Source organism: Vogesella sp. EB, from assembly GCF_001037925.1.
Classification (GTDB): domain Bacteria; phylum Pseudomonadota; class Gammaproteobacteria; order Burkholderiales; family Chromobacteriaceae; genus Vogesella; species Vogesella indigofera.
On the sequence record NZ_LFDT01000029.1, the window covers coordinates 1 to 42,018 of the forward strand.

At 67.1% G+C, this 42,018-nt stretch carries 42 protein-coding genes, 1 rRNA gene and 2 riboswitches; of the genes, 16 read left to right on the plus strand and 27 right to left on the minus strand.

Going from position 1 to position 42,018, the window contains the following annotated elements:
• The 7 genes from ACG97_RS13910 to ACG97_RS13940 all read right to left on the minus strand — a co-directional run.
• Positions 1–459: biotin/lipoyl-containing protein (locus ACG97_RS13910; protein ID WP_047967976.1), on the minus strand; the 459-nt coding region annotated here is incomplete at its 3' end.
• A 197-nt stretch (positions 460–656) separates the two neighbouring features.
• Positions 657–3,320: a pyruvate dehydrogenase (acetyl-transferring), homodimeric type gene (gene aceE / locus ACG97_RS13915; RefSeq protein ID WP_047967977.1), complete on the minus strand. Its 2,664-nt coding sequence runs from the start codon at positions 3,318–3,320 to the stop codon at positions 657–659.
• Between the two features lie 348 nt (positions 3,321–3,668).
• Positions 3,669–5,111 (minus strand): M48 family metalloprotease, encoded by a 1,443-nt coding sequence (locus ACG97_RS13920; RefSeq protein WP_047967978.1) that lies wholly within the window; start codon positions 5,109–5,111, stop codon positions 3,669–3,671.
• A 50-nt stretch (positions 5,112–5,161) separates the two neighbouring features.
• Positions 5,162–6,868: a SulP family inorganic anion transporter gene (locus tag ACG97_RS13925; RefSeq protein WP_047967979.1), complete on the minus strand. Its 1,707-nt coding sequence runs from the start codon at positions 6,866–6,868 to the stop codon at positions 5,162–5,164.
• Positions 6,865–7,308, minus strand: coding sequence for a DUF6691 family protein (locus ACG97_RS13930; RefSeq protein WP_047967980.1), 444 nt, complete (start codon positions 7,306–7,308; stop codon positions 6,865–6,867). Before ACG97_RS13930 ends, ACG97_RS13925 begins: the two co-directional genes overlap by 4 nt.
• A gap of 10 nt (positions 7,309–7,318) precedes the next feature.
• Complete coding sequence (locus tag ACG97_RS13935) at positions 7,319–7,750, minus strand: YeeE/YedE family protein (RefSeq protein ID WP_047967981.1); 432 nt, start codon at positions 7,748–7,750, stop codon at positions 7,319–7,321.
• A gap of 15 nt (positions 7,751–7,765) precedes the next feature.
• Positions 7,766–8,089, minus strand: coding sequence for a helix-turn-helix transcriptional regulator (locus ACG97_RS13940; protein WP_047967982.1), 324 nt, complete (start codon positions 8,087–8,089; stop codon positions 7,766–7,768).
• Between the two features lie 119 nt (positions 8,090–8,208).
• Between ACG97_RS13940 and ACG97_RS13945 the strand changes: the two genes are divergently transcribed.
• The 10 genes from ACG97_RS13945 (at position 8,209) to ACG97_RS13990 (ending at position 16,040) form a co-directional block, all read left to right on the plus strand.
• Positions 8,209–9,069 carry an MBL fold metallo-hydrolase gene (locus tag ACG97_RS13945; protein ID WP_047967983.1) on the plus strand — a complete coding sequence of 287 codons (861 nt, stop codon included), beginning with the start codon at positions 8,209–8,211 and terminating at the stop codon, positions 9,067–9,069.
• Positions 9,070–9,116: 47 nt separating this feature from the next.
• On the plus strand, positions 9,117–10,109 hold the full coding sequence (locus tag ACG97_RS13950; RefSeq protein WP_047967984.1) for a DUF2804 domain-containing protein: 993 nt from the start codon (positions 9,117–9,119) through the stop codon (positions 10,107–10,109).
• A 138-nt stretch (positions 10,110–10,247) separates the two neighbouring features.
• Complete coding sequence (gene accC / locus ACG97_RS13955) at positions 10,248–11,609, plus strand: acetyl-CoA carboxylase biotin carboxylase subunit (RefSeq protein WP_047967985.1); 1,362 nt, start codon at positions 10,248–10,250, stop codon at positions 11,607–11,609.
• A 5-nt stretch (positions 11,610–11,614) separates the two neighbouring features.
• The gene (locus ACG97_RS13960) at positions 11,615–12,079 is read left to right on the plus strand and encodes a GNAT family N-acetyltransferase (RefSeq protein WP_047967986.1); all 465 of its coding nucleotides are present in this window, start codon (positions 11,615–11,617) and stop codon (positions 12,077–12,079) included.
• A gap of 125 nt (positions 12,080–12,204) precedes the next feature.
• Positions 12,205–12,771 carry a carbonic anhydrase gene (locus ACG97_RS13965; protein WP_047967987.1) on the plus strand — a complete coding sequence of 189 codons (567 nt, stop codon included), beginning with the start codon at positions 12,205–12,207 and terminating at the stop codon, positions 12,769–12,771.
• Positions 12,752–13,414 carry a nicotinate-nucleotide adenylyltransferase gene (gene nadD, locus ACG97_RS13970; RefSeq protein ID WP_047967988.1) on the plus strand — a complete coding sequence of 221 codons (663 nt, stop codon included), beginning with the start codon at positions 12,752–12,754 and terminating at the stop codon, positions 13,412–13,414. The genes ACG97_RS13965 and nadD overlap by 20 nt, the downstream gene beginning before the upstream one ends.
• A 141-nt stretch (positions 13,415–13,555) precedes the next feature.
• Positions 13,556–13,933, plus strand: a complete 378-nt coding sequence (rsfS, locus tag ACG97_RS13975) for a ribosome silencing factor (RefSeq protein WP_047967989.1) — start codon at positions 13,556–13,558, stop codon at positions 13,931–13,933.
• A gap of 83 nt (positions 13,934–14,016) precedes the next feature.
• Positions 14,017–14,487, plus strand: coding sequence for a 23S rRNA (pseudouridine(1915)-N(3))-methyltransferase RlmH (gene rlmH / locus ACG97_RS13980; RefSeq protein WP_047967990.1), 471 nt, complete (start codon positions 14,017–14,019; stop codon positions 14,485–14,487).
• Between the two features lie 130 nt (positions 14,488–14,617).
• Positions 14,618–15,130 (plus strand): YcnI family protein, encoded by a 513-nt coding sequence (locus ACG97_RS13985; RefSeq protein ID WP_047967991.1) that lies wholly within the window; start codon positions 14,618–14,620, stop codon positions 15,128–15,130.
• 235 nt (positions 15,131–15,365) lie between these two features.
• Positions 15,366–16,040 carry a lytic transglycosylase domain-containing protein gene (locus tag ACG97_RS13990; protein WP_047967992.1) on the plus strand — a complete coding sequence of 225 codons (675 nt, stop codon included), beginning with the start codon at positions 15,366–15,368 and terminating at the stop codon, positions 16,038–16,040.
• Positions 16,041–16,112: 72 nt separating this feature from the next.
• Here the strand turns inward: ACG97_RS13990 and holA are convergent, their stop codons facing one another.
• From holA to ACG97_RS14015, 5 genes are all read right to left on the minus strand, one after another.
• Positions 16,113–17,123, minus strand: a complete 1,011-nt coding sequence (gene holA / locus ACG97_RS13995) for a DNA polymerase III subunit delta (protein WP_047967993.1) — start codon at positions 17,121–17,123, stop codon at positions 16,113–16,115.
• Positions 17,104–17,622 (minus strand): LPS assembly lipoprotein LptE, encoded by a 519-nt coding sequence (gene lptE, locus ACG97_RS14000; protein ID WP_047967994.1) that lies wholly within the window; start codon positions 17,620–17,622, stop codon positions 17,104–17,106. Before lptE ends, holA begins: the two co-directional genes overlap by 20 nt.
• 89 nt (positions 17,623–17,711) lie before the next feature.
• Entirely contained in the window at positions 17,712–20,327 is a 2,616-nt protein-coding gene (gene leuS / locus ACG97_RS14005; protein ID WP_047967995.1) for a leucine--tRNA ligase, read from the minus strand.
• Positions 20,328–20,455: 128 nt separating this feature from the next.
• Positions 20,456–21,268, minus strand: a complete 813-nt coding sequence (locus ACG97_RS14010) for a sulfite exporter TauE/SafE family protein (protein ID WP_047967996.1) — start codon at positions 21,266–21,268, stop codon at positions 20,456–20,458.
• A complete protein-coding gene (locus ACG97_RS14015; RefSeq protein ID WP_047967997.1) occupies positions 21,268–21,726 on the minus strand; it encodes an EVE domain-containing protein in 459 nt (152 codons plus the stop codon). Before ACG97_RS14015 ends, ACG97_RS14010 begins: the two co-directional genes overlap by 1 nt.
• A gap of 90 nt (positions 21,727–21,816) precedes the next feature.
• Between ACG97_RS14015 and ACG97_RS14020 the strand changes: the two genes are divergently transcribed.
• Positions 21,817–21,996, plus strand: coding sequence for a hypothetical protein (locus ACG97_RS14020; protein ID WP_047967998.1), 180 nt, complete (start codon positions 21,817–21,819; stop codon positions 21,994–21,996).
• A gap of 30 nt (positions 21,997–22,026) precedes the next feature.
• Here the strand turns inward: ACG97_RS14020 and ACG97_RS14025 are convergent, their stop codons facing one another.
• The 7 genes from ACG97_RS14025 to ACG97_RS14055 form a co-directional block, all read right to left on the minus strand.
• Positions 22,027–22,632: a 5-formyltetrahydrofolate cyclo-ligase gene (locus tag ACG97_RS14025; protein ID WP_047967999.1), complete on the minus strand. Its 606-nt coding sequence runs from the start codon at positions 22,630–22,632 to the stop codon at positions 22,027–22,029.
• Between the two features lie 210 nt (positions 22,633–22,842).
• A complete protein-coding gene (locus ACG97_RS14030) occupies positions 22,843–23,157 on the minus strand; it encodes a cell division protein ZapA (RefSeq protein WP_047968000.1) in 315 nt (104 codons plus the stop codon).
• Positions 23,154–23,357 carry a hypothetical protein gene (locus ACG97_RS14035; RefSeq protein WP_047968001.1) on the minus strand — a complete coding sequence of 68 codons (204 nt, stop codon included), beginning with the start codon at positions 23,355–23,357 and terminating at the stop codon, positions 23,154–23,156. Before ACG97_RS14035 ends, ACG97_RS14030 begins: the two co-directional genes overlap by 4 nt.
• Positions 23,358–23,514: 157 nt before the next feature.
• Entirely contained in the window at positions 23,515–24,384 is an 870-nt protein-coding gene (locus tag ACG97_RS14040) for a cobalamin-binding protein (protein ID WP_047968002.1), read from the minus strand.
• The gene (gene cobU, locus ACG97_RS14045) at positions 24,381–24,914 is read right to left on the minus strand and encodes a bifunctional adenosylcobinamide kinase/adenosylcobinamide-phosphate guanylyltransferase (RefSeq protein WP_047968003.1); all 534 of its coding nucleotides are present in this window, start codon (positions 24,912–24,914) and stop codon (positions 24,381–24,383) included. The genes ACG97_RS14040 and cobU overlap by 4 nt, the downstream gene beginning before the upstream one ends.
• A gap of 87 nt (positions 24,915–25,001) precedes the next feature.
• Positions 25,002–26,843: a TonB-dependent receptor domain-containing protein gene (locus ACG97_RS14050; RefSeq protein WP_047968004.1), complete on the minus strand. Its 1,842-nt coding sequence runs from the start codon at positions 26,841–26,843 to the stop codon at positions 25,002–25,004.
• 125 nt (positions 26,844–26,968) lie between these two features.
• Positions 26,969–27,179, minus strand: a riboswitch (cobalamin riboswitch).
• Between the two features lie 153 nt (positions 27,180–27,332).
• Positions 27,333–29,306: a TonB-dependent receptor gene (locus tag ACG97_RS14055; protein WP_047968005.1), complete on the minus strand. Its 1,974-nt coding sequence runs from the start codon at positions 29,304–29,306 to the stop codon at positions 27,333–27,335.
• A gap of 115 nt (positions 29,307–29,421) precedes the next feature.
• Positions 29,422–29,631, minus strand: a riboswitch (cobalamin riboswitch).
• Between the two features lie 117 nt (positions 29,632–29,748).
• Here ACG97_RS14055 and cobT point away from each other — a divergent pair.
• From cobT to ACG97_RS14070, 3 genes are all read left to right on the plus strand, one after another.
• Positions 29,749–30,789 (plus strand): nicotinate-nucleotide--dimethylbenzimidazole phosphoribosyltransferase, encoded by a 1,041-nt coding sequence (cobT, locus tag ACG97_RS14060; RefSeq protein ID WP_047968006.1) that lies wholly within the window; start codon positions 29,749–29,751, stop codon positions 30,787–30,789.
• Entirely contained in the window at positions 30,786–31,394 is a 609-nt protein-coding gene (locus tag ACG97_RS14065; protein WP_047968007.1) for a histidine phosphatase family protein, read from the plus strand. The genes cobT and ACG97_RS14065 overlap by 4 nt, the downstream gene beginning before the upstream one ends.
• A gap of 64 nt (positions 31,395–31,458) precedes the next feature.
• On the plus strand, positions 31,459–32,271 hold the full coding sequence (locus ACG97_RS14070; RefSeq protein WP_047968008.1) for an adenosylcobinamide-GDP ribazoletransferase: 813 nt from the start codon (positions 31,459–31,461) through the stop codon (positions 32,269–32,271).
• A gap of 85 nt (positions 32,272–32,356) precedes the next feature.
• Here the strand turns inward: ACG97_RS14070 and speB are convergent, their stop codons facing one another.
• On the minus strand, positions 32,357–33,325 hold the full coding sequence (gene speB / locus ACG97_RS14075; protein ID WP_047968009.1) for an agmatinase: 969 nt from the start codon (positions 33,323–33,325) through the stop codon (positions 32,357–32,359).
• A 176-nt stretch (positions 33,326–33,501) separates the two neighbouring features.
• Here speB and ACG97_RS17005 point away from each other — a divergent pair, with 176 nt between their 5' ends.
• Both ACG97_RS17005 and ACG97_RS14085 read left to right on the plus strand, forming a co-directional pair.
• A complete protein-coding gene (locus ACG97_RS17005; RefSeq protein WP_053068187.1) occupies positions 33,502–34,608 on the plus strand; it encodes a YjgN family protein in 1,107 nt (368 codons plus the stop codon).
• Positions 34,602–35,630 carry a M48 family metallopeptidase gene (locus tag ACG97_RS14085; RefSeq protein WP_053068188.1) on the plus strand — a complete coding sequence of 343 codons (1,029 nt, stop codon included), beginning with the start codon at positions 34,602–34,604 and terminating at the stop codon, positions 35,628–35,630. The genes ACG97_RS17005 and ACG97_RS14085 overlap by 7 nt, the downstream gene beginning before the upstream one ends.
• A 127-nt stretch (positions 35,631–35,757) precedes the next feature.
• Here the strand turns inward: ACG97_RS14085 and ACG97_RS14090 are convergent, their stop codons facing one another.
• From ACG97_RS14090 to rrf, 7 genes are all read right to left on the minus strand, one after another.
• Complete coding sequence (locus ACG97_RS14090) at positions 35,758–37,719, minus strand: PhoX family phosphatase (RefSeq protein ID WP_047968010.1); 1,962 nt, start codon at positions 37,717–37,719, stop codon at positions 35,758–35,760.
• Positions 37,720–37,816: 97 nt separating this feature from the next.
• Positions 37,817–38,623 carry a YoaK family protein gene (locus ACG97_RS14095; RefSeq protein ID WP_047968011.1) on the minus strand — a complete coding sequence of 269 codons (807 nt, stop codon included), beginning with the start codon at positions 38,621–38,623 and terminating at the stop codon, positions 37,817–37,819.
• A 49-nt stretch (positions 38,624–38,672) separates the two neighbouring features.
• Complete coding sequence (locus ACG97_RS14100) at positions 38,673–39,503, minus strand: SPOR domain-containing protein (protein ID WP_047968012.1); 831 nt, start codon at positions 39,501–39,503, stop codon at positions 38,673–38,675.
• Positions 39,500–40,135, minus strand: a complete 636-nt coding sequence (locus ACG97_RS14105) for a type III pantothenate kinase (RefSeq protein WP_238377344.1) — start codon at positions 40,133–40,135, stop codon at positions 39,500–39,502. The genes ACG97_RS14100 and ACG97_RS14105 overlap by 4 nt, the downstream gene beginning before the upstream one ends.
• Positions 40,136–40,213: 78 nt before the next feature.
• Complete coding sequence (locus tag ACG97_RS14110; RefSeq protein ID WP_047968013.1) at positions 40,214–41,179, minus strand: biotin--[acetyl-CoA-carboxylase] ligase; 966 nt, start codon at positions 41,177–41,179, stop codon at positions 40,214–40,216.
• Positions 41,176–41,673, minus strand: a complete 498-nt coding sequence (gene rfaE2 / locus ACG97_RS14115) for a D-glycero-beta-D-manno-heptose 1-phosphate adenylyltransferase (protein WP_047968016.1) — start codon at positions 41,671–41,673, stop codon at positions 41,176–41,178. Before rfaE2 ends, ACG97_RS14110 begins: the two co-directional genes overlap by 4 nt.
• Positions 41,674–41,838: 165 nt before the next feature.
• Positions 41,839–41,952: ribosomal RNA gene (gene rrf, locus ACG97_RS14120) — 5S ribosomal RNA — on the minus strand.
• Positions 41,953–42,018: the final 66 nt, after the last annotated feature.

Sequence of the window (42,018 nt, forward strand, 5' to 3'; positions counted from 1 at the left end):
GATCTCGTCGCCGACCTTGACCGATACCTCGATCACGTCGACGCCGTTGTGGCCGCCGATGTCGGGGATGCGGATCTCGCTGCGGCCAACGTTGGCCGCAGCGGCCGGTGCCGGAGCAGCAGCTGGCGCAGCAGCGGGTGCCGGGGCAGCTACCGGTGCGGGCGCAGCCGCGACCGGGGCGGCTACCGCGGCAGCCGGAGCCGGCGCGGCGGCGCTGGCGCCGACTTCGATGATGGCGATCACGTCGCCTTCGGAAATCTTGCCGCCGAGTACGGCGCGCACTTCTTTCACCACACCGGCGGCTTCGGCCGGTACTTCCATGGTGGCTTTGTCGGTTTCCAGCGTGATCAGGCTGTCGTCGATGGCGACGGTCTGGCCCGGCTGGATGAAGACTTCGATGACGTCTACGTTGTTGTGCCCACCGATATCGGGCACTTTCAGTTCGATCAGATTGCTCATGGCTCTATCCACATCGTAGGGCGGAGGCCCGCGTGACGGGCAAGGCGTGACGCCTTGCCCGCGGCGGGCTCCGCCAACATTCGGCTTGGTATCCCGGCTGCCGTCTGGCGGTGGCCGGATCGCGCGTTGCTGCAGGAGCGGCGAAAGCCACGCGGGTGACTTTCGCCGGTATCAGGGTTGGCCGCAACGGCCGCGCCTTATACCTTCCAGCTAGGCAGCTTGGCGACGTTGATACCGTACTTGGTGATGGCTTCCTGGACGCGGGCGGCGTCGATCTTGCCGTCGCGTGCCAGTGCCGACAGCGCGGCCACGGCGACGTAGCGGCGATCCACTTCGAAGAACTCGCGCAGCTTGGCGCGGCTGTCGGAGCGGCCGTAACCGTCGGTCCCCAGCACCACGTAACGGCCAGGCACGTATTCACGGATCTGGTCGGCGTAGTTGCGGATGTAGTCGGTCGCGGCGATCACCGGGCCGGAACGGCCGGCCAGCTGCTGCTCGACGTAGGACAGGCGCTGCTCGCCTACCGGGTGCAGCAGGTTGTGACGCGAGGCTTCCATGCCGTCACGACGCAGCTGGTTGAACGAGGTCACGCTCCAGATATCGGAGGCAATGCCGAAGTCGTTGCGCAGCAGGTCGGCGGCGGCAATCACTTCGCGCAGGATGGTGCCGGAGCCCATCAGCTGGACTTTCACCGCGGCGTCGCCACCGTCCTTGAACAGGTACATGCCCTTCAGGATGCCGTCTTCGGCGCCCTGCGGCATCGCCGGGTGGGTGTAGTTCTCGTTCATCAGCGTGATGTAATAGAACACGTCCTGCTGTTCCACGTACATGCGCTTCAGACCGTCCTGCAGGATCACCGCCAGTTCGTAGGCGAAGGTCGGATCGTAGCTGATGCAGTTCGGGATCAGGCCGGCCTGGATGTGGCTGTGGCCGTCTTCGTGCTGCAGGCCTTCACCGTTCAGCGTGGTACGGCCGGCGGTGCCGCCGAGCATGAAGCCGCGGGCGCGCATGTCGCCTGCTGCCCAGGCCAGATCGCCGATACGCTGGAAGCCGAACATCGAGTAGTAGATGTAGAACGGAATCATCGGGATGCCGTGGTTGGCGTAGCTGGTCGCTGCCGCAATCCACGAGGACATCGCGCCCGGCTCGTTGATGCCTTCCTGCAGCATCTGGCCGTCCTTGGATTCCTTGTAGAACATCAGCTGGTCGGCGTCCTGCGGCACGTAGTTCTGGCCCTGGGTGGACCAGATGCCGTACTGGCGGAACATGCCTTCCATACCGAAGGTACGCGATTCGTCCGGCACGATCGGCACGATCTGCTTGCCGATGTTCTTGTCCTTGAGCAGGATGCCCAGCTGGCGCACGAAGGCCATGGTGGTGGAGAACTCGCGCTCGCCGGAATCATTGAACTGGCTGTCGAACACGTGCAGGCCCGGGATGGCCAGCGGGGTTTTCACCGGTTTGCGCGCCGGCAGGTAGCCACCCAGCGCGGCGCGGCGTTCGCGCATGTACTGCATTTCCGGGCTGTCTTCGGCCGGCTTGTAGTACGGCACGCTTTCCAGATCGGCGTCGGAGACCGGGATGCCGAAGCGGTCGCGGAACTTGCGCAGGTTGTCCAGCGCCATTTTCTTGGCCTGGTGGGCCACGTTCTGCGCCTCGCCGCTGGAGCCCATGCCGTAACCCTTGATGGTCTTGGCCAGGATCACGGTCGGACGGCCGTTGGCGTTGTGGGTGGCTTCGTGATAGGCGGCGTACACCTTGTGCGGGTCGTGGCCGCCACGGTTCAGCGCCCAGATCTCGTCGTCGGACATGCTGGCCACCATCTCGCGCAGCTCCGGGTACTTGCCGAAGAAGTGTTCGCGAACGTAGGCGCCGTCCTTGGACTTGAAGGTCTGGTAGTCGCCGTCGACGCACTCGTCCATGCGCTTTTTCAGCAGGCCCTTGGTGTCCATCGCCAGCAGCGGGTCCCAACGGGAACCCCATACCACTTTCAGCACGTTCCAGCCGGAACCGCGGAAGTCGCCTTCCAGTTCCTGGATGATCTTGCCGTTACCGCGTACCGGGCCGTCCAGACGCTGCAGGTTGCAGTTGATCACGAACACCAGGTTGTCGAGGCCTTCGCGGGCCGCCAGCGCGATCGCGCCCAGCGATTCCGGCTCGTCCATCTCGCCGTCGCCGCAGAAGCACCACACCTTGCGACCCGGCGTCTTGGCCAGGCCACGGCTTTCCAGGTACTTCAGGAAGCGCGCCTGGTAGATCGCCATCAACGGGCCCAGGCCCATCGACACGGTCGGGAACTGCCAGAAGTCTTCCATCAGCCACGGGTGCGGATAGGAGGACAGGCCGCCGCCGTCCACTTCCTGGCGGAAGCTGTCCAGCTGCTCTTCGTTGAGACGGCCTTCGAGGTAGGCACGCGCGTACACGCCCGGGGAGATGTGGCCCTGGAAGTACACCAGATCGCCTTCCTGCTCGTCGTTGTGGGCGCGCCAGAAGTGGTTGAAGCCGACGTCGTACAGGGTGGCGGAGGACTGGAAGGAGGCAATGTGGCCACCCAGTTCCAGGTCTTTCTTGCCGGCGCGCAGCACCAGGGCCATCGCGTTCCAGCGGTTGATGGAGCGGATGCGGTGCTCCATCTCGTGATTGCCGGGGGACTTTTGCTCTTTGCCCACCGGGATAGTATTCAGGTATGCAGTCGTCGCCTCGAACGGCAGGTGTGCGCCACGGCGACGGGTACGTTCGACCATTTTCTCCAGCAGGAAGTGGGCACGCTCGGCGCCGTCACTATCCAGTACAGACTCCAGCGCATCGGTCCATTCGTGCGTTTCAACCGGATCGATATCGTCAGGGTAGATTGCTGCCATCTCACATCCTCACTTTTTATTTTCAGTTCACTACCCGGTTGGGCAGCGTCTGCTGTCATGACATTGGGTGCCTTGGTAAAGGCTTTACAGAACTGCGTCGGATTATAATCGAACAATTCCGCAAATAAAATTTGCGAAAGTGAAAAGTTTCTTACATAGCGCAGAGTGTAAATCCTGCCGATTTCCACGCGAAGTGGGCAATTGGGGATATCACTCAAAATCGGCTTTTTCGGCAGCGATATTGCACTGCAATATGTTGTTTTTTTGCGATTATTCGCGGAACGAAGGCAGGCAGGGCAGAAAGCGCCGGCAGCACGCTGCGGAGCGTGGCCGGACGCGGGGCGGGCGTCAGCGCGGCTTGGCCGGATGCTGGCTGTCGATTTCGCGCAAACGCGCCTCGACGGTGGAGCGCAGGTAGAAGTCGTCGCCGCCGGCGCGGCTGGCGAGCTGGTACTGGATGCGCGCCGATTCAAACTCCTGTTCGATATAGAACGCGTGGCCGAGCGCGGCGTGGTAGCGCAGCGCGTCACCCTCGCCGTAGCTGCGCGCCGCCAGCCGCCACAGCGCGGCATTGTCGGGCGCGCGCTTCAGCGCCAGCTCGATCTGCTGCCGCGCCTCGGCGCTGCGCCGCGCCTGCAGCAGGGTGTCGATGCGCGCCAGCCACAGCGCGTCGTTGGACGGGAATTGCTGCAGCGCCTGCTGATAGCGCGCCAGCGCGCCGTCAAGGTTGGCCGCAGCGCGCTGGATGTCGCCGTCCAGCAGCAGCAGCGCCGGATGCGGCGGCAGTTGCCGCTGCGCGCTGGCCAGCGCCTGCTGCGCCTCGTCGTAGCGGCCCAGCTGCAGCAGCGCGCGCGCGAGGCCGTAGTAGGTGGCACCAGGCTGCAGGAAGCGGCCGGCGGCCAGCGCGGTGCGGTAGTGGCGCTCAGCCTCGGCGGCGCCGAGGGTGGCGAGGCGCAGCTTCTCGCGCATCAGCAGGAAGTCCGGGCTGTCGGCACGCATGCGCAGCGGATAGGCCTGCGCGCGGTTCTGCGCCTCGCTGACGCGCTCGCCGGTCAGCGGGTGGGTGCGCAGGAAGCCGAAGGCGTTGTTGTCGTTGTGGCGGTGGGTCTGCTGCAGGCGGTCGAAAAAGCCGGCCATGCTGCGCGCGTCGAAACCGGCGGCGGTCAGGTACTGCATGCCGATGCGGTCGGCCTCGCGTTCGAAATCGCGCGAATAGGCCAGCTGGCGGCTGGCGGCGAGGCCGACGCCGGCGTTGACCATGCCGGCGCTGACATCGCCGTTGGAGGCATTGGACGCCAGCACCCCGGCCAGGATCGCCGCCAGCATCAGCAGGTGGCGGTTACCCTCGCCCTCCTGCATCCGCGCCAGATGGCGCTGGCTGACGTGGGCGATCTCGTGCGCCAGCACCGAGGCCAGTTCGCCCTCACTCTGCGTCGCCAGCAGCAGGCCGCTGTGCACGCCGATCACGCCGCCGGGCAGCGCGAAGGCGTTGATGCTGCGGTCGTTGACGGCGAAGAAGGCGAAGCGCATTCCCGGCAGCTGCGCGCCGGCGGCCAGCCGCCCGCCGAGGTCGGCGAGGTAGGCGTTGACCTCGGCGTCATCGATCACGTCGCCGTCGCCGCGCAGCGAGCGCAGGATGTCGCGGCCGATGCGGTTTTCCTCCGCCTGCGGCAGGGCGGACTCGGCCACCGTGCCGAGGCTGGGCAGGTCGTTGTGGGCGGACAGCGGCGGCGCGGCCAGGGCGGCGAGCAGGCTGGCGACGAGCAGGGCACGGCGGGAGTGTCGTTTCATGCCGCTATGATAGCCAGCGGCGGCCGGAAGTTGCACGCGGCGCGTGGTTTTCAGATCTGGTAGTCGCTGCCGAGGCACAGCTGCTGGATGGCGATGTGGGTGGACAGGTGCAGGCGGCCATCAAAGCGCGCCGCCAGTCCGGCGCGCTTGCACACGTCCAGCACCGGGCCCTTGACCTCGGCCAGGTGCAGGCGGATGCCGCGCTCGGCGAGGCCGTCGTCCAGCCGCTCCAGCATCGCCAGCGCGGTCATGTCGAGGCGGTTCACCGCGCTCATCACCAGCAGCAGGCTGTGGCTGTCCGGGCTGGCGGCGGCCAGTTGCTGGATGGCATTGCCGACGTGGCGGGCATTGCCGAAGAACAGGCTTTCGTCGACGCGCAGCAGCAGCACGCCGGGCAGCGGCTCGGTGTGGTAGCGCAGCACGTTGCGGAAGTGCTCGGTGCCGGGCACCCGCCCCAGCACCGCGATGTGCGGCCGGCTGCTGCGCATCAGCCACACCGACAGCGAAATCACCACCCCGGCGACGATGCCGGCATCGACGCCCAGCGCCAGCACCAGCAGGAAGGTGACGGCAAACGCCACCGCGTCGGCGCGTTCGGTGCGCCATGCCGCACGCAGCGCGGAAAAATCGATCATCACCGCCACCGAGGCGATGATGGTGGCGGCCAGCACCGCCAGCGGCAGATTGGCCAGCAGCCCGGTGGCGGTGCCCAGCAGCAGCACCATCAGCGCGGCGGTGATCAGCGACGCCAGCTGGGTATTGGCGCCGGCGTCGGCATTGACCACCGAGCGGGTCAGGCCGCCGGTGACCGGAAAGCCGCCGCTAAGGCCGGCGCCGAGATTGCACAGCCCCAGCGCCAGCAGCTCGCGGTCGGGGTCGATGGTCTCGCGCCGCGGCGCGGCCAGCATCTGCGCCACCGACAGGCTCTGCACGTAGTTGATCAGCGCGATGAAGAAGGAAGGCATCACCAGCGGCGCGAGGCCCAGCGACGGCAAGGCCGCCAGCCGCAGCGCCGGCAGCCCGCCCGGCACCACGCCGACCACCGGCAGTTGCGCCTGCCAGCCGGCCAGCGTCACCGCCAGCAGGCCGCCGAGCACCACCAGCATCGGCGCGGTGCGCGACAGCGTGCGCGCCACGCCGGATGCCAGCCCCAGCGCGTGCAGCAGACTGGCCAGATAGCGCCGCGCCAGCACCAGCAGCAGCAGCGCGATCAGCCCCAGCAGCAAGGCCAGCGGATTGAGCGCCGCGACATGGGCGAGGAAGGCCTGCGTGATCTCCGGCAGGCTGGCGCCGCCGGCGCGGAAGCCGGCCAGCGGCGCCAGCTGCGACAGCACGATCAACAGCGCCGAGGCGGCGGTGAAACCGGCCAGCACCGGCTGCGACAGCGCGTCGGCGAGGAAACCGAGGCGCAGCAGGCCGAACAGGAACAGCATGGCGCCGGACAGCAGCGCCAGCCAGATGGCCGCCAGCAGGTAGTCGTCGCTGCCGGCTGCGGCCAACCTTGACAGCGTCGCCGCCACCAGCAGCGAGGTCACCGCCATCGGCCCCACCGACTGCGCGTGGCTGCCGCCGCTGAACGCGTACAGCAGCAGCGGCAGCAGGCTGGCGTAGAGGCCGGCTTCCGGCGGTAGGCCGGCCACCAGCGCATAGGCCAGCCCCTGCGGCACCAGCAGCAGGGTGACGATCACCCCGGCGCTGACATCGCCGGGTAGGTCGGCACGGCGGTAGTGGCGCAGCCAGCGCGGCAGCCAGTTCATCGCGACAGCGCTTTGTCCAGCGGCCGGAACAACAGCATGCCCACCACCATCGCCAGCACGAACAGCAGCCCCGGCCATTGCAGGCTGCCCAGCAGCACCAGCCCCGGGCCGGGACAGATGCCGGCGATGCCCCAGCCGATGCCGAACAGCACGCTGCCCAGCACCAGCCGCGGCGTGATGCCGCTCTTGCCCGGCAGGTGGATGGGCGCGCCCGACCACGACGGCAGCTGGCGATGGCTGCGCGACTCGGCGAGGCGGAACAGCGGCAGGCCGACGGCGATGGCGCCGCCCATCACCAGCGCCAGCGACGGATCCCACTGTCCGGCGAGATCGAGAAAGCCGATCACCTTTTGCGGATTGCTCATCCCCGACAGCAGCAGGCCGATACCAAACAGCAGGCCGATGGCAAACGCCTGCCCTGCTTGTGCATGGTGTTTCATCTTGTTCTCCTCACACCAGCAGGTGGCGCAGCAGGTAGACCGCGGCAAAGCCGGCCCCCATGAACGACAGCGTCGCCACCAGCGAGCGCGGCGACAGCCGCGACAGGCCGCAGACGCCGTGGCCGCTGGTGCAGCCGGAGGCAAAGCGGGTGCCGATGCCGACCAGCAGCCCGGCCAGCAGCAGCTGCGGGGTATCGACCATCATCCGGACCGCCGGCAGCTCGCCGCGCAGCAGCAGGTACAGCGCCGGCGCCAGCAGCAGGCCGCCGACAAAGGCGACGCGCACGGCACGGTCCGGCGCGCCATCCACCAGCCCGCCCAGCAGGCCGCTGATGCCGGCAATGCGTCCCAGCCCCAGCGCCATCCACGCCGCGGCCAACCCGATCAGCATGCCGCCGGCCAGTGCCGCCAGCAGCGCCGCCGGATCCCAGATGATGTTCATGGTGTGACTCCTCGATCAGGGTGACGGCGGTTTCGGCCCCGCGTCGTCGGCACAAAACAGGCTGTGCAGCGTGCCGAGGATGGCCATCGCCTCCTGGCTGGCTACACTGTAGTAGATCCACTTGCCCTCGCGCCGGGTGTTGACCAGCGCCTCGTTGCGCAGCACGCCCAACTGCTGCGACAGCGTCGGCTGGCGGATACCGGTCAGCCGCTCCAGCTCGGACACGCTCTTCTCGCCGTCCACCAGCTGGCACAGCAGCAGCAGCCGGTCTTCGTTGGCCAGGCTTTTCAGCAGGCTGGTGGCGCGTGACGCGTTGTCATGCAAGATACTCAGATCCATGGTGGGTATTTCCTCCTGTCTGTCTTGTTATTTTATCGCAGCGCGTTTTTATTATATTTACAAATATAATGTTACGCAATATATTGACTGCACTACCTGTCCTGCCACGAGGAGTCACGATGAATCCCCAAGTCCACGCCAGTTTCGATCCCGTCACCTGGACCATCAGCTATGTGGTGTACGACCAGCGCGGCGGCCATGCGGCGATCATCGACCCGGTGCTGGACTACGATCCCAAGTCCGGACGCACCGCCACCACCGCCGCCGACCGGCTGCTGGCCTTCGTGCGCGAGCAGCAGCTGACGCTGGACTGGATCATCGAAACCCACGCCCACGCCGACCACCTGTCCGCCGCCGCCTACCTGAAACAGCAGCTGGGCGGCCGCATCGCCATCGGCCAGCAGATCGACGGCGTGCAGCGCGTGTTCAAGGGCATTTTCAATCTCGAAACCGGCTTCGCCACCGACGGTCGGCAATTTGACCACCTTTTTGCCGATGGCGACACCTTTGCCATCGGCCAGTTGCAGGCGCAGGCCATCGCGGTGCCCGGCCACACTCCGGCCGACATGGCCTATCACATCGGCGACGCGATCTTTGTCGGCGATACCCTGTTCCTGCCCGATGTCGGCACCGCGCGCTGCGACTTCCCCGGCGGCAATGCCGCGGCACTATACCGCTCCATCCGCCGGCTGTTGTCGTTTCCTGACCACACCCGGCTGTTCATGTGTCACGACTACCCGCCGGAAGGCCGCGCGCCACAGTGGCAGTGCACGGTGGCCGAGCAACGCGCACACAACATCCACGTCCACGACGGCATCAGCGAGGCCGACTTCGTGCAGCTGCGCGAGGCGCGCGACGCGACGCTGGCGATGCCGGTGCTGATCCTGCCGGCGATCCAGGTCAATATCCGCGCCGGCCAGCTGCCGCCGGCCGAGGACAATGGCACCGCCTACTTAAAGATTCCGCTGAATCTGCTGTAAACTGCAGCCATCGTGATGACATCGGGCGCGCGGCGACCCGTACCCTAATGGACCCCTATCCCTTACCCCCGGCACCGGCGCGACTGGTGCACGAACGCGGCGTGCCGGCCTTCGGCATGTACCGCGGTACCGTCGAACAACTGTCGTGGCAGGCGCTGAAGGCGCCGCTGGCCAAGCAATTGACGCGCCAGCTGCACCACAAGCGCTGGCAATACGCCGCCATCGGCCACGCCGACTTCTTCATCGGCGTGGCGGTGGTCGATACCGGCTGGTGCGGCAGTGCCTTTGCCTACCTGTTCGATCGCCGCCGCCGCGAGCTGGTCGCCAGCTTCAGCAGCAACGGCCTGCCACTGGTGTCCACCCGCATCGAGAACCGCAGCTTTGGCGACGCCACCTTCCGCCAGGGCAAGAACTGCATCGCCTTCCGCCGCGCCGACAAGCGCCTGGAGCTGACCGTCAACACCCCGGCGCTGCAACTGGCGGCACACATCGCGCTGCCGGCACCGCACAGCGTGATGGCCGCCATCGCCCCCGCCAACTGGCTGGCGCACGCCACCCACAAGAGCAGCGCGCTGCCGATCAGCGGCTTTGCCGACTGCGGCGGCCGGCAGCTGGTGCTGGATGACGCCATCGCCAGCCTCGACGCCTCCAACGGCCTGCTGGCGCGCGACACCGCGTGGCGCTGGGCCAGCGCCCACGACCACCGCATCGGCTTCAACCTGCAGCAGGGCTATATGGGCGACGCCGAAAACGCGGTGTGGCTGGACGGCGTGCCGCACCGCGTCGGCCCCGCCCGCTTCGACTTCGACGCCGTGCAGCCGCTGGCACCGTGGCAGATCAGCACCGACGACGGCGCGGTGGCGCTGACCTTCACCCCGGAAGGCGCGCGCCAGCACGACCAGGACCTGCTGATTGCCGCCAGCCGCTACCTGCAGCCGATCGGCTGTTTCAGCGGCCGCATCATCCACCCGCACACCGGCGTCGCGCACGAGGTGTCGCAGCTGCTCGGCATCACCGAAGACCACCACTCGCGCTGGTAGCCCCCGCCTGCGGCCAACGTTGGCCGCAGGCGGCGAACGCTGCGCCGTGCCGCCTGTCTCATGATGCAGGGAGCAGCCGTCTACCGGCTGCGGCCGCGGCCGTCCCGCTGCGGCGCCTTGCCTGGAGTGCGGCCAACCATGTTCGACAAGATCCTGATCGCCAACCGTGGCGAAATCGCGCTGCGCGTGCTGCGCGCCTGTCACGAGCTGGGCATCAAGACGGTGGTGGTGCACTCCGAGGCCGACCGCGACACCAAGTACGTGAAACTGTCCGACGAATCGGTGTGCATCGGCCCGCCGCCGGCGGCGCACAGCTACCTGCACATCCCGGCCATCATCGCCGCCGCCGAGGTCACCCGCGCGCAGGCGATCCACCCCGGCTACGGCTTCCTGTCGGAAAACGCCCACTTCTCGCAGTGCGTGGAGGAATCCGGCTTCGTGTTCATCGGCCCGCGCGCCGACACCATCCGCCTGATGGGCGACAAGGTGTCGGCCAAGCAGGCGATGCTGGCCGCCGGCGTGCCGTGCGTGCCCGGCTCCGACGGCGCGCTGCCGGACAACGACAAGGCGGTGCTGAAGATCGCCGCCAAGATCGGCTACCCGCTGCTGATCAAGGCCGCCGCCGGCGGTGGCGGCCGCGGCATGCGCGTGGTGCCGCACGCCGGCGAGCTGCTGGCGGCGATCCAGACCACGCAGCGCGAGGCCGAGGCCGCCTTCGGCAACGGCAGCGTGTACCTGGAACAATACCTGCCGGCGCCGCGCCATATCGAGATCCAGATCCTGGCCGACGAGCACGGCAACGCCGTGCATCTGGGCGAACGCGACTGTTCGCTGCAGCGCCGCCACCAGAAGGTGATCGAGGAGGCGCCCGCCCCCGGCATCAGCGCCGCCCAGCGCAAGAAAATCGGCGAGGCCTGCGCCGACGCCTGCCGTCGCATCGGCTACCGCGGCGCCGGCACCTTCGAATTCCTGTACCAGGACGGCAAGTTCTACTTCATCGAGATGAACACCCGGGTGCAGGTCGAGCATCCGGTGACCGAGATGATCACCGGCATCGACATCGTGCAGGAGCAGATCCGCGTCGCCGCCGGCCTGCCGCTGCGCTTCCGGCAACAGGACATCCACTTCCGCGGCCACGCCATGGAGTGCCGCCTCAACGCCGAGCACGCGTTCAGCTTCCGGCCGTCGCCGGGGTGCATCGAGCACTACCACCCCGCCGGCGGCCCCGGCATCCGCATCGACTCGCACATCTACCAGGGCTATCAGGTGCCACCGCACTATGATTCGATGATCGGCAAGCTGATCGCCTACGGCGACGACCGCGCACAGGCGATGGCGCGGATGCGCGGGGCGTTGCGCGAGCTGGCGATCAGCGGCATCGACACCAATCTCCCGCTGCACCAGCTGCTGCTCAGCGACCCCGGCGTCATCGCCGGCAGCACCAGCATCCACTATCTGGAACAATGGCTGGCCGCGCACCAACAATCGACACCAGGATAAAAACGATGCCCGACGCCACGCTGCAACTGCGCCCGGCGCACCCCGACGATGCCGCCGACCTCGCCCGTCTCAGCGGCGAGCTGGGCTATCCCGCCAGCGCGGCACAACTGCGACAGCGGCTGGCCATACTGCTGGCGGCACCGCAACAGCACTTCGTCTGCATCGCGCAATGGCAGGGGGAGACCTGCGGCTGGATTCACGGCTTTGTGCGGCCGTTGCTGGAGTCCGACACCTGCGTCGAGCTGGGCGGGCTGGTCGTGGCGGCGGCACAACGCGGCCACGGTATCGGCAGCGCGCTGCTGGCGGCATGCGAGCAGTGGGCGAAAACGCAGGGCATCCACCAGCTCGGCTTGCGCAGCGCCGAGCACCGCCAGGATGCGCACCGCTTTTACCGGCAGCACGGTTATGTCCATGTCAAAACCTCGCTCACGCTGCGCAAAACCCTGGCATCAGACGGCGCCCCCCGCTGACAAAGCCGGCACGAGACCGTCGCCAAAACCCGTGGTAGCATGGCGCCCGACCCCGATAGAGCAAACACACCAATCCCGTGCCCCTGCCCGCTACCCGCGGGCAAACTTCAAGACAGGAGAACACCATGGGCCTGCTTAACAGCTTGCTGGAACACAACCGCGCCTTCGTCGAAGCGCGCGAATACGAGCAATTTTCCACCGACAAATTCCCGGACAAGAACCTGGTCGTGCTGTCCTGCATGGACGCCCGGCTGGTGGAACTGCTGCCCAAGGCGATGGGGCTGAAGAACGGCGACTTCAAACTGATCAAGAACGCCGGCGCGCTGGTCACCCACCAGTGGGGCTCGGTGATGCGCTCGCTGCTGGTCGCGGTGTACGAACTGCGCGCCGAGGAAATCTGCATCGTCGCCCACCACGATTGCGGCATGCGCGCCATCGATCCGAACCGCATCCTGGACCATGCGCAGGAACGCGGCGTGTCGGCGGACACCATCGCCACCCTGCGCGGCGCCGGCATCGACCTGGACGCGTGGCTGAAGGGTTTCGACAACGTGCAGGACAGCGTGCGCCACACCGTGGCCACCATCCGCAGCCATCCGCTGATGCCGAAAGACATCCCGGTACACGGCCTGGTGATCCACCCGGCCACCGGCGCGCTGGACGTGATCGTCGATGGCAACCAGCCCGGCTGAACACCCGCCGCGCATCGGCGTGTTCGGCGGCACCTTCGACCCGCTGCACGCCGCCCACCTGCGCCTGGCGCGCGCCTTTCGCGACGAGCTGGCGCTGGACGAGGTGCGGCTGATCCCGGCCGGCCAACCCTACCACCGCGACCGTGCCCCGCACGCCAGCGCCGCACAGCGGCTGGCGATGCTGGACGCGGCGCTGGCCACCGAGGCACCCGGTCTGGTCAGCGACGACCGCGAGGTGTGCCGCGCGCGCCCCGCCTACACCGTCGACACGCTGCAGGAGCTGCGCGACGAGCTGGGCGACAAGGCCGAGCTGTGGTTCCTGATCGGCGGCGATTCGCTGCAACAGCTGCACACCTGGCAACGTTGGCCGCAGCTGCTGCAACTGGCCAACCTCGCCGTCGCCATCCGTCCCGGCTTTGTTGCGGCCAGGCTTGATCCGGCTGTCGCCACCCTGTGGCAGGCGCGGCAAGTATCTGATTTTTCAAATCGAACGCCTTCCGGTACAATCCGCGCCTTGGACTTGCCGCCCATCACCCTCTCTGCCACCGACATCCGCCAGCAACTGGCGGCGGGGCAGGACTGCAGCGCGCTGCTGCCAGCGGCGGTGCTGGCTTATATCCGCCGGCACCGGCTATACCGCTGAAGCACACAGCGCAACACGCGGCGGCAAGCAGGATTTGCACTGGCCGGCGGTTGCCGGCCGTTTGCTCTTTTGCGGAACCTCTGGCCACGCCGGGCGCTGACGCGTCGCCACGTCCCCTGACACCGAATCACAAGGATGCACATGGAAGTTCAAGAAATCGTCAAACTGGCCATCAACGCGCTGGAAGACGTTAAAGGTAAAAACATCGTCTCGCTGGACACCAGCAAGCTGACCTCGCTGTTCTCGCACCTGATCGTCGCCACCGGCGACTCCAACCGTCAGGTGAAGGCGCTGGCCAACAACGTGGCGGTGGATCTGAAGGCCGCCGGTATCGAGCTGGTCGGCACCGAAGGCCACGAAAGCGGCGAGTGGGTACTGGTCGATGCCGGCGACGTGGTCATCCACGTGATGCTGCCGGCGGTACGCGACTACTACGACATCGAGGCACTGTGGGGCGGCCAGAAGCCGTCGTTCGTGCCGGTCGGCGGTCGTCCGTGGGATGCCACCGCAGCGGAGTAATCCCCGCCCTGCCGTGATCGCAAGCGCACCGCCCAGGCGGTGCGTTGTGCTTTGCGGCCAACCTTTTGCCCTGTAGCCCTGCCATGAAAATTACCCTGCTGGCCGTCGGCACCAAGATGCCGCGCTGGGTGGACGAAGCGTTCAACGACTACGCCAAGCGCTTTGGCCGCGACATCAGCTTCGAGCTGAAAGAGATCAAGCCGGAGAAGCGCGGCGGCGGCGTCACCGCCGAGAAAGGCATCGCCGCCGAGCACGAGCGCATCGTGGCGGCCATTCCGCCGCGCAGCAAGCTGCTGATCCTCGACGAGCGCGGCAAGAACTGGACCTCGGTGCAGCTGGCCGGCGCGATGAAGGAATGGATGGCCGGCGGCGACGACATCTGCATCGTCATCGGCGGTGCCGACGGGCTGTCGCAGGAACTGAAAGCCAGCGCCGACATCATGCTGCAGCTGTCGGCGATGACGCTGCCGCACGGCATGGTGCGCGTGCTGCTGGCCGAGCAGCTGTACCGCGCCTACTCCATCCTCAACAACCACCCCTACCACCGCGAATAAGCGCACCGGTTGCGGCCAAGCTTGGCCGCAGCCTCACGCCGCCGGCCGCCAGGCTGCGACATTTTGCCGCATTCCCGCCTGCGCCGGCCGCGCCTAGACTGGCGTCCTGTTTCCCCATACCGGACCGACCATGAAATCCCTGCTCCTCGCCCTCGGCCTGCTGCTTGCCAGCGGCACCACCCTCGCCCACGTCACCCTGGAAAGCCGCGACGCCGTCGCCGGCAGCAGCTACAAGGGCGTGCTGCGCCTGCCGCACGGCTGCAACGGCAGCGCCACCACCAGTGTGCGCGTGCAACTGCCGGACGGCTTCCGCCTCGCCAAACCGATGCCCAAGGCCGGCTGGCAGCTGCAAACGGTGCGCGCCGCGGTGACGCCGTTCGACAACCACGGCCAGACGGTGCGCGAGGACGTGCGCGAGATCGTGTGGTCCGGCGGCCAGCTGCGCGACGATTTCTACGACGAATTCGTGTTCCGTGGCACCCTGCCCGACCGTGCCGGCGAAACCGCCTGGTTCAAGGTGATCCAGCAGTGCGGCACCCAGGAAATCCGCTGGCAGCAGCTGCCGCAGGACGGCGGCAACGGCGAGTTTCCCGCCACCGGCGTCAAGCTGCAGCCGGCACCAGCGGCGGCACACGTGCACTAACGCTTAACAATCGCGGCGGCGGCGAACGGTCGCCGCGATTTGTCGCATTTAATTTAAACACTTTTACAACAAATCTAAGGACAGCCGATCCCGGGCATCGCCCTGCCCCTGCTCGACATACGTCATTGACATAAAAAAGACCACTACGCCGGTGACGACGCAACTGGAAAATGGCCACTTCACTCAGTAACATGAAGGTATCGCTCCTTCACCCTGAGCCTGAGTTCTTTACATCATGACGAACCGCCTGTTACTGACCATCGTGCTGCTGCTGGCCACAAGCCCGGTGCTGGCACTCGGTCCCCTGCCCGCCGATGATTTCCTCGCCGACGCGGTGCGCCCCGGTCTCGGCGCCACCCTCAGCTTCGATGCCCTGCCGGAACCACCGCCGGCGCCCGAGTCACGCGGTGACGCGGTGCCGGCCGTCAAGACCCCGGCCTATAACCGGCAACAGGCGGCGCTGTTCAACAAGCTGATCAATCAGGTGGCACGCGAGCACAAGCTGGATCCGCAGCTGCTGCACGCCATTGTCACCGTCGAATCCGGCTACAACCCGGTGGCGACCTCGCCCAAGGGCGCGCAGGGGCTGATGCAGCTGATGCCGGACACCGCCGCCCGTTTCGGCGTGCGCAATCCGGCGGACCCGCTACAGAGCCTGCGCGGCGGCGCACGTTACCTGCGCTTCCTGCAGGGCCACTTCAAGCAGGACATGACCCTGGTGATCGCCGCCTACAACGCCGGCGAGGGTGCGGTCGGCAAATACCGCAACACCATCCCGCCGTATCGCGAGACCCGCGAATACGTGGCCAAGGTGCTGGCGTCCTACGAGTCGCGCGCCGGCCAGCCGCTGGTGCCCTCGCGCCAGCCACGCTTCCAGCTGATCCTGCCGCCGCCGCTGTTCCCGCTGTAAGGCGGCCAGCCGCCACAAACAAAAGCCCCTGTCCGCGGACGAGGGGCTTTTGTTTGGCCGGCACGTTGCAACTCAGCGTGCGGCGAGGCTGGCGGCCAGCCGTTTCAGGCTGTGCCAGGCGTCGCCCTGCGCCACGCCCTTGATCTGGCGGTCGATGCGCGCGCACTCGGTCAGCGCCTGCATCAGCCGCGCGCCGCCGATGCGCTTCAGCGCCGGCTCCGCCAGCCGCTGCTTGTCCCCCCACAGCCGCAATTCATTGGCCATGTCGCGCACGCCACGGCCGTCCTTCAGGCCGCGCCCCAGCTTGATCAGCATGCGCACGTCCTCGGTAAACGACCACAACACCAGCACCGGCGCCTCGCCCTCCGCCTCCAGCCCGTCCAGCATGCGCGCGGCGCGCGCCACGTCGCCGGCGAGCCAGCTCTCGGACAAATGAAAGACGTCGAAGCGCGCCACGTTGGCCACCGCGTCGCGGATGTCGGCCAGGCTCAGCTCGCCCTGCGGGTACAGCAGCGCCAGCTTGTCGATTTCCTGCTTCGCCGCCAGCAGGTTGCCCTCCACCCGGTCGGCAAAGAAGCTGGCCGCGTCATGGCCCAGGGTCTGGCCTTGGCGCTGCAGCCGCCGCGCGATCCACGCCGGCAGCTCGTGGCGGCCCACCGGTTTGGCCTCGGTGATCACCGCGCTCTTTTCCAGCGCGGCAAACCACTTGCTCTTCTGCTGGCTGCGGTCCAGCTTCGGCAGTTGCAGCAGGGTGATGGTGTCCGGCGGTGGGCTGGCGGCCAACCTTTGCAGCGCCTCGCCGCCCTCCACCCCCGGCTTGCCGCCGGGAATGCGGATTTCCAGCAGCTTGAGGCTGGCAAACAGCGACACGCTGCTCATCGCGTCAGTCAGCTGCGACCAGTCGAAATGCGCGCCCTCCACCGTCAGCACCTCGCGCTCGGCATAGCCGGCCTGTCGTGCGCGGCTACGCAGCGCGTCGGCGGCCTCCAGCGCCAGCAGCGCTTCCTCGCCGTGGATCACGTACAGCGGCGCCAGCGTGCGCGCCAGCTGCGTGATGAAGGCGTCAGGGCTTAATGCTGGCATTGCCCGGTTTCGGCAGGTAGGCGAGACGGTGCATCAGCTGCTCGGCGGCATCGCGGCGCATGTCTTCCAGCAACAGCGCTTCCTCGCGCTCCTTGCCCAGCACCGCGCTGTCGCTGTAGCTCAGCTCGCGGCGCACCACCACCGTCAGTGGCAACGGCATGTCCTCGCCCTTGCGCTGCACGCTGGCCTCGACACGGTAGGTGAGCAGGTATTCGTTGACCTTGCCGCCGCGGTTGATGGTCAGGATGTCCTTGGCATTGGCGGTGCTGTCGATGGTCAGTACCACCTCGGCGTCGGCGGCACGGCTTTGCAGCTGCACGCGACCGTCGCGCTGCAGCGCGCTTTGCAGCGGCTCGGCCAGGTTGCCCGCCTGCTGGATGGCGATGCTGGCAAACGGCAGCGGCGTCAGCGGCGCCGACAGCCCGCGCAGGTGAAAGCCGCAGGCGCTCAGCGCCAGCAGGGCGCCGGCCAGCAGCGTGCTCTTGATCAGTCGGTTCATACGACACTCCGGTGTGCGCCGCGGTGACAAGGCGGCTGACGGGCATACCGTCAGCCGCCTTGTTGCGTTACGGCGTATTGCTAGCAGGATTAAACGACGATGTTCACCAGGCGGCCCGGCACCACGATGATCTTCTTGGCCGGCTTGCCTTCCATGAACTTGATCACGTTGTCGTGCGCCAGCGCGGCGGCTTCGATCACGTCCTTGCCGGCGTCGGCGGCGACGGTGACACTGCCGCGCAGCTTGCCGCACACCTGCACCATCAGCTCGATCTCGCTCTTCACCAGCGCGCTCTCGTCCACCTGCGGCCAGGCCTGCGCCAGCAGCTCGGTGCCCGGACGCAGTTCGCTCCAGATCGCCTCGGTGATGTGCGGCACGATCGGCGACAGCAGCACGGTGACCGCTTCCAGCACTTCCTGCGCCACGGCGCGGCCAACGTCACCGCTGGTATCGGCCTTGTCCAAGGTATTGAGCAGCTCCATCACCGCGGCGATGGCGGTGTTGAACTGCAGACGGCGGCCGTAGTCGTCGGCCACTTTCTGGATGGTGCTGTGCAGCTTGAAGCGCAGCTCTTTCTGGCTGGCGTTCAGCTCGCCGCCGGCGTAAGCGGTGGTGATGCCGGCGGCCACGTGCTCGCGGCTGAGTTTCCACAGCCGTTTCAGGAAGCGGAACGCACCCTCCACGCCGGCGTCGGACCATTCCAGCGACTGCTCCGGCGGCGCGGCAAACATCATGAACAGGCGCGCGGTGTCGGCGCCGTAGTTTTCGATGAATTCCTGCGGATCGACGCCGTTGTTCTTGGACTTGGACATCTTCTCGATGCCGCCGACCACCACCGGCTGGCCGTCGACGCGGTGGGTCGCGCCCACGATCTTGCCCTTGGCGTCGCGTTCCAGCACCACGTCCTGCGGCGCGATCCAGTCCTTGCTGCCGTTAGGCAGGTCGCGGTAGAAGGTCTCGCAGATCACCATGCCCTGTGTCAGCAGGCTCTTGAACGGCTCGTCGCTGTCCACCAGGCCTTCGTCGCGCATCAGCTTGTGGAAGAAGCGCGCGTACAACAGGTGCAGGATGGCGTGTTCGATGCCGCCGACGTACTGGTCCACCTGCAACCAGTAGTTGGCCGCATGCTTGTCCAGCATCGCGGTGTCGCAAGCCGGGCTGGCGTAGCGCGCGTAGTACCAGCTGGACTCCACGAAGGTGTCCATGGTGTCGGTTTCGCGGCGGGCTTCGCCACCGCAAGTCGGGCAAGTGGTCTCGTAGAATTCCGGCATCTTGGCCAGCGGCGAACCGGCGCCATCGGGAATCACGTTTTCCGGCAAGACCACCGGCAGCTGCTCGGCCGGTACCGGCACGTCGCCGCAGCACGGGCAGTGGATGATCGGAATCGGGCAGCCCCAGTAGCGCTGGCGGCTGATGCCCCAGTCGCGCAGGCGGTACTGGGTTTTCTTGGCACCGGCGGACTTGGCTTCCAGATCGGCGACGATGGCGTCAAAGGCGGCGGCAAAGTCCAGACCGTCGTACTTGCCGCTGTTGACGGTTTTCAGGCCTTCCTTGGCGCCGTACCAGTCTTGCCACTGGCTGGCGTCGAAATTGTCGTCGCCGCTGACCGGGGCGTACACCTGGGTGATCGGCAGGCGGTACTTGTTGGCGAATTCGAAGTCGCGCTCGTCGTGCGCCGGCACCGCCATCACCGCGCCTTCGCCGTAGCCCCACAGCACGTAGTTGGCGATCCACACCGGCAGCTTGGCGCCGGTCAGCGGATGGATGACGAACAGGCCGGTATCGACGCCCTTCTTCTCCATCTTGGCCACGTCGGCCTCGGCCACCGAGCCGGCCTTGCACTCGGCGATGAACGCCTGCAGTGCCGGGTTGGCCGCAGCGGCCTGCGTCGCCAGCGGATGCTCGGCGGCGACGGCGACATAGGTGGCGCCCATCAGCGTGTCGGGACGGGTGGTGTACACCTTCATCACGCCGTCGTGGCCGATGCTGTCCGTGTCGTAGGCAAAGGACACGTCGGAGCCGAAGCTCTTGCCGATCCAGTTGCGCTGCATGGTCTTCACCTGTTCCGGCCAGCCGTCCAGCTTGTCCAGATCATTCAGCAGCTCGTCGGCGTACTTGGTGATGGCAAAGTAGTACATCGGGATTTCACGCTTTTCCACCAGCGCGCCGGAGCGCCAGCCGCGGCCGTCGACCACCTGCTCGTTGGCCAGCACGGTCTGGTCGACCGGGTCCCAGTTCACCACCCCGTTTTTCTTGTAGATGATGCCCTTCTGGAACAGGCGGGTGAACAGCCACTGCTCCCAGCGGTAGTAGTCGGGCTTGCAGGTGGCCAGCTCGCGATCCCAGTCCAGCGCAAAGCCGAGGCTGTCCAGCTGCTTTTTCATGTACTCGATGTTGGCGTAGGTCCACGCCGCCGGCGCGCCGCCGTTCTTCATCGCCGCGTTTTCCGCCGGCAGGCCGAAGGCGTCCCAGCCCATCGGTTGCAGCACGTTGAAGCCCTGCGCCCGCTTGAAGCGCGCCAGCACGTCGGTAATGGTGTAGTTGCGCACGTGGCCCATGTGCAGCTTGCCGGACGGGTAGGGGAACATCGACAGCGCGTAGTATTTCGGGCGGGTGGTGTCTTCGACGGCTTTGAAGGCGGCGGTGGCCTGCCACTTCTGTTGGGCGGCGGCTTCAAGCTCGCGCGGGCTGTATTGTTCTTGCATGGAGATCTCTAGGCGCAAAAAAGCGTGAAAATTCAATCGCAACATTATAGCGGCGAGTTGCCATCGCCGCGAAGCGCTGCACGGAAAAGGTTGGCCGCAACGCCGGCCTAGGGTCTTTTGAGAGGCGCCTAACCCTGGCGCAGCAGGCCGAGCAGCATCTCGCTGGCCATCACCACCATCAGCAGCGCAAAGCCCTTTTTCAGCTTCGCCACCGGCAGCGCGTGGGCGGCACGCGCGCCCAGCGGCGCGCACAGCACCGTCATCAGCATCAGCGCCAGCATCGCCGGCAGGTAGATGAAGCCGAACGCGCCCCACGGCAGCCCCGGCGTCTGCCAGCCGGCGGCCAGATAGCCGAGCGCGCCGGACACCGCGATCGGCCAGCCCAGCGCGGCGCTGGTGGCGATGGCGGTATGCATGCGCACATTGCACCAGCCCATGAACGGCACGCTCATCGAACCGCCGCCGATGCCGACCCAGCTCGACACCATGCCGATCACGCCGCCGGCGGCGCTCTGGCCGGCAATACCCGGCAGCTCGCGGCTGGCAGCCGGTGCCGCGCCGAAGAACATCTGTGCACCGATCACGTAGGCGTAGATCACGAAGAACCAGCGCAGGCCGTTGCTGGGAATCCAGCCGGCCAGCAGGCTGCCGACAAAGGTGCCGACCATCATCGCCGGCGCCATGCCGCGCACGATGGCCCAGTTCACCGCACCCTTCTTGTGGTGCGCGCGCACGCTGGCCACGCTGGTGAACACCATCACCGCCAGCGAGGTCCCCACCGCCAGATGCTGCACGTAGTTGCCGCCGAGCCCGGCTGCGTCCAGCACGCCGACCACTACCGGCACGATCACCAGCCCGCCGCCGACCCCGAGCAGGCCGGCGAGAAAGCCGGCGACCACGCCGCAGGCCAGCAATACCGCAATCAGCGTCAACGACAACATCAGAGCAGGTTCTCCATCAGGTAATGCCATTGCTGCGGCGTGACCGGCGTGATCGACAGCCGGTTGCCGCGTTGCAACACCGTCATCTCCAGCAGCGCCGGATGCTGGCGCAAGGCGGCCGGCGACAGCAGCGCGGTCTTGCGCACGAAGCGCACGTCGACGCACTGCCAGCGCGGCTGCTCGGGGCTGGATTTGGGATCGAAATACGGGCTGGCGGGATCGAACTGGCTGGAATCGGCGTGCGCGGCGCCGACCACCTCGGCGATACCGGCAATGCCCGGTTGCGGGCAGGACGAATGCCAGAACAGCAGCTGGTCACCCGGCTGCATCTGGTCGCGCATGAAATTGCGCGCCTGGTAATTGCGCACCCCGGTCCACTCGAACGCGCGCTCGGGGTTGGCCGCGAGGTGGTCGATGCCCACCTCGTCCGGCTCCGACTTCATCAACCAGTACGCCATGCCTGTCCTCCGTGGCCGGTGCTCGCCACCGGGCGCGATGTCATATAATGCGACCTTCCCTTCCTCCCACCATTCAGAAGAGACAATGTCATGAAAACAGTCCTGCTTGCCAGCCTGACGCTACTACTTGCCGCCTGTACCATCAGCGGCCCGCGCGTATCGGTGAAGCCGATCGAAATCAAGCCGCTGGAAATCGAGATCGGCGACGGCCATCGCGGCAGCGGTTCGTTCTGCCCGCCGGGCCAGGCCAAGAAAGGCAACTGCCGCTAAGCAGCACCGCGCCGGCAACCGCCGGCCGCATTACGCCGGCGCCGCCAGGCGTCGGTAACGGATCAGGCCGGATTCGGTCAGCAGGTAATCCAGCTGCACGTCCCACGGCTCTTTCGGCACCGCCGCCACCCGCTGGCAGTCGAAGGCGACGCCGACCAGCAACGGCCGCCGCCAGCGGCGGAAACCGTTGAGATAGGCCAGCGTGGTGTCGTAAAACCCCCCACCCTGCCCCATGCGATAGCCCTGCTCGTCCACCGCCAGCAGTGGCACGAACAGGATCTCCAGATCGCGGGCCCGCCAGTTGGCGCCGTCGAATTCCGGAATGCCGTAGCGGTTGTGATACCAGCGCCCGCGCGCATCCAGCACCGAAAACAGCATCTTGCGCCCGCGCAGCGGCAGCGCCGGCAGCGCCACGCGGCAGCCGTGCGCCAGCGCGCGCGCCATCAGCGCGTCCAGCCCCAGCTCCGAGCCGGTGGCGACATAGGCGCCGATGCGGCGGCCATGGCGGAAAAAACGGCGGGCATGGTAACTGATCGCCTTTTCGGCGTGATGGCGTTGTGCGGCAGGAATGGCTTTGCGCGCCTGGCGAATCTCGCGGCGCAAACGCGCCTTGTCAGCGGCAGCAGAGGATGTCATGGGCGGAAGGGGGAGTCCCCCGCGAGAGTCGATCGGGCCGAATTCGCTTGTACCCTGTTTCCAGGGGGGGTCGCCGGCCAGTAGCTTCGGGCACATCCGCAAAGGGACGCGACACACCTGCTACTCATGCTGACAACCAAAAGCGAACGCATTGGTACAAAGGAATTATGGGCCGTCTCGAACACCGCAGGGGATTGAACGGATATTCGTTTAGAACAGGTTTTGCTGGCTCTGGCGTAACGCCTCGTCAGCGGCCTCGCTCATGTGTTGTATTTTACGCCTGATTGTCGCCATCTCCAAGCCACCATCGCCGACTTTTACTTTCAGCAGGTCGTGGGCGATGTTGAGGGCGGCCATGATCGCGATCTTGTCGGCGTCGACGATGCGGCCGCCGCTCTGGATCGCCTGGATCTTGTCCGCCAGCAGGCGTACCGCCTGCTCCAGCGTGTCGCGCTCTTCCAGCGGCGTGCCGATGGTGAACTGGCGCCCGAGCAGGGTCACATCTACCTGTACGATCTCGCTCATTCGGCATCCTCCTGCGGCAGGCGCGTCATCAGCGCGGCAACGCGGTGGCGGGTTTCCTCCAGCGCGAATTTCATTTCGGCATTTTCCTTCATGGTCTGCGCCAGCACCTCGGCGAAGCGGCCATTCTGGTTTTCCAGCTCGTGGATGCGCGCAATCAGCGCCACCACACGGCCTTCCAGATAATCGAGTTCTTGTTCCATAGCGGCGAGGATAGCCAAGGGTAGTGGAGGCGTCAAACCGGGTCTGCCGCCGTCGCCCGGCACGGGCGCCCAGCGCAGCGACCGCCAAATTTTACGTCCTGCCGCGCGCCGATGTCAGCAAAATATGCCGCGGCGCAGCGAAATGGCCGCGCCGGCCTCAGCCCGCCGGCAAACGCTGCCGCGCGGCGTCGATCTGGCGGCACAGCTGGCGGGCGCCGTCGGCCAGCCGCGGGCCGGGGCGGCTGATGCTGTCCTCGGTTAGCAGCGACAGGTTGCCCAGCGCCACCGCCGGCAGTTGCGGCCAACGTTGCCAGTACGCCAGCTGCCGTTCCTCGAACGCCAGGATCAGCTGCGGCCGGCGCGCCAGCACCGCCTCGACACTGACCTGCGGCGCCGGCACCGCGGCATCGGCAAACACGTTGCGGCCACCGCACAGCCGCACCAGGCTATCGACAAAACTCAAGCGGCTGACGCTGAACAAGGGCGTGTCGCCGACCTGCACAAAGGTCGCCACCGGCCGCGCCGACGCGTAGCGCTGCCGTAGGCTGGCAAATTGCTGCTCGAAGCGCGCCGCCTGTTGCGCCGCGCCGCGCTGCTGGCCGCTGAGGCGCCCCAGCGCGCGCATCTCGCGGGCGATGTCGGCCACGTTCTGCGGCGCACTGATATACAGCGGAATGCCCAGCGCACGCAGCCGCGCCAGCTCGCGCGGATGGCTGCCATCGCGCCAGGCCACCACCAGCTCGGGGCGCAGGCGCAGGATCGCCTCCAGGCTGATGCCGCTGTAACTGCCGACGCGCGGCAGCTGCCTGGCGGCCGGCGGGTGGTCGCTGTACTCGACCACCGCCACGATCTGCGCCGCGGCGCCGATCGTGTACAGCGTCTCCACCGCGTGCGGCACCAGCACCACGATGCGCCGTGCCGGCGCCGGCAACGTCACCGTCTGCCCCAGCCCGTCGGTCACCGACAGCTGCGCGGCGGCCGGCAGCGCCCAGCCCGCCAGCAACGCCAGGACTGGCCAGCGCCTCACGCCGGCGCCTTCAGCGGCAAAGGTTGGCCGCACGCCACCAGCGTCACCCGCCGGCACAGCGCGGCGACGTCCTGGTTCAGCCGCCCCAGCTCGTCGACGAAGTGGCGGGTCTCGGCGCCGAGCGGCACCACGCCCCAGCCGATCTCGTTGCTGACCAGCAGCACCGCGGCCGGTGTCGCGGCCAAGGAATCCAGCAGCGCGGCGCGTTCGCGCTGCCAGGTGTCGGCTTGGAACTGGCCGTCGGCGTCGAAAAAGCGCATCAGCCACATGCCGAGACAGTCGACCAGCAGCAGGCTGCCGGCCGTCCCCTGCGCCGCGATCACCGCCGCCAGCCCCGGCCCGACCTCGACCAGCCCCCAGGCCGCCGGACGGCGTTCGCGATGATGGGCGATGCGCGCGGCAAAGCTGTCATCGTCGCGCCGCTCGGCGGTGGCGACGTACAGCACCGGCCCGTCGTGGGCCAGCGCCAGCTGCTCGGCATAACGGCTCTTGCCGCTGCGGGCGCCGCCGGTGATCAGATGCGTGGTCATGCTCAACTCCTGCCGGAAATCAAAAACGACCTGCCCGGCTGGCGGGCAGTCGTGTTGCGTTACACACCGGGGCGGCGCCCGACGGGCTTACTGGGCGTAGCGTACGCCGACGAACCAGCCGCGGCGAGGCTGATTGTAGTTCTGTACCGTCTGATAGTCCTTGTCGGCGACGTTGCTCAGTCGCGTGTTCAGCTGCCAGTGCTTGTCGAGCTGGTAGTCGGCGCCGAGATTGAGCACGCCGTAGCCACCCAGCACCTTGTCGGCGCTGTTGTCGGCATCGTCGTAGCGGCGGCCACTGGCGCGCCATTCCGCGCTGAGGCGGGTGCGGTCCAACTGCCAGCCGGCCGTCAGCGCGCCGAACAGCTTGGCGTGGCGTGCCAGTAGCTTGCCGGAAGGCTGGCTGCGCGGCCGCTGCGAGGTGATGCTGCCGGCGAGGCTGAAATCGCCCCAGCTGCGGCCGGCTTCCAGCGTCTGGCCGGTGATGCGCGCCTCGTCGATATTGACCTGCAGCCCGTCGGTCGCCGATTTGCTGGCGATCAGGTTGTCGATCCGGTTATCGAACACGATCACGCTGAAGTAGTCACCCTGCTGCCGCCACTTCAGCGACAGCTCGCGGTTGCGCGCCTCTTCCGGACGCAGAGCCGGGTTGCCGTGATAGCTGGCGCCGGAGCCGCTCCAGTACAGCTGGTTGAAGGTCGGTGCCTTGAACGCGGTGCCGTAGGCGGCGCCGAGCAACCACTGCGGTGTCAGCGCATAGCCGTAGCCAAGCTGGCCGGTGGCCTTGTCGCCGAACTGCGAGTTGTCGTCGTGGCGCAGGCTGCCCTGCAGCCGGTGCGCGCCGAAGCTGCCCTGGTAGGCGGCGAACAGCGAATCCACGTTGCGGCGGGTGCCGTTGAAGCTGCTCAGGGTCTCGATCTGCTGCTCGGTGCGCGCCGCGCCGAGGCTGAACTGGCCGACGCCCTGCCACTGCACGTCGTGCTGCCACTGCCATTCCTGCTGGCGGGTAGCGGCAATCGCGGACGGCTTGCTGAAGTTACCCTTGGTAAAGGTGTGCTGCCGGTCATTGGTCTCGGCGTAGCGCAAGGTACTCTGCCAGTTGGCCCGCAGCTGGTTTTTCAGCTCGATGCTGTGCCCCTGCAGGCGCGTGCGCAACTCGTCCGCCTTGTTGACGGTGGCGTCGTAGGCGCTGCTGGCCTCGGTCTGGTACAGGTTCAGCCCCAGGCTGTGGCCGGCGGCCAGCTCGTGCTGCACGCTGGCGAGATAGGTGGTGTTTTCATAGCCGTCACGGTCGGGGTTGTACTTGCCCGGCTGGAAGCTGCGCGAGGAAATGCCGTCGGTACGGTTGTGCTCCAGCGCGAGGTTGAAGGCAGTGTTGCCGGCCTTGCCGGACAGCCCGGCGCCGCTGCTGCGCTTGTGTTCGGCACCGATGCCGGCATGGAAGCTCAGTGCCGTCCCGCCTTCGCCGCGCTTGGTGAAGATCTGGATCACGCCGCCGATGGCGTCGGCGCCATACAGGCTGGAGGCCGGGCCGCGCAGGATCTCAATCTTTTCGATCGCCGCCAATGGCAGGTGTTCCAGCGCGGTGGCACCGGTGGTGACCGAGGCGATGCGCATGCCGTCGACCAGTACCAGCACGTGATCGGCCTTGGTGCCGCGCAGCAGCAGGGTGGCGGACTTGCCCTCGCCGCCGTTGCTGTAGGCTTCCACCCCCGGCTGGCGGCTGAGCAGCTCCGGCAGGCTCAGGCTACCGGATTGCTCGATTTCCTCGCGACCGAGCACGGTAACGTCGGCCAGCACGCGGCTGAGCGGGATCGCGCTGCGGGTGGCGGTGACCACCACGGTCTCGCCAGTGGTGACGGGATTGGCGGCCACGGCGGCATGGCCGGAGGCCAGCGCCAGCAGCGCGGCCAGGGTTTTGTTGTCAAACATGAATACACACTCCGGGATGAGAAAAAGGGAGTGCGGAGAAATCAGGACCAAAAGACACGCGCGCCGGCCGTTGCGGCAGGCGAACTGTCAGCTCGCCTCCCCGCGATGCTCCAGCAAGACGCGATTCCGCCGCGTCTGTTGCAGGCCGGTCTCCGGGCTTGGTCATGCGGGGCAACGCCTTCCCGTCCCTGCGGGACAGTGGCGAGTGTTGCACCTGGGGCGCGCCATGCGCGCCCAGACCTTACCGTTGCGGGGGCAGCACCGGAATTGCACCGGCTTCCCAGTTTCACCCGGCGCGCTTGGGGCACGCCGGACACCTGCAGGGGCGGGATTATACCTGCGTGCACTGCACAATACGTACCCCGCTGCAATTTACCGCCACCAGCCTTCGCTGCGGGTAACGGCATGAAAAAGCCCCCGTTGCCTCCCGACGAGGGCGGCGACAGGGGCGGATCTAGCCAACCGGGGCGGCGGCCGGCCGTGAACGGCTTAGTAGTTGACCGTCAGCGAAGCCTGCACGTTGCGGCCGGCAGCCGGGTACAGATCGTATTTGCCGGTCGAGCCAGTTGAGCCGGAGCGAATACCGTAAGTAGCATAACGGCGATCAAACAGGTTGTTGACGTCCAGCGCCACGCTCAGCTGCTTGCTATAGCGGTGGCTGAACTTGGCGTTAAGCACGGTATAGGCATCCAGCTGCTTGTCGAACTGGTTCGCCTGGTCGTTGTCCAGCCGCTGCTTACCGACATACTGCAGCTGCAGGCCGATGCGGCTGGCCTCCTGCGGCAGCCAGCTCAGGCCCAGCGTGGCCAGCTGCTGCGGCACCATCGGCACCTCGTTGCCGGCCAGCTCGACGCCACCCGCCGCACCCTGACGGAAGGTCGCCTGCTGCCAGGTCAGGTTACCGTTCAGCTCCAGGTTGGCCGCCAGCTGACTGCGCCCTTCCAGCTCCAGGCCCTGACGACGGGTCGGCGCCAGATTGACGTTGCTGCCAAAGAAACCGACCAGCTTGTTGAAGTGGATTTCATTGGTCAGGTCGTAACGGAACCACGCCGCGCGCAGCGCCTGCCCCCCCTGCTTCCAGTCCAGGCCGATTTCCTTGTCCTGCGAGGTCTGCGGCAGCAATGGCGAGGACACATAAGCCTGCTCGTCGGCATTGGCCAGACGGAAGCTGCGGCCAACCTTGGCATACGCCTCCAGCTGGCCGGTCAGTGCCTGACGGGCGCCCAGCTGCCAGGCGTGCAGCTCCTTGTTGCTCTGGTAGCTATTGGCAAAACCGGTGAAATCGACGGCGCTGTCCTCGATACGCTGTGTACGACCACCGATACTGATCGAAGTCCCGGCCTGCGGACGTAGCAGCACGTCGGCAAAACCGCCAACATGGCGCTGGCGAATGCGGGTCGACAGCGTCGCGGGGCTGCCGTTATTCACGTCCATATCGCTCTGCAGCGTATCGACGCCGAACACCAGCCGGTGACGACCCAGCTCCTGCTCGTAACGCAAACTGGCCGACTGTTCGTCCAGATCGCGCTGCTCCAGCCAGCCGGAAGCCTCGGACTGCGACTGCTTCGCGCGCGTGGCCACATCCAGCGACAGCATGCCTTCGCCCAGCGACTGGCGCGCCTGCACGCCAAAGGCATCGGTCTTGATGTCCATGTAGTCGTTCGGCTTGCTGGTGCCGCGCGGATCATTGCCGAACTCGTCGACGCCGGTAGCCGGGTTGACGCTACGGGCACCCGGCATGCGCAAGTCCTGGTTGCTGCTGCGCGCATAGAGGCGCACGTCGCCGCCCTGGTGGCGCACGGTGGCCGTCAGGCCGGCGCTGTCGTTGCGCTCGGCACTGTTGGCACGGTAATTGTCGCTGCTCAGCGACTTCACAAAGGCATCCAGCGCCACCTGCTGGCCGCTGAGGTGGCCGGACAGATCCAGCTTTTTCAGGTTGTAGCTGCCGGCAGTCAGCGTGGCCTGCACGCCGTTGGCGGCCTTGAAACCGCTGCGGGTGATGATGTTGACCACGCCACCGGTAGCGCCGCCGCCGTAGGCCACCGCGCCGCTGCCGCGTACCACCTCGATGCGCTCGATCTCGCTCAGCGGCACCACGCCCAGGTTCGGCGCGAGCAGATCATTGGTGTTCTGCTTGACGCCGTCGATCAGGATCAGCGTGTTGCTGATGCCGGTCATGCCGAAGCCGCGCAGGTCGACCATCGCGCTGTCGGCGGAGCCGGTGTTGTTGAACACGTGTACACCAGCCAGCGTCGACAACAGGTCCTGCACCGTGCGCGCGGTGCTGTTGGCAATGTCGGCGGCGGTAATAACCGACACGTTGACCGGCAGGTCGCTGACCTTGTCCGGGCTGCGGCTGGCGGTGACCACCACTTCATCCAGCTGGGTCACGGGGGTCGCGGCCAGCGCCAGCGGGCTACAGGCCAGCGCGACCAGCGCGGCCAGGGGTTTGTTGTTGAACATGAATACACACTCCGGGATGAGATAAAGGGAGTGCGGAGAAATAAGGACATACACCGGCCGTTGCGGCCAACGTTCTGTCAGATCGCCTCCCCGCGATGCTCCAGCTAGACGCGATTCCGCCGCGTCCATTGCAGGCCGGTCTCCGGGCTCGGCCTTGCGGGGCAACGCCTTCCCGTCCTGATGGACAGTGGCGGTTGTTGCTCCTGGATCGCGCGGCGCGCGATCAGGCCTTACCGTTGCGGGGGCAGCGCCGGATTGTCACCGGCTTCCCGTTTCACCCGGCCTTGTCATTGACAGGCCGGACACCTGCAGGGGCGCAATTATACCCGTGTGCGCCGCACAAATCCCGCCGCGGCGGCAATTAGCTTATTCCTGCTCAAGACGGTTGCCAGCATGGGCGGCCCTGCCGTAAGGTCTGCCCCATTCGTTGTCAGGAGCCATCATGTCGCGCATTCCCCACCCAGATTTGTCCGCCCTCGCCGCCGCCCAGGCCCGCCAGCAACAGCTGACCAAACCCGCCGGCAGCCTCGGCCAGCTGGAAAGCCTGGCCTGCCAGCTGGCCGCGCTGCAGGGACGCGAGGTGCCGCTACCGCTGTCGCCGGCGATCACCGTGTTTGCCGGCGATCACGGCGTCTGCGCCGAGGGGGTGTCAGCCTATCCGCAGGCGGTGACCGGCGCGATGGTGGCCAATTTCGTGCACGGCGGCGCGGCGATCAGCGTACTGGCGCGCGTCAACCAGGCACGGCTGGAAGTGGTCGACGCCGGCGTGGCGGCCAGTCTCGACGGCCTGCCCATCGTGCACGCCAAGGTGCGCGCCGGCAGCGGCAATATCCGCCGCGAGGCGGCACTGAGCGCCGCCGAGGTGCAGCAGGCACTGGAGGTTGGCCGCGACGCGGCACGGCGTGCCATCGCCAGCGGCGCGACGCTGCTGATCGCCGGCGACATGGGCATCGGCAACACCACGCCGTCGGCGGCGCTGATCTGCCGCCTGACCGGCCACAGCGTGGACAGCATCGTCGGGCGCGGCACCGGTGTCGACGACGCCGGCCTGGCGCTGAAGCGGCAGGTGGTGGCCGACGCGCTGGCGCGCGTGGCGGCGGCCAAGCTGGACGGCCGCGCGTTGCTGGCCGAGCTGGGCGGACTGGAAATCGCCGCCATCGCCGGCTTCTATCTGGAAGGCGCGGCGCAGGGCGTGCCGCTGCTGCTGGATGGTTTCATCAGCACCGCCGCCGCGCTGGCGGCGCAGGCCATCGACACGGCGATCACGCCGTGGTTCATCGCCAGCCACTGCTCGCAGGAAACCGGCCACCAGCTGGCACTGGCGGCCCTGGGGCTGACGCCGCTGCTTGACCTCGGTTTCCGCCTCGGCGAAGGCTCCGGCGCGGCGACGGTGATCCCGCTGCTGCAACAGGCGATCGCGCTGCACGCCGGCATGGCCACCTTTGCCGAGGCCGGCGTCGCCGGCAAGTCGGAGCCGGCATGAATCCCTACACCCTCACCCTGCTGCGCCACGGCGACATCGACCACCAGGGGCGGCTGATCGGTCACACCGACCTGCCGCTGACCGAACGCGGCGCCGCCGACTTGGCCGCCAGCTGGCAGCGCATCGTGCGTCACGCGCCGGTGACCAGCATGGCCACCTCGCCGCTGCTGCGCTGTCGCGAATTCGCGGTGCAACAGGCGCTGGCCTGCGGCGTACCGCTGCAGGTGGCACCGCTGCTGGCCGAGTGCCACTTCGGCGCCTGGGAAAACCGGCCGCTGGCCGACATCGCCGCCACCACGCCGGACTGGCAGACGCTGCTGGCGCGCGGGCTGCTGACGCCGGAGGGCGGCGAATCGTTCGAGCAGTTCCGTACCCGGGTGCTGACCGGCTTCGCCGACTGGATGCAGCAGGCGCGCGGCAGCCACCGCGTGCTGGTCAGCCACGGCGGCGTGATCAACGTGCTGCTGGCCGAGCTGCTGGGCACCGACTTCAACGTGGCACGGCTGATGGCGGTGCAGCGCGGCGGCTTCGCGCAGCTGTCGATGCTGGAGGGCCATCCGGCCTACCTCACGCGGCTGGAAGCGCCGGATCACGGCGGCCACTGAGTTATCCACAGCCACGCCGGTTTCCGGAAGTTACCCACAACGCTCCCTCCTCGACGCCCCGACCATGCGCTCACTGATCCTCGCCGTGCAGTTCCTCACCCGCCTGCCCACGCCGCAATTGAAAACCTTCGACCCGGCGTGGCTCGCCGACGCCGCGCGCTGGTTCGCGCCGGTCGGCCTGCTGGTCGGCGCCGTGGTGTGGCTGGCCGTGCTGGCCGGCAGCCTGCTCGACCCGTGGCTGGGCGCGCTGCTGGGCCTGCTGGCCTGGCTGTGGGTCACCGGCGGCCTGCATCTGGACGGCCTCGCCGACCTCGCCGATGCGCAGGGCGCGGCACACCGTTCGCGCGAGCGCTTTCTGGAAGTGCTGAAGGACCCGCACCTGGGCAGCTTCGGCGTGATGAGCATGGCGATGCAGCTGATCGCCAAGCTGGTGCTGCTGATGCTGCTGCTGAAGTTCTCGCTGGCGGAGGCGGGGTTTTCCCAGGGTGCGCTTTATTCCCCGGATGCACCTGCGGCTTACCCGGGCTACCTGTCCGGGCTACCCATACTGGCCGCCAAGCTGGCACCGCTGCTGCTGGTGCCGGCGTGGGCGCGGCTGTTTACCGTGGCGTGGTCGGCGACGCTGCCCAGCCTCGCCGCCGGCAGCGGCGAGCGCTTCGCCTGGCGCACGCACTGGCCGTCGTTCTGGCTGAGCGCCGCGCTGCTGGCGACCGCTTCGTGGTGGCTGGCGCCGCCGCTGCTGCTGGCACCGCTGGCCGGGCTGTGGTGGTGGACATACCTAAAAAAGAAACTGGGCGGCATGACCGGCGATTGCCTCGGCGCCGGCATCGAGCTGTGCGAAAGCCTGCTGTTGCTGCTGTTGCTCGTCCCACACTGAACCGGCCCCCCATGAAAAAACCGCGCCCTGTCTGCACCCGGCGCGGTTTTGTGTTTGCGGCCAACGTTGGCCGCAGGCGGATGGCTTACAGCGTGCCGGCCACCTTCTTGTTGCGCATCAGGCACAGCATGTCACAGGCGATGTGCGCGGCGGCGATGGCGGTGATTTCGCTCTGGTCGTAGCTCGGCGCCACTTCCACCACGTCCATGCCGACGATGTTGAGGTCGCCCAGGTTGCGGATGATCTTCAGCGCCTGCGCGGTGGTGAGGCCGCCCGGTACCGGGGTGCCGGTGCCCGGTGCAAACGCCGGGTCGAGACAGTCGATGTCGAAGGTGACGTACACCGGGGCGTCGCCGATGGTTTTCTTGATCTCGGCGATGGTGGCATCGACGCCGTTGTCGTGCACCCACGGCGCGCCCAGCACGTTGAGGCCCATGAAATCGTCGTTCCAGGTGCGGATGCCGACCTGTACCGACTTGGCCGGATCGATCAGACCTTCCTTCACCGCCTTGTAGAACATGGTGCCGTGGTTGAGCGAATCCGGCTCGTCGTCGGGCCAGGTATCGCAGTGCGCGTCGAAGTGCAATAATGCCAATGGCTTACCATAATTCTCGGCGTGCGCGATCAACAGCGGGTAGGTGACGAAGTGGTCGCCGCCGAAGGTCAGCATCTTGGCGCCGGAGGCGAGGATGGTGCGCGCGTGTTCGATGATGGACGGCTTGATGGTCAGCGGGTTGTGCGCGTCGAACCAGCAGTCGCCGTAGTCGATCACCGCCAGGTCGTCGAACGGGTCGAAGCCCCACGGGTAGGGCTTCAGCTCGGCCAGCTGCACGCTGGCGGCACGGATCGCCTGCGGCCCCTGGCGCGCGCCGGAACGGTAGGTCACCGACAGGTCCAGCGGAATGCCGGACACCGCCACATCGACGCCGTCGAGGTTGCGCGTGTAGTTGCGGCGCATGAAGGACAGCACGCCGGCGTAGGTATTTTCGATGGAGGAGCCGTACAGGCTCTGGCGGCGAATGGCGCCGTCGCCCTTGATTTGATCGTCAGACATGTTCGCTCCGCAAGAAGAGCACGCCGCGGCGACGCGCCACGACGATTACCGTCCATCTGTACAGCCGACGGTTTGAGGCTGGCGCACCCCGCGGTGCGCAGCGCGCAGTGTGCCGCTTGTCTGGAGACAGAGCAAGTTTTGCCGTGGAATTAACTACTTAGCGAGAGACGTTCTCAATGAATCAACGCGATCATCATCCAGCCCCGCCAGGCGGCAAATACGTGCTGCCGTTTGCCTTCACCGCCACCACGCGCGCGTACTACCGGCTGTGGCTGGTCAATGTGGTGCTCACCATCGTCACGCTGGGGATTTACTCGGCGTGGGCGAAAGTCCGCACCCAGAAATACCTGCTCGGCCACACCACGCTGGATGGCGGGCGCTTTGATTACCACGGCAAGCCGATCGCCATCCTGAAGGGCCGCCTCATCATGCTGCTGGCGCTGGCGGCGTGGACGTTTTCCGAAAGCCTGCCGCTGCTGCACGCGGCCATCGCGCTGCTCGCCATTGCCGCCGCGCCGTGGCTCGGGGTGCAGGCGCTGCGTTTCCGGCTGGCCAACACCAGCTGGAACCAGATGCGCTTCCGTTTTAGCGGCAGCAGCGCCGACAGCTATAAAGCCTTTGCCAAAAGCTGGGCGCTGCTGATCCTGAGCCTCGGTCTGGCGTGGCCGTGGGCGACGCAGATCAAGCAGCGTTTTATCGCCGGACATAGCACGCTGGGACAGGCCAAGCTGCAGCTGCAGCCCTGCGCCGGCGCGCTCTATCGCGCGGCGCTGGGGAGCACGTTGGCCGCAGTCTGCTATCTGCTGGGAGCCGGCATTATCGGAGGGATCATCTGGCAGGTGGCCACGCTCAGCGGTTTCGCGCACGGCATTGCCGTGCAGTTTGGCCGGGCGACGCTGACGCAACTGGACATCGTCTTCTTCGCCATGCTGGCGGCGCTGTGGACGATGGCCACACTGGGCTATGCGCGCATGGCGATCAGTCGCGTGCTGATCAACCACACCTCGCTGCAGCTGGTGACACTGGAAGCGCGCCTGGTCTGGTCGCTGCCCAGCCGCCAGATGCTGGGGCTGCACTTTTCCAATACGCTGGCCCTGTTGCTCAGCCTGGGACTGGCCTGGCCGTGGATACGCATCCGTACCCTCCGCCTTCAGCTGCAGTCGATGTCCCTGCTCAGCAGCAGCGATATGTCGGCACTGCCGCTGCACACCCCGCTTAACCAGCTGGACGACGCCCGTGGCGACGAACTGGCCGAGCTGATGGCGCTGGATCTGGGATGGTGACGATCAAGGCCTTATGGCGCGACGGCAAAACGCCGCAGGCGCAGGCGGCCAACGTTGGCCGCATCGACGACGAGCTGTTGCTGCTGCGCGATGGCCGGCAATACCGCTATCGCCTGGCCGATATCCGGCTGGAAGCCGGCGTCGCCGATCTGCCGGACACGCTGCAGCTGCCGGATGGCAGCACGCTGGAGGTAGCCGACCGCATCGCCATCCGCCGCCTGATCGGCGGGCTGTCCTGGGGCGACCGCAGCGGCCACTGGCTGCAACAAAGCTGGCGCGCGCTGGCCGGGCTGGCACTGCTGGCCATCGCGGCCCTGTGGCTGGGCTACCGCCATCTGCTGCCGCTGGCCGCCGGGGCGCTGGCGCCGCTGGTGCCGGTAACGGTCGAGCAGGCGCTGGCGGACAGCACCCTGCAGTGGCTGGATCAGAGCGGTGCCATCGGCCCCAGCCGCCACGGCGAGGCACGGCGTGCGCGGCTGCAGCAACAACTGCAGGCGCTGCTGCCCGACAGCCGCTACCGCTACCGCCTGCTGCTGCGCGACGCGGCGGTCATCGGCCCCAATGCCTTTGCCCTGCCCGGCGGCACGATCGTCGTCACCGACCAGTTGCTGGCGCTGATCCAGCGCAATGACGAGCTGCTGGCCATCCTCGCGCACGAGGCAGGGCACGTCGAAGCGCGGCACGGCCTGCGCAGCGCGCTGCAATCGTCCGGCCTGCTGCTAGCGCTGAGCCTGATCACCGGCGATGCCAGCAGCGCGCTGCTGGTGCTGCCGGTCTCGCTGGCCAATGCCGACTATTCGCGCGCCCACGAGCGCGAAGCCGACCGCTTTGCCTACGCCCGCCTGCGGGCACACGGCCTGTCACCGTGCCTGCTGGGTTACAGCCTGCAACGCATCGAAGCCGCCACCCACCCGCAGGCCGCCGCCGACGAAAACAGCCCCGGCAGCTGGTTTGCCAGCCATCCGGACACCGCCGCGCGCAGCCAGCCGGACGGTGTGCGCTGCCCGCCGCTGCCGGACTGAACGCCCCGCGCCTGGCGGGCAGGCTGACGGGGATGACACCTCGCCGGCAGCGCTGCGGCCAACGTTGGCCGCAAAAAAACAGCCCCGCAGTCGCGGGGCTGTTGTCCTTCGCGGCGGTGCCAGCGGTTTAGCTGCCGATCACGCCGCCGTTCAGCTTGCGCACCACCACCGTGCCGGCACGCGGACGGCCGGCGTTGGCGCCGTCCGGCCAGCGCGAAATCGCGGTCGGCTTGGCCGGGTCGTTGCGCTCGGAATCCGGCTCGCCCGGGTGCTGGATGTTGACGAACATGGTCTTCATGTCCGGGGTGAACGCCAGGCCGGTGATCTCGCAGCCTTTCGGGCCGACCAGGAAGCGGCGGAATTCGCCGGTTTCCGGCACCACCGCCACCATCTGGTTATTGCCCATGTCCTGGTATTCCTTCATGTTCACCGTGGAGGTGGACACGTCGGTCTGTACCCACAACACGCCGTTGTGGTCGAATTTCAGGCCGTCCGGGCTGCCGAAGGCGTCACCCTTGATGTTGCCGACATGTTCCGGCTTGGCCGCGTCGGGACGGCCGGCCAGCACGAAGATGTCCCACTTGAAGCCCAGGGCGGCGGCATCGCTACCGTTTTCCTGCCAGTGCAGGATGTGGCCGAACAGGTTGCCGTTGCGCGGGTTGGCCGCATCGGCCCCCGGCTTGCCGTCCTTGCCGCGGTCGCTGTTGTTGGTCAGCGTGCAGTACACACTGCCCGGACGACGCGGATCGACCGCGATCCATTCCGGACGGTCCATCTTGGTGGCGCCGACCTTGTCGGCGGCCAGGCGCGCCATGATCACCACTTCGCCCTGGTCGGCAAAGCCGTTCTCGGCGGTCAGCCCGTTCTGGCCGTGCACCAGCGGCAGCCACTCGCCGGCGCCGTCGGCATTGAAGCGCGCCACGTACAGCGTGCCTTCCGACAGCAGGCCCATATTGGCCTTGCGGTTCTTGGCGTTGTACTTGTTCCTGGACACGAACTTGTAGATGTATTCGAAGCGCTGGTCGTCGCCCATGTACACCACGGCATGGCCGGACGGGGCGATGGTGACGGTGGCGCCTTCATGCTTGAAGCGGCCGAGCGCGGTGTGCTTCACCGGCTTGGCGCTGGCGTCGAAGGGGTCGATCTCCACCACCCAGCCGAAGCGGTTGGCTTCGTTCGGGTTCAGCTGCAGGTCGAAGCGGAAGTCTTCCACCGCCCAGTTGTAGCCGGCGCCCTTGTTGTTGATGCCGTAGCGCTTCTCGTTGGCGGACAGGGTGCCGGAGTCGTTGACGAAGTAGCCGTCCCAGTTCTCTTCGCAGGTGAGGTAGGTGCCCCACGGCGTCTGGCCGTTGGCGCAGTTGTTCAGCGTGCCGAGGATTTCCACGCCCTTCGGGTCGGCCTCGGTCTGCATCAGCTTGTGGCCGCGAGCCGGACCACTGATCGCGATCGGGGTGTTGGCATGGATGCGGCGCGCGTATTTCGACGGCCGTACCACGCGCCAGCCCTTGCCGGTGTCTTCCACCTCGATCACCGACACGCCGTGCGCGTGCTGCGATTTCAGCACCTTGTCGGCATTCCACTTTTTCATGCCGTCGACGTGCAGCAGGCCGTCGTCGGTGTATTCGTGGTTCATCGCCAGCAGGCCGTGCTTGGAGCCGGCCGCGGCCAGCGGCAGCGGGAAGTAGCTCATGCCGTCGTGGTGCATGCCGGCCTGTACCGCCTGCTCGGCGGCGCTGTTGGACGCGTCCTGCTTGAACGCCGGCATATTGCCCTTGATGCCGACCGGGTCGCCCCAGGCGTACAGCACGTCGGCGCTGTAGCCTTCCGGCACCACCACGCGGTCATCGCTGGAGAACGGGATCGACTTGAAGCCCAGCAGTGGCGTCTTCTTGGCGAACGGCACGCTGGCGGCTTCGGCCAGGGTGGCGAAGCTGCCCGACAGCATGCCGGCCACACCGAGGGCACCGGTGCCCTGCAGCAGGCTGCGGCGGGAGAAGCGGGCTTCCAGCACCTCGGACAGCGCCGGGTTGGCACAGGTGTTGGAGGTGTCATCGACACCGTATTGTTTGTATTTGTAGCTGTCGGACATGATAAACCTCGTGGCGGCATGCGTTTGTTGACCGCGCCTACCTTAAGGCAGTCCCGTGACAGCCAGATCACGAAACCATGTCACTTAGATGACAGATTCATGTCTTTTCACGCGGCACGGCGCTGCGACTGTGCCGCCACCAGCGCCAGCGCAGACGCAGGTCGTACCACAGCGGGCGCAGGCCGAGCACGAACAGGAACAGCGCCAGCGGCACGCTGAAGCCGTAGCCGAGGTAGCTGAAGCCGAGTGCGCCGACCAGGCCGCCGACGAAGAAGGCGCCGAGGATCAGCAGGTAGATCTGCAGCCGCTCGCGGTTGGCGTGCACCTGCGCCACCTTGCTGCTGCGGTCGCGGTTGAAATAGCTGGCGCGGGCCAGCTCGATGCCTATGTCGGTGGCGATGCCGGTCATATGGGTGGAGCGCAGCAGGCCGCCGGACAGCTTGGTGACGATGGTGTTGTGCATGCCCATGATGAAGCACAGCAGCAGCACGATAGGCGGCGCGAAGAACGCGGGTGCGATCGCCAGCGCGGCGCCGGACACGCCGAACAGCAGCAGCAGCAACGACTCCTCGATCAGCGACACGCCGTAGCCGCTGCGCAGGCGCTGCCGCCGCGCCCAGTTGATCAGCCACGCGGCGTGGGCGGCGCCGGCGATGAAGGCCAGCAGCGCGGCCAGTGCGGCCAACGTTGCCGACACGTCGCCCAATACCAGATTGTCCGCCATCGACGACACCACGCCGGACACGTGCGAGGTGTAGCGCTGCACCGCGAGAAAGCCGCCGGCATTGAGCGCGCCGGCGATGAAGGCCATCGCGCCGCCCAGCAACCAGGTCAGCGGCTCGCGGTACAGGCTGCGGGTGGCAACGCGCTGGTCCAGCAGCCGGGAAAAGTGTTGTCGATGCATGGCGGGCCAAAGAAAAAGGCAGACCGCACGGTCTGCCTCGGGTTCGCGATCAGCTGCAGGCGCGCAGCGGGATGCCGGGCAACAGCCGCTGCTGCAGCGCACGCAGCTTGTCGGCCTGGGCCGCGTCCAGCGCGCGGAAGCTGAGGGTGGTGAGCTGGCTGCGTTCGCTGCGGGCATCGACCCTGGCCTTGTCGTAGCCGGCGGCCTTCAGCCGCATGACCAGTGCCTGCGCAGCCGCCTCTTTCGAGAACAGGCCCAACGACAGGTGGCCGCTGAACTCGCCCTCGGTCTTGACGATGTAGCTGTCGAAACCCTTGCCTTTCAGCTCCGCCACCAGCGTCTGCGTTTCCGCCTTGGTCGCCAGCGGCGGGTAGAACACCCACACCCGGCCGGAGCCGCGCGCTTCTTCCTTGACGCTGCTTTGCGGCGCGGTGGCCAGCTTCAGCGCCGGCAGCCCGCCCTGCACCCGTGCCAACTGCTTGGCGTCCAGCGCGCCCCACGCCAGGCACTGCCCGGCCGCGACCGGTTTGGCCGCCGGCGTGAGCTCAACCTTGGCCACGGTCGGCGTGTCGGTCTTGAGCGGTGCCGCCGGCTTCGGCATGACCGGCTTCTGTACGGCTGGCTGGCTGGCGAGGGTTGCCGGCAGTGCCGCCGCCGGGGTAGCGACGCTGGCGTCGAGATTGTCGGGCAGCGCGGTGACGGCGCTGGCTTCCGGCTGCACCAGCGGCGCGGACGCCGGACTCCAGCTGGCCGGCAGGATGGTCAGCTGTGCCGCATTGATGTCCTGCGCGCCGATGTCGGCGGCCGGTTTCTGCTTCAGCACACCATAGAGGCCGACCAGCACGTTCAGTACCACCACGATTACGAGAAACCACTTCATGAGCCGTCTGCCACGCTTGCTAATCCATAGATGACGAGATTATCCACCATCCGCGTGTCCGGCGGGAGGTGCGGCTGCAACAAAGCGGCATCGCCGCCGGTGAGCAGCAGCAGCGGCGACCGGCCGGTGCGTGCGGCCAACCTTTGCTGCAGGCGCTGGATGGCGCCGCACAGCGCGTCGATGGTGCCGGAGGCCAGCGCATCCTCGGTACCCTGCGGGAAGGCGCAGGCCAGGCCGGCGGCCCGGTCGAGATTGGCGGTATTCTGCGCCAGGCTGGCCAGCATCAGCCGGTAGCCGGGCAGGATCAGGCCGCCGAGGTAGTCGCCCTCGGCGGTCAGCGCCTCCACCGTCAGCGCGGTGCCGGCACTGGCGATTACCACGTCCTGTGCCGGATAGCGCTGGCGCGCGCCCAGCACCGCCAGCCAGCGGTCGGCGCCCTGCTCCGCCACATTGCGGTAGTGATTGCGCACCCCGAACGCCGCCGCCTGCGCGCGCTGCCACTGCACCGGCAGCGGCGCCGCCGCCTCGATCGCCTGCCGCACCGCATCGTGCGCCACGCTGGCGGCCAGCACCGCGCTTAGCGGCAGCGCCGCCCACGGCGCGGCCAGGGTGGCGATGTCGGCGTGCGCCACCGCGCCCTGCAGCTGCAGCTGCCTGCCGTCCCACAGCGCCCACTTGAACGCGGGTGTTGCCGGCGTCGATCAGCAGCTTCATGGCGCCGCTCGCAGGCTGACTTCGCCGACATGGAACACGCGGCGGCCGGCGGCGCCGTCGACCAGCAGCGCCCCGCTGTCGTCGACGCCGACGGCGACACCGTCGGCTGGCTCGCCATGACTGAAGCTGAGGCGCACCGGCTGGCCGATGAAGGCCGCCAGCTGGTGCCACTCGTCGCGGAAGGCGGCAAAACCGTCACGATCGAACTGGCTCAGCACCTGTGCCAGCTGGTTGAGCAGCGCCGCCAGCAGTGCATTGCGGCCAACCTTGCAACCGGCATCGGCGAGATTGGCCACCGGCTGGTCCACCTCGCCCGGCGCCGCCACGTTGAGGCCGATGCCGATCACCACTGCCGCCGGTCCCAGCGCATCGCCGGACAATTCGATCAGGATGCCGGCCAGCTTGCGGCCGTCGAGCAGCACGTCGTTCGGCCATTTCAGCGCCACCGGCACGCCGAATTCGCGCAAGGCGCGCACGATGGCAATGCCGACCACCAGCGACAGCCCGGCCAGACCGGACAGGCCGCGATCAAAGCGCCACAGCAAGGAAAACGTCAGCCCGGCACCAAGCCGCATCTGCCAGCGCCGCCCCAGCCGGCCGCGACCGGCGGTCTGCCGCTCTGCCGCCAGCACCAGGCCGTGCGGCGCGCCCTGCGCCGCACGCGTGGTGAGCTGGGTATTGGAGGAGTCGATCTCGTCGGCCAGCGCCAGCGTGAACACGTTGGCCGCACGCTCGTCCAACCCGGCGCGCACCGCAGCTACCTCCAGCAGCGAGAACGGTGCCGGCAGGCGGTAACCCTGGCCGCGCACGCTGAACACGGTCAGGCCGAATTCGTTCTCCAGATGATGCACTGCCTGCCACACCAGAGTGCGCGAACAGCCGAGCTGCTGCGCCATCGCCTCGCCGGAGTGGAAACGGCCGTCGGCCAAGGTGCGCAACACCGAAAACGCCAGGTCTTTCATTGGCCGTCCACGGTCCGGATTTTCTTGATGGTGGCGGTGGTCGAGGTATCGAACAGGAAGGGAATGGAGTGCACCTCGCCGCCACGGGCCAGCGTTTCGGCGCTGCCAACGATCTTGTCCACCGTCCAGTCGCCGCCCTTGACCAGCACATCCGGCTGTACCAATTCGATCAGCTCGGCCGGGGTGTCGCTGTCGAACCAGGTCACCAGGCTGACGCTTTCCAGTGCCGCCAGCACCGCAGCGCGGTTCAGCTCGTTGTTGATCGGGCGGTCGTCACCCTTGCCCAGCCGCTTCACCGAGGCATCGCTATTCAGCCCCACGATCAGGCTTCCGCCCAGCGCGCGCGCCTGCGCCAGATAGGTCACATGGCCGCGGTGCAGGATGTCGAAACAGCCATTGGTAAACACGATCGGGCGCGGCAGTGCGGCCAACCTTGCGTCCAGTTGCTCGGCGGGACAGATTTTTTCTTCAAACTGGGGAGTCGGGTAAGCCATGCGGTTCCTTTGCTGCGGCCACGACGACACGCGGCCCACCATACGATAAGCGGCAAGGATACCATTGCCGCCACGCTTGCCGCAGTGCCAATGCCATGCAAAAAGCCCAGACACAGGGTCTGGGCTTTTTTGTGCGCCGCGGAATGTTCCGCAGCGCTAATGGGGCTCTGGCAATGTCCTACTTTCACACCCGCAATGGGCACTATCATCGGCGCTAAAGTATTTCACGGTCCTGTTCGGAATGGGAAGGCGTGGTACTACTTCGCTATGGTCACCAGAAAAACTGGTCGTTTACCGGCATTCGGCGGGTAAACCAATGCCCTGACCATCAGGTCAGGGCATCTG

Coding starts and splice junctions, on each gene's coding strand:
- ACG97_RS14055 (WP_047968005.1), bottom strand. CDS start 29,306: ATGTTCAACAACAAACCCCTGGCCGCGCTGGTCGCGCTGGCCTGTAGC.
- ACG97_RS14020 (WP_047967998.1), top strand. CDS start 21,817: ATGAAAACAGTCCTGCTTGCCAGCCTGACGCTACTACTTGCCGCCTGT.
- ACG97_RS13935 (WP_047967981.1), bottom strand. CDS start 7,750: ATGAACATCATCTGGGATCCGGCGGCGCTGCTGGCGGCACTGGCCGGC.
- ACG97_RS14030 (WP_047968000.1), bottom strand. CDS start 23,157: ATGAGCGAGATCGTACAGGTAGATGTGACCCTGCTCGGGCGCCAGTTC.
- ACG97_RS14025 (WP_047967999.1), bottom strand. CDS start 22,632: ATGACATCCTCTGCTGCCGCTGACAAGGCGCGTTTGCGCCGCGAGATT.
- ACG97_RS14015 (WP_047967997.1), bottom strand. CDS start 21,726: ATGGCGTACTGGTTGATGAAGTCGGAGCCGGACGAGGTGGGCATCGAC.
- ACG97_RS14085 (WP_053068188.1), top strand. CDS start 34,602: ATGGTGACGATCAAGGCCTTATGGCGCGACGGCAAAACGCCGCAGGCG.
- leuS (WP_047967995.1), bottom strand. CDS start 20,327: ATGCAAGAACAATACAGCCCGCGCGAGCTTGAAGCCGCCGCCCAACAG.
- ACG97_RS13960 (WP_047967986.1), top strand. CDS start 11,615: ATGCCCGACGCCACGCTGCAACTGCGCCCGGCGCACCCCGACGATGCC.
- holA (WP_047967993.1), bottom strand. CDS start 17,123: ATGCCAGCATTAAGCCCTGACGCCTTCATCACGCAGCTGGCGCGCACG.
- cobT (WP_047968006.1), top strand. CDS start 29,749: ATGTCGCGCATTCCCCACCCAGATTTGTCCGCCCTCGCCGCCGCCCAG.
- ACG97_RS17005 (WP_053068187.1), top strand. CDS start 33,502: ATGAATCAACGCGATCATCATCCAGCCCCGCCAGGCGGCAAATACGTG.
- lptE (WP_047967994.1), bottom strand. CDS start 17,622: ATGAACCGACTGATCAAGAGCACGCTGCTGGCCGGCGCCCTGCTGGCG.
- accC (WP_047967985.1), top strand. CDS start 10,248: ATGTTCGACAAGATCCTGATCGCCAACCGTGGCGAAATCGCGCTGCGC.
- ACG97_RS14070 (WP_047968008.1), top strand. CDS start 31,459: ATGCGCTCACTGATCCTCGCCGTGCAGTTCCTCACCCGCCTGCCCACG.
- ACG97_RS13930 (WP_047967980.1), bottom strand. CDS start 7,308: ATGAAACACCATGCACAAGCAGGGCAGGCGTTTGCCATCGGCCTGCTG.
- ACG97_RS13965 (WP_047967987.1), top strand. CDS start 12,205: ATGGGCCTGCTTAACAGCTTGCTGGAACACAACCGCGCCTTCGTCGAA.
- ACG97_RS13990 (WP_047967992.1), top strand. CDS start 15,366: ATGACGAACCGCCTGTTACTGACCATCGTGCTGCTGCTGGCCACAAGC.
- ACG97_RS14095 (WP_047968011.1), bottom strand. CDS start 38,623: ATGCATCGACAACACTTTTCCCGGCTGCTGGACCAGCGCGTTGCCACC.
- ACG97_RS14100 (WP_047968012.1), bottom strand. CDS start 39,503: ATGAAGTGGTTTCTCGTAATCGTGGTGGTACTGAACGTGCTGGTCGGC.
- ACG97_RS13920 (WP_047967978.1), bottom strand. CDS start 5,111: ATGAAACGACACTCCCGCCGTGCCCTGCTCGTCGCCAGCCTGCTCGCC.
- rsfS (WP_047967989.1), top strand. CDS start 13,556: ATGGAAGTTCAAGAAATCGTCAAACTGGCCATCAACGCGCTGGAAGAC.
- ACG97_RS13940 (WP_047967982.1), bottom strand. CDS start 8,089: ATGGATCTGAGTATCTTGCATGACAACGCGTCACGCGCCACCAGCCTG.
- ACG97_RS14035 (WP_047968001.1), bottom strand. CDS start 23,357: ATGGAACAAGAACTCGATTATCTGGAAGGCCGTGTGGTGGCGCTGATT.
- ACG97_RS14010 (WP_047967996.1), bottom strand. CDS start 21,268: ATGTTGTCGTTGACGCTGATTGCGGTATTGCTGGCCTGCGGCGTGGTC.
- ACG97_RS14065 (WP_047968007.1), top strand. CDS start 30,786: ATGAATCCCTACACCCTCACCCTGCTGCGCCACGGCGACATCGACCAC.
- cobU (WP_047968003.1), bottom strand. CDS start 24,914: ATGACCACGCATCTGATCACCGGCGGCGCCCGCAGCGGCAAGAGCCGT.
- rlmH (WP_047967990.1), top strand. CDS start 14,017: ATGAAAATTACCCTGCTGGCCGTCGGCACCAAGATGCCGCGCTGGGTG.
- rfaE2 (WP_047968016.1), bottom strand. CDS start 41,673: ATGGCTTACCCGACTCCCCAGTTTGAAGAAAAAATCTGTCCCGCCGAG.
- ACG97_RS13945 (WP_047967983.1), top strand. CDS start 8,209: ATGAATCCCCAAGTCCACGCCAGTTTCGATCCCGTCACCTGGACCATC.
- ACG97_RS14050 (WP_047968004.1), bottom strand. CDS start 26,843: ATGTTTGACAACAAAACCCTGGCCGCGCTGCTGGCGCTGGCCTCCGGC.
- ACG97_RS13985 (WP_047967991.1), top strand. CDS start 14,618: ATGAAATCCCTGCTCCTCGCCCTCGGCCTGCTGCTTGCCAGCGGCACC.
- nadD (WP_047967988.1), top strand. CDS start 12,752: ATGGCAACCAGCCCGGCTGAACACCCGCCGCGCATCGGCGTGTTCGGC.
- speB (WP_047968009.1), bottom strand. CDS start 33,325: ATGTCTGACGATCAAATCAAGGGCGACGGCGCCATTCGCCGCCAGAGC.
- aceE (WP_047967977.1), bottom strand. CDS start 3,320: ATGGCAGCAATCTACCCTGACGATATCGATCCGGTTGAAACGCACGAA.
- ACG97_RS14110 (WP_047968013.1), bottom strand. CDS start 41,179: ATGAAAGACCTGGCGTTTTCGGTGTTGCGCACCTTGGCCGACGGCCGT.
- ACG97_RS14090 (WP_047968010.1), bottom strand. CDS start 37,719: ATGTCCGACAGCTACAAATACAAACAATACGGTGTCGATGACACCTCC.
- ACG97_RS13950 (WP_047967984.1), top strand. CDS start 9,117: ATGGACCCCTATCCCTTACCCCCGGCACCGGCGCGACTGGTGCACGAA.
- ACG97_RS13925 (WP_047967979.1), bottom strand. CDS start 6,868: ATGAACTGGCTGCCGCGCTGGCTGCGCCACTACCGCCGTGCCGACCTA.